Source organism: Paracoccus sp. L-17 (assembly GCF_056857655.1).
In genome coordinates this window covers 1-57671 of the sequence record NZ_JBSXNM010000033.1, presented here as the reverse complement: position 1 = coordinate 57671, position 57671 = coordinate 1, and the positions used below count along the sequence as shown (strand labels likewise).

Genomic DNA, 57671 nt, shown 5'->3' with positions numbered 1-57671 from the left:
CGCCATCGTCGTCAAGGTTCTGACGGCGACGGGTGCCGGGGTCAAAGTCTCGAACCTGTTGTTCTCCGTGTCCGGGCAGGGGCTGATCGTGGCCCTTTTGCTGGCGGCGGTGCTGGCGATCTTGCTGGGCATGGACGTGCCGACGACGGCCTCCTATGTCCTGGCTGCGGCGATCGCCGCGCCGAGCCTCGTGCGGCTTGGCCTGCCCGAACTGACGGCTCATCTTTTCATCTTCTACTATGCGATCCTGTCGGCCATCACGCCACCGGTCTGTGCGAGTGTCTATGCCGCCGCCGCGCTGGCAGGGGCCAATTTCTGGCGGGTGGCTGGTCGCGCGCTGATGCTGGCCTGCGCGATCTATGTGGTGCCGTTTCTCTTTGTGTTCCGGCCGGGCATACTGGCCCAGGGCGGCACTGTGCAAATCCTACTGGATATGGGCGTGGCCTGCGCCGCGGTTTTCGCCGTCAGCGTTGGCACGAGCGGCTGGTTTCGTGGAAAGGTGCCGGTCATCGGCCGGTTTCTGTTCCTGTCGGCTGCCGCCTTGCTGTTTTACGCCGCGCCGGTGGCTGACATTCTTGGGGTGCTGGCGCTGTCAGGGCTTCTGACGTGGCGGTTTATGCAAAAAGCGTCGCCACCCGGCGGCGCCGAATGACGCCGCGCAACGCTGTCCTTCTTTCGTTCGGCCTGAACAACCCGCATGATATTGGTGGCGCTGGGAAAATTGGTGATTTTCCTCGCGGCCAACCGCAGGGTTTCGTAGACTGGCATTCGAAACCCTGTAGTTCGGGATCCAGCCATGAAGCATCGAGATCGCGCACCGGAACAGGATGACCTGCTGAGGCCGCGCCTGGTTGACATGATCGACATGCGGCACGAGCTGGTGAAACTCGCGGGCCTCATCGATTGGGAGTGGTTCGAGTGGGAATGGGCCGGGTTCTTTCCCTCCGCGTCAGGTCGACCGGCAACGCATCCCCGCCTTGTGGCCGGCCTCATGTATCTGCAGCATACCCATGGTCTCTCGGACGAGGCCGTTGTCGCACGGTGGGTCGAAAACCCGTACTTCCAGCATTTCACCGGTGAGACGTTCTTCCAGCACCATCCGCCGATCCACCCGTCCTCGCTCACCCGGTGGCGGGATCGTATCGGCGAAGAGGGGGCTGAGTGGTTGCTGACCAAGACGATCGAGGCCGGGCGGGCGGGCGGGGTGGTCGATGACGACCGCCTGTCGCGGGTGTCCGTCGATACCACGGTGATGGAAAAGGCCATCGCGCACCCCACGGATGCCCGCCTCTATGAGAAGGCAAGGATCAAGCTGGTGGCGCTGGCGAAACTCCATGGCATCGACCTGCGCCAGACCTATGCGCGCAAGGCTCCACGGCTGGCGCAGCAGATCGGGCGCTACGCCCATGCGCGGCAATTCAAACGGATGCGCAAGGCCCTGCGCACGTTGCGCGGGTACACAGGCCGGGTCATGCGCGACATCCGCCGACGCCTCGATGCCATTCCAGAAGGGGCAACACGCCACGGGGTGGCCGAAATGCTGGCGCGGGTGTCGAAGCTGCTGCACCAGGCCCCGAAGGCCAAGGGCAAGATCTACGCCTTGCACGAGCCTGAGGTCGACTGCATCTCGAAAGGGAAAGCACGCGTCCGCTACGAATTCGGCTGCAAGGTCAGCGTCGCCACGACCATCGATGGCGGGTTCGTGGTGGGCATGCGCGCCATGCCGGGCAACCCCTATGACGGCCACACGCTGGCCGAGGCGCTGGAACAGGTCGAGACGCTCACCGACATGCGCCCCGCTCTCGTCGTCGTGGACCGCGGCTATCGCGGACACGATGTCCGTGGTCCCCGCGTGCTGATCTCGGGCATGCGCCGGGGGCTGACGAAGGGGCTGAAGGCGCACTTGCGGCGGCGAAGCGCGATCGAGCCGGAAATTGGCCACATGAAAACCGACGGCCGCCTCGCTCGATGCCCGCTGAAGGGCACAAGGGGCGACGCGATCTTCGCCGTGCTCTGCGGCTGCGGGCACAACATCCGAAAGATCCTGGCCCAGCTCCGGGCCCTTTTGGCCTTGTTGGTGGCATGGATCGCCGACGCCGTGAGGCTGTCAACCGCGGCCGATGGCGGGTGGCGCCACCCGGAAATGGCCGCATAGGCATTGTTCAGACCCGACTCTTTCATGGGCGCGAACCTTGCGATGAATATCCCCAGAAAAGCGTCGGGCCGCCGCAGATAGTCTGCGACGGCCCGACGGCATTCGACCCCCAAAGGGGCGATGCCTCGGCTCTCAGGTCATTGTGAAATATGGAAAGGTAACCTCGTCGGATGCCTTGACGAAAGTCACTTCCACCTTGGCCCCGATATGAACCTTCTCGGGATCGCCGGTCTGGATCCGGCTCATCATCCGGGGGCCTTCCTCCAGCTCGATCAATGCCACGACATATGGCACGTCATCCGCGAAAGCCGGCCCCGCCGGACGGCGCGCGATGGTGAAGGTATGCACCTTGCCGCGTCCGCTCACGGTGTTGAAGCGCAGATTGCCGGAATGGCAATACGGGCAAATAGAGCGGGGATAGAAGTGATGTTTGCCGCAATCGCCGCAAAGCGGGATGTCGAGGCGGCCCTCGCGCGCGGCCTCCCAATAGGGGGCGCTGTCATGGTCGATCACCGGAAGCGGTTTTTCAATGCTCATCGTCTTAGCCCTTCTGCAAAATCACGGTCGCACCAGAGGACAGCGTGCCCCCGGTGCCATGCACCAGCGCGGTCTCGGCGCCCTTGACCTGGCGCTCGCCGCCCTCGCCGCGAAGCTGCCGGACCGCCTCGATCAGCAGGAACATTCCGAACATGCCCGGATGCAGCGCCGAGAGGCCGCCGCCACTGGTGTTCATTGGGAACGCCCCGCCCGGTGCCGTGCGCTGGCCCGACACGAAATCGCCGCCTTCGCCGATCTTGCAGAAACCCAGAGCCTCAAGCGAGAGCAGCACGGTGATGGTAAAGCTGTCATAGATCTCGACCACGTCGATATCCGAATGGCTCACCCCGGCCATTTTCATTGCGCGTTCCCCGGCCTTTTGCGCGGGAAGCAGGCGGGCGAGGTCCGGCATTTCGCCGATGGCCCAGTGGGTATGCGCCTCGCCATAGCCCTTGACCGCGACGGGCCGGGTGTTGAGGTCCTTGGCCCGCTCGGCGGTGGTCATGACGATGGCACCGGCCCCGTCGGTGACGAGACAGCAATCGAGCAGATGCAGCGGCTCCGAGATCATCGTGCTGGACAGCACGTCGTCGATGGACAGCGGATCGCGACGCGTCGCCTCGGGGTTCAACTGTGCCCATTTCCGCGTCGCGACGGCGATTTCGGCCAGATTCTCGGACGTGGTGCCAAATTCATGCATATGGCGCTGTGCGGCCATCGCATAGCCGCCCACAGGCGTGGGCATCCCGTAAGGCGTTTCATGCTGCATGGACAGGACCGAAGGCCGGCCCCCCAGGTTGCGGCTGCGCAGGGATTTCTGGTCCGAGCTGTAGACGATCAGCGCAACCTCGCAATAGCCTTCGCGAAGAGCCATGGCGGCATGTGCGACATGGGCCTCGAATGCCGAACCGCCAATATTCGTGCCATCGACGAATGTCGGCATGATGCCCAGATATTCGCCCAGCGTCACCGTGGCCAGTTGGCCGGGGCCGGGGACCCCCCACATGCCGGCGGTCAGAAGGCCGTCGACATCGCTCAGTTTCAGTCCGGCTTCTTCGACTGCGGCTTTTGCCACCAACGCGGCATGACCAAGGACCGAAGCCTTGGTGATGAACTTGCCGTCCTTCAGCGGCGCGTCGGCAATGCCGACGACCACCGGTTCTCGTCCGTTCTTCATATGCTCTTTCTCCTTCTTGCCGGGCTGTCCCGGTGTGCCCCGAACCGTCAGCCCGGCCGCATGGTCTTTGCGATGAGCGTGCGCTGAATCTGAGAGGTTCCGCCGCCGATGGTGCTTTGCATCCCTTCGCGGAAATACCGCTCCATATCTGCTTCGGGCAGCATCGAGTGGCCGCCCAGGATCTGCATTCCGTTGCGCGTCACCGTCTGCAGCGTCTCGGAGGCATAGAGCTTTGCCATCGAGACCTCTCGCGTGCAGGGCGCCTTTGCTGCGGCCAGGCTGGCGGCGCGATAAACCAACAGCCGGGCGGCATCGACCTGGGTCTGCATGTCGGCCAGCATGTGGCGGATCACCTGAAAGTCGAAGATCGGCTTGTCGAACTGAATCCGTTCGTGGGCGTAGCGCAGAGCATCGTCTACCGCTGTCTGGGCATTGCCCACATAGGCGGCGGCCACGGCCACGCGTTCCAGTTCCAGATGGTCGGTGATGATCTTCCAGCCATCGTTTTCCGTGCCCAGCAGCGCATCGGCCGGCAGTTTCACGTCGTCCACGAAAATCTCGGTGGTGCCGGTTGCGCGGCGCGCCATGGTCGGCAGCTTGCGGATGTCCAGGCCTTCGGTGTCATTGGGGATCAGGAAAACCGACAGCCCCTTGTGTTTGGGCGCGTTGGGGTCGGTCCGGGTCAGCATTGCAAGGATTGCGTTATCGGCCGCAGCGCCCGAGCACCACAGTTTCTGCCCGTTGACGACCCAGCCGTTGCCGTCGCGCCGCGCGCGGGTCTTTGTCGATGCCGCATCCGACCCCGCGCCCGGTTCGGAAATCGAGATCGAAAAGCGGATGTCGCCATCGAGGAAGGGCTGGATGTACCGCTCTTTTTGCTCGGGTGTGCCGAATTTCTCGACATTCATCGCGGTGAACGTCGCCACCATCAACCCGGTCGAGAAGTCAAAGCCGTATTTGGCCAACCCTTCGCACATCAGGGCATAATCCATGATGTCACCGCCAAGACCGCCGCTCTCTTCTGAAAACAGGATGCCGAGCCAGCCCTGCTTGGCCACTTTTTCATAGGCTTCGTAGGGGTATTTGCGCTCGCGGTCGCAATTTCGGATATAATCGCGGCCGATCTCTTCGTCGACGAAACGCTCGACGGTGGCGCGCCACATCTCTTGCTCGGGTGTCAGAAAGTTCATGCGCTCTCTCCTTGTGTCTTGTCGTGCGCCGCACGGATTTTGGCCGGCTCTCCGGGGCGATCCAGACGCGACTTGCGGATCAGCAGGCTGAACTCGCAGCGCAGGACCGTTTCGTCCCGCTGGTTGATGCCTTCCAGTTTGCTGGTCACGACGCCGTGCCTTTCGTCATGGTCCTTCAGGTCGATGATTTCGGCGCGGGCCCAAAGGGTGTCGTTGATAAAAGTGGGCCGCAAAAAGCGCAGCTTATCACAGCCATAGAAAGCGGCCAGCACGGAACTGTCGAAGGGGATCATCGCATTGACGATCGAGAACACGAGGCTGCCCTGCACGAGGCGCTGGCCATACAGAGACGATTTGGCGTGCTCGACGTTGGAGTGAAGTTCCAGCCAGTTCCCGGTCAACATGCAGAAATTGACGACATCGGTTTCGGTCATCGTCCGACCGCTCGAAATGCCGGTCTGGCCAAGTGACAACTCTCCAAAAGGGTGACGTATCACGTTGATTTCTCCTGTCCGTCCGCCTTTGATGACAAAACGATTAAGGCATCGGCGGCGACCAATCCCTTCCCGTCGGCCCGAACCATCACAGGGTTGATTTCAATTTCCGAGATCAGATCGGCGTTCTCGGCAAAGAAAACAGATATGCGTGAAATCAGGTCTGCCAGGGCACCTTTGTCGGCCGGTTCTGCGCCGCGTAGTCCAGTCAGCAACCGCGCCCCCGGTCCCGATCGCAGCATGGCCGCGGCAGTTTGCGGGGTGGCGGGCGCAAGCCTGATTTCGGCGGCATCAATCAGTTCCACAAGGATGCCGCCAGGACCGGCCAGAACGATCGGACCAAAGGTGTCGTCGCGTTTGCAGCCGATGATCCATTCGGCCACGGACCCTTCTTCCATTTCCTCGATCAGCGCCGTGCCGCCCGCAAACCGTTCCGCCATTTCGGCAGCGGCCTGTTTCGCCTCGTCGGGGGAAAGACCCAAACGGACGAGCCCGTGATCGGACTTATGCGGATAGTCATCGTGACACAGCTTGGCGACACAGCGCCCGTGGTCGGGGTCACGTCGGGGCACCGGGATTCCGATCCGTTGCAGCAGATCCTTCGCATCGGCCTCGTGGATCACCGTGCGTCCGGCACGCTGCCAGTTTTCCAGTGTTTCTCTGTGAGTCATGCCACTTCTCCTGCCGCGACCGCGAGTGCGGCGAGGCCCGATGCCGCCCGAGCGGGCGAATCATAGACAGGAACGGCGCGTTCGCGCAGAGCTTCGCCCGAGGCATTGCTGCGTGCCGAACCGGTCCAGACGATCAGGATCGGCTTGCCTGTGCTGTCGAACGCCTCGGCCAAGGCCTCGATGAACTGCTGATCTGGCACAAATGTGATAATTGCGATGGCAATATCCACGCCCGGATCGGCGGCAACGGCCTCCAGACAGCGTCCGACATATGTGGGATTCGCCAAAACCACACCGGTCAGATCGACCGGGTTTGTCACCGACCCATAAAAGGGCACATAGCGCGACAGCGCCGTCTGCGTCGTTTCATCCAGCACCGGAACCTCGAAGCCCGCGCTTTCGGCCAGGTCGGTCATTTCGACGCCGAGCCCGCCGGTGACAGAAATGATCCCGACCCTGTTTCCGGCAGGTCTCCGACCCGCGGCGAGCGCCGTCACGGCATCGACGGCGGCGACGGATTCACGGGCGCGGATGACACCGGTTTCGCGAAAGACCGCGCTGATCACCCGGTCGTCCCCGGCCATGGCGCCGGTATGCGACTGGACCGCGCGTGACCCGGCGCGGCTGCGCCCACCCTTGACCGCGACAACATGCTTCCCCGCCTGTGTCAGCCGCTGGGCCGCTTCGGCAAAACGGCGTCCGTCGCGCAGTTCCTCGACGTAGCAAAGAACCACCCGCGTCTGGGGGGCGTTGCCCAGATAGTCCAGCAGGTCCGCTGCGGTCAGGTCGGTTTCGTTGCCGCTGGAAACGATGGCGTTGATGCCCACGCCGCGTTCGCCCAGACGCAACGCCATAAGGCCCGCAAGCGCGCCGGACTGGGAAATCATGGCCACGGGACCAGGCCGAAGATCGTTGAACATCGGGCTGAAGGTCAGTTGCAGGTCCGCTGCGGGGCGCACCACGCCTTCGCAGTTCGGCCCGACCAGTCTGAAGGGCGCGTCTTGCATGATCCGGCGCAAGCGCTCTTCGTTCTCATGCCCATCTTCCCCGGCTTCGGAAAAGCCCGAGGTGACCCCGACCACGACCTTTACATCGAGCCTGGTGCAGGTCTCCAGAGCGTCCAGCGCGACCTCGACCGGCGTTGCCAGCACAACCACGTCGATCGGGCTGTTAATCTCGTCCAGACTGCGCACAGCCGGAAGGCCTTCGATCTCGCCGCCCGAAGGGTTCACGGGGATAATCGTGCCGCTGTAACCGTTGCTCTTCAGCAGGGCCATGACGGCCTGCCCCAACTTACCCTTGGTGCGGGACGCGCCGACCACCGCGATGGTGCGAGGGTCGAACAACCTGTCCAGTGCGTCGGCTACCGTGGGCCGGCATGCCGTCATTCGATTCGTGTTTGGCTCTGCCATACTTTCCTCCGTCAAGTGAAAAAACATCGGCTCGTTTCGGCGATCTAACGGTCGTTCGATTGTTCTCGCAATGGATTCTGGTTCCGAGCAGACTGAGGCTTTCAGAGCCGCAAACTAGGGCTTGACGTCGGGAAATTCGCAAAACGAGGCAGACGCGTGAAAATGGAGAATGGACCACTGAGCGATGTCAGGGTGATTGAACTGGGGCATGTGATCGCGGCACCGATGTGCGGCGCATTGCTGTCCGATTTTGGCGCCGACGTGGTCAAGATCGAGCGTCCGGGGCAGGGTGACATGCTGCGGGTGCTGAGCGCGCGGGCCAGCGATGGCGTTGGCGCCTGGTGGAAGACCCTGGCACGAAACAAGCGTCTGATGGCGCTGGACTGGAAGAGTGAAGACGGCCGCGCCATTCTGCGCCGGCTGGTCGAAAACGCCCATGTGCTTATCGAGAATTTTCGACCCGGTGTTCTGGAACGGGCAGGGTTGGCCCCAGGGGTCCTGCATGAGTGGAACCCCGATCTGGTGATCGTGCGGATCTCGGGCTATGGCCAGACGGGGCCGCGTGCCTCGTGGCCCGGTTTCGGCCGCGCGGGTGAAGCCATGAGCGGGCTGGCCCACATAACAGGCTTTGCCGACAATGCACCGATGCATCCCGGGTTCCCCGCAGCGGATTCGACCACAGGCCTCATGGCGGCCTACGGCACGATGATGGCGCTGCATGCGGTGCGAAACGGCAGCGCCAGGGGACAAGTGGTGGACCTGGCTATTTTCGAGCCGCTCTTGCGCTTGATCGACTACCATGTGCCCACGCGCACCGGCGCGGGGCTTTCCGTTGACCGCAATGGGCTCCAGGCGCCCAATTCATACGCCCCGGCGGGGGTGTTCCGCGCGCGGGACGGGAAATGGATCACCGTCAGCGCGGGCAGTGCGGCAACCGGGCGGCGCCTGCTGGAGGCGGCAGGTGGCAAGACATGGGCGGAGCAGCCGCAGTTCCAGAGCCTCGACGGTTTTGCGGCGCATATGGACGAAATCGTCGACCGGCTCGGGGCATTCGTTGCGCAGCATGACGCGCAGGAGGCGATCGATATTTTTGGCGCCCACGATGCCGTGGCTGCGATGGTCTATGACGTCGATGACATCCTGGCCGATCCTCAGATCGCCGCGCGCGGGGACATTGTCGGGGTGGAGGGCGACGACACCAAGGTCGTCGGGCCGGTACCAAAGCTGGACAAGACGCCGGGGCGGCTGCGCTGGCTTGGGCGCAGCGAACTGGGTGCTGACACCCGGGCGATTTTACAAGAGCTCGCGTACGACACCGGGCAAATCGACACCCTAATCGAACAAGGCACTGTGGCCGAACCGGGCCGCTGAGCCGGGTCTGCAAGACGTGAGGAGAAAATCATGACCTATCAGATGACATCCGAACAGCAGGGAATCCGCGATGCGATCCTGCGGATCTGCGAAGAATTCGACGACGAATTCTGGCTGACACGCGATCGCGTAGGCGGTTTTCCGCGAGAGCTGCATCAAAAGCTGGCCCGCGATGGCTGGCTGGGGATTGCAATCCCCGAAGAGTACGGAGGTGCCGGTCTTGGCATCGTCGATGCCGCGATCATGATGCAGGCCATTGCGGAATCCGGCGGCGGCAACAGCGCCGCCTCGGCGATTCACATGAATATCTTCGGTCTGAACCCGGTCGTGAAATTCGGCACCCATGACCAGAAAAAGAAATACCTTCCGCCTTTGGTGGCAGGCGATGAACGTGCGTGTTTCGGGGTGACCGAGCCGACAACCGGTCTGGACACCACCAAGCTGAAAACACGCGCCGTGCGCCAGGGGGACCGATATGTGGTGCACGGCCAGAAGGTCTGGATTTCAACCGCCCAGGAGGCCGACAAGATCCTGTTGCTGGCACGCACGACCCCGCTTGAGGACGTCAAGAAACCGACAGAAGGATTAAGCCTATTTTACACCGATCTGGACCGATCTTTCGTCACCGTGCGCGAGATCGAAAAGATGGGCCGCAAATGTGTCGACTCGAACGAACTGTTCATCGACGGGCTTCCGATCCCTGCCGGGGATCTGATCGGCGAAGAAGGCCAGGGCTTTCGTCAGATCCTGCACGGGCTGAACCCCGAACGGGTTCTGATTGCCGCTGAAGCAGTCGGAATCGGGCGGAATGCGCTTCGGCGCGCCGCGGATTACGCCAATGAGCGCGTCGTTTTTGGCAGACCAATCGGTCAGAATCAGGGTGTACAGCACCCCCTGGCCGCCAGCTGGGCGGAACTGGAGGCGGCCAACCTGATGGCGATGCACGCCGGCGCGCTCTACGACGCCGGCAAGCCCTGCGGCAATGAAGCCAACGCAGGAAAATATCTGGCCGCCGAAGCGGCGGTGAAGGCGACACAGACCGCGCAGCTGACCTTCGGCGGGTTCGGATACGCCAAGGAATACCATGTCGAGCGTCTTGTTCGCGAGGCCATCCTGTTTCGCATCGCGCCGGTCACCCCGCAACTGGTGCTTTCGTTTATCGCGGAACATGCCCTCGGCCTGCCAAAATCCTACTAGTTACGAACATCAAAGGAAGTGCCATGCGAATTCATGGAATGGATGCCATTTTCAACCCTCGCTCGGTAGCGGTGATTGGCGCCTCAAGCGATCCCAAGCGCATCGGCGGAAGGCCGGTGGATTTTCTCAAGCGGCACGGTTTCGACGGCCCGATCCTGCCTATCAACCCGAAATCGCCCGAGGTGCAGGGCCTGACGGCGTATCCGTCGATCTCGGAGGCACCCACGACACCGGACCTGGCCGTGATCGCGCTGCCCGCGCCGCTGGCCGTTCAGGCGGTCGAACAGTGCGCGGCCCAAGGTGTGCGGGGGGCGGTGATCTTCAGCTCGGGGTTCTCGGAGGTCGATGCCGACGGGGCCGCCCTTCAGGCGCGCATGGTCGACATCGCGCGCGAGGGCGGCATGCGGCTTGTGGGGCCGAACTGCCTTGGGATCGCGAATGTGCGCCACAACCTCTATGCGACATTCACGCCCGGGGTCGAAAAACACCTGCCAAAACCCGGCGGCGTGTCGATCGTCAGTCAAAGCGGCGCGTTCGGCTCGTATTGCATGACGCTCGTTCGAATGCGCGGACTTGGGGTCAATATCTGGGCGACGACGGGCAATTCCTGCGATGTCGATTTTGCCGATGCCGTGGCCTATTGCGCGCAGGATGACGATACCCGCGTCATCATGGGATATCTCGAAGGGGCAACCGATCGCGACAGGCTGGTCGAGGCACTTGAGCTGGCACGGGCCCGGGGAAAGCCGGTGGTCATGATGAAGGTCGGGCGCAGCGCGGTCGGAGCAGAGGCCGCGCAGTCGCATACCGCCTCATTGGCTGGGGCAGACGCGGTCTATGACGCGGCGTTCCGGCAGTACGGCGTTTACCGGGCGCAATCGGTCGATGAAATGTTCGATGTGACTTATGCCTGTGCCGAATCCGCGTCGATGATGCAGGGCGACCGGCTGGGCCTTGTGACAGTCTCGGGCGGGGTCGGGGTGCTGATGGCCGACGAAGCCGAAAAGCTGAAACTGGACGTGCCTGCGCTTCCCGATCATGCACAGAAAAAGCTGAAAGAGGTGCTGCCATTTGCCGGTGTCCGAAACCCGGTCGATGTGACGGCGCAGCTGGTCAACCAGATCGATCTTCTGGAAACCAACATGGATGTGTTGTTTGGTGACGGCGAGATCGATGGGGCCATCATCTTCATGTCGACGGTCGGACTTGTCGCCGACCTGAACGAAGCCATTCGGCGCGGACTGGAGCGCATTCGCGAGAAATATCCCGGTCGGCCAATGCTGTTCTGTTCGCTGACAGAGCCAGAGGGGCGCGCCGCGTACGAAAAGTCGGGGTTCATCGTGTTCGAGGAACCGACCCGTGCGGTCCGAGCGATGGCCGCGTTGCGCTATTTTGCCCGTTCCTTCGCGCGGGCAGGCGAAAAGGACCCGATCCCCGAACTCTCCAACCTGTCGCCGTTGCCGGACGGAATTGTGAACGAGATCGAGGCCAAGGCCCTGCTTGCAGAGGCCGGAATCGGGATCGTGCGCGAAACCCTGGCCACCACCCCCGAAGCGGCAGCCCAGGCAGCGCAAGAAATGGGATTCCCGGTCGTGCTGAAGATTGCCTCGCCCGACATCTTGCATAAATCCGACATCGGGGGCGTCGCGCTTGATCTGCGTTCGGCTGAAGATGTCCGCTCTGCCGGGGCACGAATCCTGGAATTGGCGTCCGAGAAGATGCCCGGTGCGCGGATCGACGGGCTGGTCGTGGCGGAACAGGCAGCACCTGGACTGGAGGCTATACTCGGCGTGACCCAGGACCCGGCTTTCGGCCCGGTGGTCATGTTCGGTCTGGGCGGGGTGTTTGTCGAGGCCCTCGAAGACGTGTCTTTCCGCGTCGCACCATTCGGACCTGCCGAAGCGCGCCGTATGATTGACGAAATCCGCAGCCGCAAACTGCTGGACGCATTCCGGGGCGCGCCCGAACGCGACATCGACGCCCTCGCCGACGCCCTTGCCCGACTGTCTGCTTTTGCCGCCCATCACGGGGCCGCGCTAGAGACCATTGATGTCAATCCATTGATCGTCGCGGCAAGCGGGCAGGGCGCCGTGGCCGCTGACTGTGTGATCATACCCGCCAGGCGAGGAGGTCACTGACAGCCGAACCCGAAATCTTTCCTGATCCCCAAGTCGCTTGCGGCGGCCCCCGGCAGTTTTCTAACAGTTGACAGAATTCACAAGCGCGGCCATCCTTCCATATGGAACGCTGTGCATATAACTGCACACGGAGGGAGGAGATAATGGAAACCGCGCATCAGACTTCAGCAAGAACAGGCGGCGATCACATTGTGAAATCGGTGGCGCGCACCTGTCAGACCTTGGTGTATTTCGATGAAGTTCGGCGACCGCTTTCGGTCGTGGAAGTGTCCAAGGAACTGGGGTACCCGCAGTCAAGTACCTCGGCGCTGCTCAAAAGCCTGGTGAAGCTTGGATTTCTGACCCACGATGCCCGAAAGAAGAGTTATTTTCCCACCGAGCGCGTTCCGCTTTTAGGGTCGTGGATGAATCCAGATCTGTTCGGCGAAGGCGCGATCCACCGGCTGCTCAGGACAATTTCGGAACGCACACGGCATGTGGTGGTTCTGGCAACCAAGAACGGGGACGAAGCCGAGTATGTGCAAGTTATCCGTCCGAAAGATTCGCCGATCCACCACATATCGCTCGGGACACGTCGTCCGCTGGGTAACTCGGGTGTCGGGCGCGTTCTGATGAGTCGTATCAGTGACGACGAAGTGCGCAGTCTGTTCCGCAAGATCAACGCCTATCGCGCGCCCGACAAACCGGCAGTGGACGTGAAAGCTTTCGTGGCCTCGTTGGCAGAAACCCGTGCCAAGGGCTATTACCTCTCAACCGATCAGGTGGTTCAAGGGAGCGGCTTGATTTCCATGCCGTTTCCTAACCACCTGAGTTCGCGGCTTTTCGCTGTCGGGGTTGGCGCTCCAACTGATGTTATCTTGCGATCCGAAAAAGAGATCGTGAGGATCATGCGCGAAGAAATCGTTCGAAATCTGAAGAAGATGGGCCAACAGTCCCTGACCGCCTGACCGCCTGACCGCCTGGATCAGCCAGCGCCGTAAAAAATGGCCCGGCTTGACGAAGACGGGACTTGGGGGGCGCGGACGAAACGCGCCACTTGCCAATGTCAGGGTCCGTTTTCAGGCGGCCGAAATAGCCTCTTCGCGTCAGGCTCAAGGTTGAGCCTGACCGGCGGGGCGTCGTTAGCACCGGCATCCCCGAAGGCCGGGCGGTGTAGGATGCGCTGCCCAGAGCAGTGCGACCACGGTTTCGGCCCGCCCCAAGAATACCGGCTTGAAGAGAGGCGCCGCGAAAGAGGCCGACCATCATCGTGTTGATGGTCGGCCACGGAATCCTTTCTTTCGGCCGTGAAAGCGTTGGAGATTCCCACCCACGATTGGCGTTCGATCTTCTCTGTTGCGTCGCCGCGGGTTCAGTTCGCGTATTCGCATATATGTGTGATCTCGCGACAGTTACGCCCCCGGCCACCCATAAACATTGACCGGTTCACCGCACCATGGTGCGCTGATCGACAAGGCCACAGGGAGGAAGACTGCCATGACAAGAAACACAAAACTCGATCGGTTTGCCGCAGGGGCGGCGCTGGTGATCGCGGTCGGAACGATGCCGCAAATTGCGGCGGCCGAAGTGACGCTCAAGGTTGCGGATACCTTTCCGCCCGGCCACTACATTGTCGAGACCGGCACCACCTACTGGATGGACCGCGTAACCGAGCTGACCGATGGCGAGGTCAAGTTTCAGTATTTCGGTGCCGGTCAGTTGGGTTCGCTGCGCGATATGTTCTCGATGGTGCAGACAGGCGTGGTGGACATCGGCTATGTTCCGCCGGCCTATAACGGGGGCACGATGCCGCTGGCGGGCGTGCACACGCTTCCTGGCCTTTTCTCGCAGAGCGTTGTCGGGACGCCCGCTTTTTTTGAAACGGTGACGTCGGATCCGATCCTGGAAAACGACTTCCTGGCCAATGGGATGCGCCCGCTCTGGGGCGTAATGACCTCGACCTACAACCTGTTCACCCGCGGCAAAGATGTGGACGGCATAGAAGACATCAAAGGGCTGAAACTGAAAACCATTGCCGGGAACATGGCGGAATCGGTCAAGGCCCTGGGGGGCGCGCCGGTTGATATTCCCAGCCCGGAAACCTATCAGGCCATCCGCACCGGCACCGTCGACGGCACGATCTTTCCCACCACCAGCATCTATTCCTACAAGCTGGACGAGATAATCGATACCGCCGTTCTGGGTTTGGATGTCTTTGTGTATTGGGCACCCTACGTGATCCGCGAGGAGGTCTGGCAAGAGTTGTCGCCAGAGCATCAACAGGCCATTCAACAGGCCTCGCAGGAGGCGATGCAGCGCGTTGCCGAAGAAACCGACCGATCGGCCGCCGAGCTTGAGGACAAGATGCGGGACAGCGGTATCGAGGTTATCGTTCTGGACGAGGCACAGCGCGAAAAGGTCAAATCGGCCACAGCGCCTGTTTTCGATGCCTGGGTCTCTGGTCTGCAAGAGCGCGGACTGCCTGCGGGCGAAGTGCTGGAGATGTTTCGCGCGAACATCGAAAAGCACCAGACGCAGTAAGGCGTGTAACCGTGTCCCGTCACGATCTTGATCCCCAAGACGACGCCGTGCTGTCGCCGAGAGTTGGATTGCACGGTCCTCTGGGCCGAGCGATGGACCGGGTGGATACCGGGATGAACTGGCTGTCGCGCGCGGCTATGATGGTCATGCTGGTGCTGATCCTCATACAGGTCTTTACGCGCTATATCCTGAATGACCCGATCGAAGGGGTCATTGGCGCTACAGAGCTATATCTGATGCCCATCATCGTGTTCGGAAGCCTGAGCTATCTGGAAATGTATGATGGCCATGTGCGAGTGGGGATAGTGTTTGATGCTCTGCCCGAAGGGCTGCGGGCCGGTTTCAATGTCGTCTTGCGATTGGCAGCGGCCGCGTTTTTCGCGCTGATCTGTTACGGTGCCTCGCGCGAGGCGCTTAAGGCGTGGGACTTCGGATATCGCACATCCGGCGACATCGACGCGCCTCTCGTCACCACGCTTGTGATTGCGCCGATTGGCTGCGTGCTGATCGTTCTGCGCCTTCTCGTGAATGCGGCGGGTGACGTTCAGCACCTTCGCGGCGCTTCGGATCGGATTGGCTGAGCATGGAATTTCTCGCACCTGTGTCGCTATTGCTGGCGGGGCTTCTCGTCGTCGGGATGCCGATAGGCTTTGCGATGGGCATCGCGGGCACCGTGGGTCTTTATCTGATGGGCGGGCTCAACCTAGCGCTTGGTATCCTGTCGGTCGCCCCGTATCGCAACACTGCCTCCTGGCTGCTGACCGCGATTCCCTTGTTCATCCTGATGGCTGAGATACTGTCGGCCAGCAGGATATCTTCGGACATGTTCCGCGCCGCCAACAAATGGGTGGGCCATCTGCCCGGAGGTCTCGCGGTCGCCGCAGTATTCACCAGCGCAGGTTTCGGGGCGGTTTCGGGCTCGTCCACCGCGGCGACGGCAACGATGGCGCGCACTGTCGCGCCTGAAGCCGAAAGATACGGATACGACCGTGGCATGATCGTGGGCACCGTGGCGGCGGCCGGAACGTTGTCGATCATGATCCCCCCCTCGGTTGTGCTGATGGTTTACGGCATCATCACCGAAACCTCGATCGGCGGGCTGTTCATCGCCGGAATTCTGCCGGGTCTTATTACCGCGCTCAGCTTTGCCGGAATCACGATGGTTTGGGCGACGCTGAACCGCGATCTGGCGCCACCAGTGCAAAGCCATGGGTGGCGCGAGCGGTTTGCGTCGCTGCGCGACATCTGGCCAGTGGTTCTGCTGTTCGTCTTTGTCGTGGCCGGGATCTATTCTGGCGCGGTCACCGTGACCGAAGCTGCCGCGGTTGGCTGCTTCGGCGCGATCACGATTGCCGCCGTGATGCTAAGACGCATGAGCTGGCGCGAATTCATGGGGGCGCTAGAACGCACGACGCGCCCGACTGCAATGATCTTCACCATTATCATCGGGGCGCACATTTTCGGCTATTTTGTCACCCTGACCATGGCACCGCAGGCGCTGGTCTCGTATGTGCAAGGGCTTGAGATCGGGCCGGGTGTGGTGATCCTGATCCTGATCCTGATCTACATCCTGCTGGGCTGTGTGATGGATCAGCTGGCGATCCTGATCCTGACCATGCCGATCGTCTTTCCAATGGTCATGGAGCTTGGCTATTCGCCGATCTGGTTCGGCATCCTGGTCACGAAAACGGTCGAGATCGGGCTGATCACGCCCCCCATCGGAATGAACGTCTTCGTCGCAAGCTCTATCACCGGCGTCCCGCTCAAGCGGGTCTTCGCCGGGGTCCTGCCATTCGTTCTGGCCGAGTTCGCGGTATTGGCCCTGATCGCATTCTTTCCCGAGTTCGTGACCGTGTTTTCGGGCGAATACTGACAACCTGAAGGAGCGTAACTTGGAACTAGGACTGAAGGACAAGGTGGCCATCGTGACCGGCTCGGGGCGTGGGATCGGCGCGGTGACCGCGCGTGCGCTGGCCGAAGAGGGGGCCAAGGTAGTGATCACCGATATCGACCCACAAACCACAAAGGCCACCTGCGCCGCACTGGTGGCGGACGGATACAACGCAATCGGCGTGGCCTGCGATGTCACGCAAGAAACGCAGGTTGAAACCCTTGTTTTGCGCACGGTCGAGGCATTCGGCGCTGTCCACATTCTGGTAAACAACGCCGGCTTTCCGCGTGACAACTACATCACCAAGATGCCCGAACAGGACTGGGACGCTGTTGTGGGCGTGATCCTGAAGGGTGCCTATACCTGCTCGCGCGCCGTGGTGCCGTACTTCATGGAACAGAAGTGGGGCCGGGTGATCAACATCTCCTCGCGCGCCTATCTCGGCAATCCGGGGCAGACCAACTATGCCGCCGCCAAGGCCGGCATCATCGGCTTCACCCGGGCGCTGGGGATGGAACAGGGTCGCTTCAATGTCACCGTAAATGCTATCGCGCCGGGGTTCATCGCCACCGAGATGATCGAGTCGCTTCCAAACTACGACCGGATAAAGTCGCGCGCTCTGGCAATGAATACCGTGCAGCGCCTTGGCAACGAACGCGACATCGCCAACGGCGTGGTGTTCCTCGCTTCGGATGCGGCGGAATACATCTCGGGCGAGACGCTTCACATCACCGGGGGGCGATATGGCTGAACATGTCCCGGCCTTCGCCTGTGTCGAGGATCAAGAGACGCGGATGCTGCGAGACAGCATCCGGGGCTTCATGGCGCGCGAGCTGACCGAAGCGCGCATCTCGCAATGCGAGGCGGCGGGCGATCTGCCCTGGGCGATAATGGGCGAGCTACGCCAGTTCGGCTATCTTGGCGGGCTTCTGCCGGAAGAGGCCGACGGCTATGGCCTCAGCTATCGCACCTGGGCGATGATGATGGAGGAAGCAGGATACCGCTGGCTTTCACTCCGGGTGCTGCTCAACACCGTGAACATCGTGATCGCATTGTTCCACCACCTCGGCGATGCGCTCCAGAAGGAAAAGTGGCTGAAACCCGTCATGGCTGGCCAGATGCCGGTCTGGGTGGGGATCACCGAACCCGACCACGGCTCTGATGTTGCCTCGGTGCAGACCCGGGCCGAGGACAAGGGCGACCACTGGCTGATCAATGGCGGCAAGCTGTGGACGACGAACGGCGTCAACGGCCGGGTCGGGATCCTCGTGGCGCGGACCTTCACCAAGGGATGCGAGGGCGATCTGAGTCTGTTCATCGTCGATCCCACCGAAACCCGGTTCGAGGCCGCGCGCGTCGGCACGATGTTCATCAAGGCCACCGCAACCTCGCAGCTTGCGTTCAGCGATGCGAGGGTGCCCAAGGAGAATTTGCTTGGCCCCGTCGGCAAGGGGCTGAAGGCGATCTTGACGGGGCTCAATTATGGGCGACTCAACGTAGCGGCGGGCGCGACGGGCGCGGCGCAGCGGGCGCTGGATCTGTCCACCGACTACGTCAAGACGCGCCGACAATTCGGCAACGTGATCGGAAGCTATCAGTTGGTACAGAAACTGATCGTGGACATGACAGTGCGCACCGAGGCGGCCCGCGCGCTGACGGAGCGGGCCGCGCAGGCGCTGGACGCGGGACTACCAGGGCGCAAGGAATGCTCGATTGCCAAGCTCTATGCCAGCGAGGCGGCACATGAGGTCGCATCGATGGCGCTGCAGGCGCACGGCGGGTTGGGCTATTCGACTGATTACCCAGTCGAGCGGTTGTTTCGCGATACGCGCGGCGGGCTGATCCCCGAGGGCACGTCGGAAATCCAGACATTGATCATCGGGCGCGAGATTCTCGGAATCTCGGCCTTTACCTGAGCAAGGAGGGGCCGATGCCGATGACCTTTCTCCATGCCCTGAAGCTGAACGCACGGCGGTTCCCTATGAAACCCGCGGTGGTGTTCGAAGGCCGCAGGCAAAGCTATGCCGAGCTTCTTGACCGGGTTGAGCGCATGATGACGCTGCTGACGCGGCGCGGCATCGGTCCGGGCGACAAGGTGGCGGTGATTTCGGAAAACCATCCCGATTTCCTTGCTGCCTATGTGGCGGTCACGGGGCTAGGCGCGATCCCTGCGCCGATCAATTATCGTATCGCGCCCGACGTCATGGCCGATGTGGTCGCGCGTTCGGACAGCAGGACCCTGTTGCTGGGCGATATCGCGCTGGATCATGCCGGCCTGTTCGGCACAGTGGTGAGCGACATCATCGCCCTGGGTGATGTTGCGGATGGCGTGCAGGGTGTGCCGCGCTTGTCGGACTTGCTGGCCGAAACCCCGCCCGATCCGCCGCAAGGGCGGGACGGCACGACGATTATGTTGCACACCTCGGGGACCACCGGACAACCCAAGGGCGCGCTGCGCAGCCTCTTCGGCATGGAAGAACGTGCCATCGAGCAGCGGTTCCGGCCCGACGACCGCGCGCTTTCCGCGTTGCCGATCTGCCTGTCGGCGGGATGCACCTACACGCTGCTGCCGCTTTATCTGGGGGCAAGCGTTTATCTGATGCGCCGTTTTGACGGGGCCGAGGCGTTGCGGCTGATCGAAAAGGAGCGACTGACCGCCACGATGCTGCTCCCAGCCATGCTGCAGCGGATGGTCGAGGCCAAGGGTTTCGCCAGCGCCGACCTGTCGGCGCTGCGCACGCTGCAATCAGGCGGCGGCGAGATGTACCCCGACCTCAAACGTGCCGCGCTGGAAAAGTTCGGCGATGCGCTGATGATCTATGCCGCCTCCAGCGAGGCGGGTCCCTACGCCAACCTCGCCGCCGAGGATCTGCGCCGCAACATGTCGGGCAACTGCGTCGGCCGGCCCTTCTTCGGGGTCGATCTGAAGATTCTGGACGATGATGGAAACGAGGTGCCGCAGGGCGAGGTGGGCGAGATCTGCACCCGTAGCAATAGCCGTTATGACTGCTATTACAAGGACGAGGCGCTGACCGCCGAGACCCGGCGCGGCGACTATCTGACCGTGGGCGATCTGGGCCGGATCGACGCCGAGGGTCTTCTGTGGTTCACCGGCCGCAAACGCGACATCATCAAAAGCGGTGGCATCAATATATATGCCCCCGAGATCGAGGAAGCCCTGGCCAGCCACCCCGAGATAGCCGAGGCGCATTGTGTGGGCCTGCCCGATCCGCGCTGGACCGAGGCGATCTGCGCGGTAATCGTCCCCGCACCCGGCGCCCGGCTGACCCAAGCCGATGTGGTTGCCTACGCTGATACCCGGCTTGACCGATACAAGCGTCCCCGGCGCGTGGTGTTCATGGCCACGGTGCCGCGAAACCTGACCGGCCGCGTGCTCAAAGCCGAACTCAAAGAGGCATTGCTGGCGTTGCCACAGGAGGAAGTCCAATGACCGGCCCCGATCTTTCGGCTCTGAAGGGCCAGCAGCTTTATTGGGAAGACCTGAAACAAGGCGACCAGTTCGACAGCCCCACACGCACCATAACCGAGGCGGACGTGGCGAATTTCGCCTGTATGTCCGGCGATTTCAACCGGCTGCATGTCGATGCCGAATATGCCGCTATGTCGGCCTACGGGCAACGCATCGCGCACGGGCTGCTGGTGGTGTCGGTGATGTCGGGTTTGACGACGCGGATGCTGATGAACACGTTCCTTGAACCCTCGCTTCTGGGTTTGCTCGACATGCAATGCCGCTTTCCCAAACCCACCTTCATCGGCGACACGATCGGGGTACGCGTCACCGTGGCCGAGAAGCGTGAAACCTCGAAACCCGAACGCGGCATCTTGTCGTTCCGGCGCGAGGTCATCAACCAGCGCGGCGAGACGGTGGTGGAAGGGGTCTGGAAACTGCTCGTCCGGCGCGCGCCGAAAAGTGCCTGAGCCGATGGGTGAGGGCGATTTTCCCAATCTTTCGCGGCTCTTGTCGCCACGCAGCGTGGCAATCCTGGGGGCCAGTGAACGGCCGCGAAGCGTGGGGTGTGACACGCTGCGCAACCTTGCCGAACATTCCGATTTCGAGGGCGATATTTTTCCCGTCAATCCCGGCCGGGACAAGGTTCTGGGCTTGCGCGCCTATCCGAACATGTCAGCCTTGCCCGGTCCTGTTGATGTGGCGGTGCTGTGCGTTCCGGCCGACGCGGTGATCCCGGCCCTGCGCGAGTGTGCGGCAGCGGGAACGGGATTTGCGGTGGTCTTCACCTCGGGCTTCGGCGAGACCGGGGCCAAGGGTCGCGCCATCGAGGCCGAAATGGCCACCATCGCGTGGGAAAGCGAGATGCGTATCTATGGTCCGAACTCGCCAGGGTTTAGTAACATCAACCGCCGCCTTGGCTTGACCTTCTCTCCGGTGTTCAAGGACGACCGGCTAGGCGGGGGCATCGGGCTTGTCACACAGGGCGGCGGGCTGGGTCGCGCCTTCATACAGGCCAGCGAGCGCGGCATCGGCACCGGCCTGTGGTGTTCCACCGGCAACGAAGCAGATCTGACCATGGCCGATTTCGTGCACCACATGGTGGGCGATCCTGATATCCGGGTTGTCGCGCTTCTGGCCGAGGGGGTCCGCGACGGGCCACGTTTCCTGCGCGCTGCCCGCGCCGCAGCCCGCGCGGGAAAGCCCATGGTCGCGATGAAAGTTGGCAAATCCGACTACGGCGTGGCCGCTACCCGTTCGCATACCGCCGCGCTGGCAGGGTCGGCGGCGGTTACCTCGGCACTGTTCCGCCAGCACGGCATCGTCGAGGTGGACGATCTGGACGAGCTGATCGACACCGCAGCGCTGTTCGAACGGGCGGGCATCGCGCGACGCAAAGGAATCTGCGTATATTCCTTTTCGGGTGGCACTGCGGCGCTGGCCGCCGACATGGTGGGCAGCGCAGGGCTGACCCTATCCGAACTGGCCCCCGATACCCGCGCCGGTCTGCGCGCAGTGGCTCCGTCTTACGCAGCGCTAGAAAACCCGGTGGACCTGACCACCCAGGTCTTTACCCAAGACACGCTCAATCGCGACTGCCTGTCGTTCGTGGCGCGAGATCCGGCCACCGATGTGGTGCTCTTGCCGATCCCGGCCGATTACGGTTCGATCACCGACCGATCCGCCGACGATATGGTTGCGCTGGCGTCGGACGGCGGGGCACTTCTCGTGCCGGTCTGGATGAGCGGGCATCGTGCCGCTGGTTATGCCGCGCTGAATACGGCGGGGCTGGCGCCCTTTCGCAGTCTTGGTAAGGCGGTGACCGCGCTGAAGCGACTGATCTGGCGCGGCGACTGGAGCCTTTCAGCCGCGCAACCCCCGTCCCTGCCCGAGCTTCCTTCCGGCGAACTGGACGAGGCGTCGGCCAAGGCGGCGCTGGCCAGCCTTGGCCTGACAGTGCCTGAAGGCCGCGTTGTCACCACTGCCCGAAAGGCTGAGGAAGCGGCGCACGAGATCGGATTTCCGGTCGTGCTCAAGGCGCTTGTGCCAGGTCTTCTACACAAAACGGAAGCCGGGGCCGTGGCCGTCGGGCTGACGGATGCTGACGCGCTCGCCGTGGCCTGGGACAAAATGGCCGCGTCGCTTGCCGCGCGGGGCCACCAGTTGGACCGCGCCCTGGTCGAGCGGATGGAACAGGGGCAGGGGATCGAAGTGATGATCGGACTTCACCGCGATCCTGTATTTGGCCCGGTGGTGAGCTTCGGCCTGGGCGGCGTGATGGTCGAGGCGCTTGCCGACGTGACGCACCGCGCGGCGCCCTTCGGACGCTCCGAAGCAATGGCGATGATTGACGAGATCCGTGGCCGCGCCTTGCTGGACCCCTTGCGGGGGCGCCCCGGTGCCGATCTGGGCGCGCTGGCCGATCTTCTTGTGACCATTTCCACCTTGGGGTCGCACAGTGACATTGAGGAAGTCGATCTCAACCCGGTACACGCCGGCTCCGAGGGCGCCACCGTGCTCGACGCAGTGATCCTGCGCGCACGAAGCTACATACAAGGAAAGGCACATCAATGACGGTAAAGACGGATATCGGCTTCACCACCCGCGACCGTATCTATGTGCGCGGACGCGATCTTGCCGATGACATCCTCGGAAAGATGGATTTCATCGACATGATCTATTTCACCGCCACCGGAAAGGAGCCCGATGCAAGCACCCGTGCGATGACCAACGCGATCATCGTGACGGCCACCGATCACGGCCTTACCCCAAGTGCCATTGCCGCGCGAATGACCATCCTCGGCGCGCCCGAGTCGCTGCAGGGCGCGGTGGCCGCGGGTCTTCTGGGGGCAGGGAATCACTTCCTTGGCACAATGCAGAATGCCGCCGCCTTCACCCGCGAAGAAATTGGCGGCCTGACTGACGACGATGACGACACGGCCTATGACGCCCGCGCCCGCGAGGTGGTGCGCGCGTTTCGCGCCGCGCGCCGCATCGTCCCGGGCCTTGGCCATCCGATCCATGTTCAAGGCGATCCACGCACCCCTGTGCTGCGCCGCATCGCCAGCGAGAACGGGTTCGATGGGCGGCACTGGCGCTTCATGACGGCTGTCGAGACCGCCGCGCGTGAGGAATATGGCCGCCTCCTGCCGATCAACGCGGCCGGCGCGGTCGGGGCCACCGTGACTGACATGGGACTGGCCCCGATCTGGGCCAGGGCATTCGCGCTGATCGGCCGATCCGCCGGGCTTTTGGCGCATCTGATGGAGGAGCGCGAGAACCCGCAAGGACAGAAGATCTGGGATATGATTCTGGAACAGGACGACTCTGCCGAGCTCGCCGGGATCGCCGACCCGGCCCGCGCGGAGAAGCGGGGAAAGCAACAATGAAAGCGATCACACCGCTGGCAGGGCTGCGGATTCTCGATTTGACCGAGCTGTTGCCCGGCCCTTACGCCACCCAGCAACTGGCCGAGATGGGGGCCGAGGTCATCAAGGTAGAACGCCCTGAGGGCGATGCCGCGCGGGTTATGTTTCCCGGCCTCTTTGCGGCGGTGAACCGCGGCAAGAAGAGCATTTCGCTGAACCTCAAGGATGACACCGACTGCGCTGCTTTCCTGCGTCTGGCAGAACGGGCCGACGTGGTAATCGAGGGCTACCGACCCGGGGTCACTACGCGACTAGGTATTAACTATGAGACGCTTTCGGCGCTTAATCCCGGCCTCGTTTATTGTTCGGTCAGTGGCTATGGCCAAACCGGCCCGGCGCGGAACTGGCCGGGCCATGATCTGAACTACGCGGCGATGGCAGGCGCGGTGGCCATTTCGGGTGCGCCTGACGGGCCGCCCGAATACACGACGGGCGTGCCGATCGGGGATCTGTCGGCGGCCATGTATGCGATAATCACCATCCTGGCCGCATTGCGCGCACGCGATGCCACGGGCCATGGACAATATCTGGATGTGTCGATCACCGATGCGCTGGCCAGCTGGGTCGCGCCCCGCTACGGAGTGTGGGACGCGGCCCGCCGCGCCGGGCGTGAAGTCATAAAGGCCGACATATTGCGCCGGGCTGCCTATGGCATCTTCCAGACATCAGACGGTAAGTTCATCACCATAGGGGCGATTGAAACTCATTTCTTCCGCCGGCTGATCCGGGCCACGGGCCTGACCGGTTTCGATGATCCCGAACTTGACGATTACGCGGCGCGAACGGCCCGCACCGATGACATCCAGGCTGCGCTTGCGCCGCTGATCGGGACGAAGCCTTACGGCCATTGGGCAACGGTATTCGAAGCCGAGGACGTCCCCTTTGCCCCGGTCAACACCTTGAAGGATCTGGCGAGCGATCCGCATCTGAAGGCGCGCGGTATGGTGTGCGCGGCGGGCGAGGCAAAGGTATTGGCTTTCCCGGTGCGGATGGAGGGAATCGGCGCGCCGGCAGGGCAGGTCCCGGAGGTGGGCGAGCATCAGGCCGAAATACTGGCGCAAATCGCAGCCCTGGAGTGAGGACCGATGCAGTTCGAGTTGGACGACTGGCAGGAAACTGCCCGGCGCAGTTTCCGCAAGTACCTCGACGCCAAGGTGGCGCCGCTGGTCGAAGACCATGAGGACGCCCACAAAATGCCGCCCGCCGAGGTCTTGCAGAAGATGGGCGAGTTCGGCCTGCTGGGCGGTCTTTTGCCAGAGGCGCAAGGCGGCACGGGTCTTGATTATCTGACGTATTGCACGCTGCTGTGCGAGCTGTCTCAGGTATGGCCGTCGCTGCGCAGCATTGTCAGCACGTCGAACCTTGTCCTGATGATCGTCGCGCAGCATGGCACGCCGGAGCAACAGGCAAGGTGGCTGAGCGACCTGGTTTCGGGTCGCAAGACAGCCTTTTTTGCGTTGACCGAGCCGAACGTCGGTTCGGACGCCAGCAACGTGGAAACGCGTGCCCGGCGCGACGGTGATGGTTGGCGGCTGAACGGACGCAAACTGTATATTTCCAACGGGACCGGGGCCGATCTGGGGGTGGTTTTCGCGCGGTCGGGCGACGGCGAACGCGCGGGGGTATCGGCCTTCGTGGTCGAGGCGGGAACAGCAGGGTTTTCAACCCGAGAGGTCCGCAGCATGGGCATGAATTCATGCCCGCTAGGCGAGCTGCTGTTTGAGGACGTGTTGCTGCCCGCAGACCACCTGATCGGCGCCGAGGGCGAGGCGTTCGCCATCGCCAAGCATTATCTGAACGTGGGGCGCTGTTTCGTTTCTTTCACCTGCCTGGGCCTGTCAATTGCCGCCTATGAGGCGGCGCTGCGTTATGCGGGCGCGCGAGAACAGTTCGGACGCAAGATCGGCGGGTTTCAACTGGTCCAGCAGATGATCGCAGATATGATGACTGGCGTGGAAACCTCGCGGTTGCTGGCGTGCCGGGCCGCTGACGCGCTGGATCGCGGGGCACCGGATCGCGGCCGGGCCTGTTCCATGGCCAAGCGTCACAACTCCGATACGGCTCTGCGGGTTTGCGAGACTGCCCTGCAAGTGCACGGCGGGGCCGGATACACCCGTGATTTCCCCGTCGAGCGCTATTATCGCGATGTGCGACATCTCACGATCGCTGAAGGCACCAACCAGCTTCAGGCGCTGCTTCTGGCACAGGGGGCTTTAGGCATCTCAGCCCTGCGGGGCTGACTGCCTAAAGCCCGGCCCGAGGCAACGCTTGCATCGGACTGCGTTGCGCCGTTGGGTGGGAACGCTCATGCAATGGCTGCACCGTCTGTGCCGTTCCGGCCCGCGCGCGTTTCAGAACGCATTCAGGCCCGTCAGGTTGCGTCCAATCACCAGTTTCTGGATCTCGGTCGTTCCGTCCGGGATTGGCATCACCTTGGCATTGCGGAAGTGCCGTTCAACGGGGAACTCCTTGGTGATGCCGTTGCCGCCGTGGATCTGCACGGCCTTGCCGGCGATTTCGACAGCCATTTCCGTCGCATACCATTTCGCCATCGAGGTCTGGGTGTCACAGCGCACGCCCAGGTCCAGAAGTTGCAGCCCGCGCTGGCACAACAGGCGCGCGGCATCCAGGTGCGTGGCCATGTCGGCCAGGTAGCCTTGAATCAACTGGTGCCCGCCGATCGGCTTACCATGTTGTTGGCGATCCTGCGCATATTTGACGGCACATTCCAACGCCGCCTGCGCAATGCCAATGCTCGTCAGGCCGACAAACACGCGAGCGCTCTCAAACAGTTTCAACGTCTGGAACAGGCCGCCGCCTGCATTACCCAGAACATGCTCGGCGGTGGTTTCCGCCCGGTCGAAAAACAATTCGCAGGTCGATGCGCCAACAAGTCCCATCTTGCGCAATTCGCGGCTCTCGTATTTGCCGGTGTCGCGGTCGACGATGACCATGGAAATACCGTCGTCCAGATTGCAGACAACGATGGCGAAATCCGACTGGGCCCCATTGGAAATCCAGAGCTTCTGGCCAGTGACGAAAATCCTGTCGCCCTCGCGGTCCGCGCGTGTCTTGACCTCGCGCACGTTCGAACCGACCTCTGGTTCGGAAATACAGGTGGCACAGATCCGTTCGCTGCGCAGGAGCGGCTTCAGATAGGCCTCTTTCTGCGCCGCATTTCCTAGGAGGTTGATCGCGAACACGGCATGACCCTGGATCAGGACCGCAATTGCCAGATCGGCCCATATCCGGGCCAATTCCTCGTAAAGGATGCCATAGGTCATCCGGTCGATTCCGGCTCCGCCGTCTTCCTCGGGGATCAGGCCGCTGATCAGCCCGAATTCCTCGACCTTGGCGAACAGGGACTTCAGGGTTTTCGCATCGGGCGGGTGGCCGAGGTTCTCGTATTTCTCGGCCAGCGGCGCGAACTCTGCCTCGGCCATCTTGCGGAAGTTTTCCAGCAACATGCGTTGCTCATCTGTATAGATTGCCTGAGCGGCGGCGATCACGTTTTCCATGGTTCTTCTCCTTGTTTCAGCGGCCCAGAATGGTGACGCAGGCGGCCGCTTCTTCTACTCCGTGCAACCCCCCGCCGTTTTCGGCGATGGCGTTCTTTGCCCCTTCGACCTGACGCGCGCCAGCTTCGCCGCGCAGTTGCGTGACCAGTTCGAAAACCTGCCCTATCCCTGTGGCCCCGACCGGGTGGCCCTTGGATTCCAATCCGCCCGAAGGGTTCACCGGAATGCGTCCGCCGATCTTTGTCTCGCCGCGCAGACTGGCGGGACCGCCCTCGCCGAATTCGACAAACCCGAGGTTCTCGATCTGGATCACTTCGCCCACGGCCGTGGCGTCATGCACTTCGGCCACCGATATATCCTCGGGGCCGATCCCGGCCTGTTCATAGGCCTCAAGCGCCGCAAGCCGGGTCAGGTGGTTCTTGTAATCTTCCGGCGGACGGTCGGTGCCCGAGCGCAGGATCGCGGCCTTGACTTTGATGGCGCGGGCGGGATCGAGGCCCAGACGTTTTATCCCCTCGCCGGTGCATAAAACGGCCGCAGCGGCCCCGTCCGAGATCGGGGCGCACATCGGCAGGGTCAGCGGATAGGTGATCGGCGGCGCGGCCAATACCTGATCGACGCTCATGGCTTCTCGGTATTGCGCCAGTGGATTATGCACGGAATGCGCATGGTTCTTGGCGGCGACGGCGGCGAACTGTTCCTGAGTTGTGCCAAAGGTCTTCATGTGCAGCCGGGCGAAGCCTGCGTAGACATCCATGAACACGCTGTAGGGCTTGGGCGATTTCGATCCTTCGGGTTCCTCGACCCCTGCACCCAGATCGGCCAGCCGTTGCGCGACCTCTTCGCTGTTGCTGACGTCCCAGCCGCTGTCGAAGGCCGAAAACATCAACGCACGGTCGTCAGAATACATCTTTTCGGCGCCCACGGCGAGACAGCAGTCGCCATTGCCGGCCTTGAGGAAATCGACTGCCAGTTTGAACCCGGTCGAGGCGCTGGCGCAGGCGTTTTCGACATTCACCACCGGAATGCCCTGAATGCCCATTTCACGCAGCGCGATTTCGCCGCGGATCATGTGCTGGCCCTCCATGTGGCCCTGCACCGCGTTCGAGAAGAATGCGCCGTCGATACGATCTGCCGTCACTCGGGCATCGGAAAGCGCGGCGGCGACGGCCTCGCCGGTCATGCCCTTCACGGTTTTGTCCCGGAACTTTCCGAACGGCGTCATCCCGACGCCAACGACGTAAATGTCCTGCATCGTTTGTCCTCCTGACCTAGTACCCGCGAAACTGCGGTTTTCGTTTTTCATTGAACGCCGACAGACCCTCGTGCATGTCCCAGGACCGCATGTGCGCGCGCAGGTTCAGCATCTCTTCGGAGAGCGCGGCGGTTTCGTCCACGTCCAGCGACCGATTGGCGACCGTCTTCATGCGGCGCAAGACTGCCGGGCTTTTGTCTGCCAACCTGTCGGCAAAGGCCTGCACCGCGTGGCGCAGGTCTTCGTCCGCGACGACATTGTTGACCAGCCCCCAGTCCATCATTTCCCGTGCCGAAACGTTCTCGCCCGAGAACAGCAGGTATTTTGCGCGGTTCAGGCCAATCCTGCGCGGCAGGATTGCCGCGCCGCCTGCTCCGGGAAAGACCCCGAAATTGGAATGTGCATCGCCGAGCTGGGCGCTTTCGGCGGCAAAGACCAGATCGCAGGCCATCACCATTTCCAGACCGCCCGCCATGGCCAGCCCGTTCACGGCGGCGATTACCGGTTTCGGGCCATGTCGCATCAGACCAAACGTGTGATCGACAAGATCCAGCAGATCCGGCTCGCCCGGCGCATGTTTGGCGCCCGCAACTTCTTTCAGATCGGCACCGGCGCAGAACGCCCGGCCAGAGCCGGTCAGGACAATTGTACGCACCCCATCGTCGGCCAGCGCCGATTCCAGTGCTGCCGCCATCTCGCGCAGCATCTGCGTTGACATTGCGTTGAGCTGTTCGGTGCGCTGGAAGGTAATCCATTCAGTTTTTGCGACCCGCTCAACGAATAGCGTCTGCTTTGCTTCACTCATGCTAAGCTCCTGATAATTATACATATTATTGGTTTTTCGCCTTGTCTTTTGCGGCGATTTGCGCTGCACTCGGGCGGACCCGCACGTGGAAAACAAAAGAGCTGGAGATTGATATGAGCACTGCACCCCTGGCCGGCCTGAAAATTCTCAGCCTTGCCGAACAGTTTCCCGGTCCCTATGCCACAATGCTGTTGTCCGACATGGGAGCCGAGGTGATCATGATCGAACGACCGGGTGTCGGCGATCCGGCCCGGCAATTTCCGCCCTTGTTCCGGGCACTGAACCGAGGCAAGCGCAGCGTTGCGTTGGATCTGAAATCGGCCGAGGGGCTGGCACGGTTTCGCGAACTGGCCAAGGAATCGGATGTCATCGTCGAAGGGTTCCGCCCTGGCAAGCTTGCGGCCTTGGGTGCCGGTTTCGAGGACATGCGCAGTGTCAACTCGCGGCTGGTTTATGTATCGATTTCGGGTTACGGGCAGGACGGCCCCTATCGTGACAGGGCTGGCCATGACCTGAGCTATGAAGGGGTTGGCGGTTTGCTGGCCGATCAGGCCGATGCAAAGCAGCCCGGCCCTGTGCCGGCGATCCCCCTTGCGGATGTTGGCGCGGCGTTGTTCGCGGCGATCGCAATCCTGTCGGCGGTGGTGTCGAACCAGCGCACAGGGCAGGGGCGTTACGTGGACGTCGCCATGTCGGATGCGGTGGTTTCGATGTTGACCGCATTCCTCGTTCCAGCCGCCAATGGCACACCGCTGGGCGAATTTATCGCCGAACCGGGCTATGGCGTATTCACCTGCAGAGACGGCAAGCTCTTGACCTTGTCCATCGCGCATGAGGACTGGTTCTGGAAACCGTTCTGCGATGTGATCGGCAGGGCGGATCTTGCGCCGTTGACAGGCCGCGACCGTGTCGCCCGCAAGGCCGCGCTGCGCGAAGAAATCGCGGCGGTTCTGGTCGGCAAGACGCGCGCCGAATGGGGCGATCTTCTGGACAAGGCGGGGGTGCCATGGGGGCCGGTCAATTCCCTGGTCGAAACGCTGGACGACCCTCATGTGCGTGCGCGCCATCTGCTGCGCACGATCACGCATGAGGGCGGCAAGGCCGAGACGTTCATTGTCCAGCCGTTGAAATTTGATGGCTTCGAAACCGCGACACCGGATCTGCCCCCTGAGCTTGGGGCAGATAATGACAGCGTTTTTTCGGACGACGCCACCTGGAGGCGGTAGCCGTCCGAATTCGGCTCTAGCAGGCAAACGAATACCCGCCATTCACCGGATAGGTCTGTCCGGTGATCCAGCTGGCGGCATCCGAGCAGAGGAACAGGATCATTCCGGCGGGGTCCTCCGGCTCGCCCAGGCGGCGGATCACATATTGCGACAATGCCCGCTTCTCGGTCTCTGCATCCGGGATCAGGTCGGCAACAGCGGGGGTTCTCGTGCCCCCCAGGGCGACGCAATTCGCGGTGATGCCGAACCGGCCACCGGCCTTGGCGATGGCCCGCATGAAGCCTGCCGCGCCGGCCTTGGCCCCGGAATAAACCGCCAGATGTGGTTCACCGACACGGCCGGCGTCGGAAATGACGGTCACAATACGCCCATAGCCACCCTTGACCATCAAGGGCATGGCGTGACGGGTGCAGTTCAGGACCCCATCGAAATTGGTGGCCATCCAGCGGCGCCATTCGGCCGGATCGGATTCCCAAAACGGGACCAGATCGTCGAGCCGCGATGTCGGCCCGGCGTTGCCCGCATTGTTGACCAGAATATCCACGCCGCCGAAGGCGTTCTGAGCTTCGGCAAACGCCGCGCCAACCGCGTCGAAATCCGAGACGTCGAACGCGAGCGGGAGAGCTTTTGCACCCGCTGCCTCCACTTCCGCGGCAACGCTTTCGGCCCGTTCGGCGTGAAAATCGTTGACAACGATGGCACCGGCTCCGTGTTCCGCCAGATAAAGCGCGGCTTGCCGACCAACGCCTTGCCCCGCTCCGGTTACAAATGCGGTACGACCTTTGATGGAAAGCAGGTTACTCATCTTCGTTCCTTTCTATCCCAGCCATCTCTTCCGGCGGCGATAGTGTTTGATATCTCGATAGCTTTTGCGCTCGCCCGATGCGGTGACGCCGAGATAGAATTCCTTGATGTCCTCGTTGTCAGCGAGCTTGTCGGCAGGGCCGTCCATCACGATCCGGCCGTTCTCCATCACATAGGCATAGTCGGCGATCGATAGCGCCGCGGCGCTGTTTTGTTCGACCAGGAAGAAGGTCGTGCCTTCTGACTTGAGCTGCTTGAGCACTTCATAAACATCCCGGATCATCATCGGGGCCAATCCCAACGACGGTTCGTCGATCGCGATGATCTTGGGGCTGGCCATCATGGCCCGGCCGATCAGCAGCAGTTGTTGTTCGCCACCAGACATGAAGCCAGAGGTGCGGTTGCGCAGGTCCGCAAGCCGGGGCATCAAGGTGTAAACATGGTCCAGGCGCTTTTTCAGCTCGGCGGAGTTGGGCACCATGTGCCCGCCGACGATCAGGTTTTGCTCTGACGTCAGATGCCGCAAAACGCGCCGCCCTTCCATCACATGGATGAGACCGTTCTTCACGACTTCCGAGGCTTCCATGTTCTGAATGGGAGTTCCGTCCAGAACGATGGACCCCGCCGAAACGGTTCCATCCTCGGATTTGAGCGTTCCCGAGATGGCTTTAAGCGTCGTGCTTTTTCCTGCGCCATTGCCACCGAGCAGAGCAACACATTGTCCCGCACGGACTGTCATGGACACGCCTTTGAGCGCCAGGATGACGTCGGAATATGTCACCTCTACGTTGTTGAGTTCCAGCATGGTCATATTGCCCGGGGCTAAGGATCAGAACGGGCGCCGCGACTGCGGCGCCCGGATTAATTCACCATTTCTCAACTTGCGGAACGTCGACACCCGTTGCCGCGATGGTGATTTTCCCATCTTTGACGGTGCCCACATTCACTTTGAGGCCTTCCAATGGGAACGGTGCTTCTGGCGTAAAGGACAAGGTCGGCAGGAACCCATGGGTTTCTTCGGTGGTGATCGGTTTGGCAAAAAGCGCCTCACGTACCATCTCTCCGGTCAGGCCCTCGGCGCCGTTCGCCTCGATCGCGTGATCGATCACGGTCACGGTATAGAGACCCTGAGATACGCCCATTGCAGTCACGACGTTCCAAGGTGCTTCGAGTCCGTAATCGGCTACCAATGTCTCGTAGAATTGTCGCGCGGGAGTGTCCTCATCGGCCGCAATCGCCATGCCGTAGGCTTCAAAGTCCCCCTCCATTTGCTCAAGCCCGCCAAGCGCGCCACCCGAGGCTGGAAGCCCGTTATGCGAACTCATCATGATCGGGATGTTCGCCCCGTTGGCCTGCAGCCCACGTTTCGCGGCAACCACGATAGAGGTGTTCGTTTGGATTACCAGCGCCTCGGCCCCGGCTCGTACAACGCGGCGCATTTGCCCCGTCAGATCGGTGGGTTGAACTTCGGTATAGATGACCTCGACGAGGTCGATCTCCTCGGGGTGCTCTTCGGCATAGAGTTCAAGGCCCTTTGCCATGTCGACATAGGCAGGCGATGCTTCGGAGGCGAGGATCGCAACCTTGAGCGGTTCGTCTCCTCCGCGCTGTTCACGCATCCAGTTCAGAAAGCCGACACTTTCGTGCGAATAGGTCGGGCGTGGGTTGAAAATCCAGGCATCCGGTTGCCAGGCAAAACCGTAGGCCGCTGTGGCCATGAACATCGGGATTTTGTCTTCCGGCAGGCGTTCGGAAAGGGCCGCGACGTCAGGCCCGCCGAGGCCGACAACCGCAATCGGGTCCAGTTCCGATTTGATCCCGGGCCAGAGACTTGCCACCTGTGCCGCGTCATAGCGGGTTTCGTAGTTTTTGTAGTTCAGCGTGACGCCAAGTTCCTTGCCGCGGGTTTCATTCCACCAGGTGAACACAGCTTCGCGTCCGCCTGCCAGGATGGGCATGATGTCAGCATAAGGGCCGGAAAAGTCCGACAGCAGGGCCAGATTATAGGTCTCTTCGGCCTGCGCCTTCAAAGGCATGGTCGCCGCGGCCGCCAAGGCAGCCGCTGCCAGTAAGCCGCGAAGACCTCGATTCGATTGGTAAGTCATATTCTTCCTCCCAGGTTTAGAGCCGCTCTATTTCTCAGTAAGGAAACGGCCAAATACGGTATGACGACTTCAGGATGTTCCAGCGGTGCATCAGCCCCTTGGGTTCGAGGATCATAAACAATGCGATCACGCCGCCAAGAACGACATTCATGCCAGCGAACACGATGTCACCGCCAAGGAATGATACCGAGTCGGCGATATTGGGGCCGACCGTCGCGATAATTTCCTGGATGATGCGGATAATGAAGACGCCGATCAGGGCCCCCACGATTGAACCCATCCCGCCGACGATGATCATCGCGACGAAGAAGATCGAGTGAAACAGGGTGAACTGGTCTACCCCCACGAAGCGGATCAGATAGGCCCAAAGCGCCCCGCCGACGCCCGCATAGAAAGCGCCGATCAGGAAGGCATTTGCCTTTGTGGCCGCGACATTGATCCCCATTATACCCGCGGCCACGTCATCATCCCTGACCGCCACGAAGGCACGGCCGAAGCGTGACCGAACGATCCCGAACGCGCCCGCCACCATGATCGCGGTCACGGCGAAATTCAGATAGAACTGCGAAGATTCGCTGACAAATCGCTGCCCGAAAAGCTCGGCCGGGGGCACGGTGATACCGTTCGATCCACCCAGCCAGGTTGACGGCAGGTTCAATACGGCAAAGTGGAACAGGAACTGAGCTGCAATCGTGGTCAGTGCCAGATAGAACCCCTTGATCCGCGCCGCGGTCAAGCCAAAGAGAAAGCCGAACAGCGCAGCCGAGAGCCCGGCCAGAGGAATGGTCAGCAGAAACGTAAGGCCGGTCTTCGAGGCCAGTATCGAGGCCGTATAGGCGCCGACCCCCATGAACGCCGCCTGACCCAGGTTGATCTGGCCCGCATAGCCGGTGCAGATCTGAAGCCCGACGGCGATGACGGCGCTGATCATCATCATATTCAGGATAGCGATGATACGGCTGCTCACCAGGTAAGGCGCCAACAGCAGTAGAGCCATGAATACGACGAGGGCCAGAAACTGCCAGCGCGTTCGGATCAAACGTCTGTCACTGCGATAGCTTGTCGGGAATACGCCAGAAGGATCCATGGATTACACCCGTTCGATTGTGCGCCAGCCGAACAGGCCGGTCGGCCGGATCAGCAGAATGGCAAGCATTATGATGTATGGAACGACACTGCCGAGCGAGCCACCGATCAACGGATCAAGGTAGTTGGTGGTCAAGCTCTGCACGATGCCGATGATTATTCCTGCCAGAATAAGCCCGCCGATGGACTCAAGCCCGGCAAAGAGCGCCACCGGCAGGGCCGCGAACCCGATATCCGAGGCCAGGAAGGTCAGCGATTTGCCGCTGAGAAAGATCATCGCACCAATTGTGGACAGGATTGCCCCGAGAACCCAGGCAACGGCAATCGAGCCTTTCACCGAAATGCCCATCGAGGAAGCTACGACGTGGTCCTCCGCCACAGCGGTCATACGGAGGCCGGACCGGGTCCGGTTGAAGAACCACGACAGGCCGACGGCCGCGACAATGGTGATGATCCCACCTATCAGGAGGTTCATCGGGATCAACATATCGCCGAGGAACAAGGGTTTCAGCGGAAAAATGATCGGGAAGGGTCTTACCGCGGGACCGAACACAAGCAGCACCAAACCGCGCAGCAGGATCAAAAGGCCGACGGTGACCATGACCATCGAGAAAACCGATTCACCGATCAGCTTTGTCAGGAAAATCCGTTCGATTGCGTACCCGACCAGCCCGGCCAGAACCAGCGAAAGGGGTATCGACAACCAAAGGCTAAGCCCCGCTTGCATCGTTGTGAACCAGACGATGAACCCGCCGATGATCACAAGCTCGCCCTGCGCGAAGTTGAACACCTTGCTGGCGCGGTAAATCACAACAAAGCCCATGGCCACCAGCGAATACAGAATGCCGATCAAAGCCCCGGTAATGATGTCATTGATGAAATAGACCATTGTCGCCGACCTCCTTTAAGATTTGGACTGCCGCTTGGCAGCCTTCGATGCGTTTTCAACATCCGACACGCGAACCGTGGTCTTGAGAACGCCTTGACGGCCGTCCTGATAGGTCACAGCGATTTCGAGATCTGTCTCGTCATCGCCAGCATAGATCGCCTCGACGAGCTTGGCATACCGTTCCTCCAGAAAGGCCCGGCGAAGCTTTCGGCTGCGGGTCAACTCGCCTTCATCCGGGTCGAGTTCCTTGGGAAAATTCGCAAAACGTGCCACGCGCGAGCCTTCGGGCAGGAGCGCATTGATGCGCGCCACTTCGCCTTTGATAAGGTCCAGAACTTCGGGTTTCTGCGAGAGATCGGTGTAGGTCGAAAAGCTGATCTTGTTCTCTTCCGCCCAACGCCCGAGAACTTCCATATCGATATTGATAAGCGCGCTGACGAAGCTCCGGGTTTCGTCGCCCAAGGTCATGAGATCCTTGATGAAGGGGCTATACCGCAACCGCGTTTCGATGAATTGCGGCGGATAGCTGTGCCCATTTGCCAGGCGGCGCATATCCTTGACACGGTCAAAGAACAAAAGCTCGCCGTCGTCGGTCATCGACACCGCGTCACCGGTCTTGTACCAACCGTCTTCGGTCAATTCCTCTGCGGTCTTTTCGGGCTTGCCGTGATAGCCACCGAAGCCCGATCCGCCACGCACCTGAAGCTCACCTTCGTCCGAGACCCTGTATTCCAGAGGTTCGCCGTAGTTCGTGTTGCTTTGCATCCAACTGCCGCTGGTTTCCAGCTGATAGCTTTCGCCGACATGCGCGGTCAGAAGGCCGATTTCGGTCGCGCCATACACGTTGCGCAGTTTGACGCCCATAGCGTGGAACATACGAAAGACGTCAGGCGCCATCAGGGCGCCGCCGCTCATGGCGTTTTTGGCCTTGCCAAGGCCAAGATTGTCGCGAAGGTGATGCAGCACCAGCGCTTCGGCAAAAGGAAGTTGCAGGCGCGCGGCAAGGCTGGGGTTGCGTCCTTCAAGCCGTTCCACATAAACGTCGTGGCCGACCTTCATGCCCCAGTTGTACATCGCATTGCGGATTTTGCCCGCCCCCAGCATCCGGGCCTGAACGATAGAGGCCAGGTTTTCCCACTGGCGCGGGCTGAACACCAGTGCGTCAACCGCCAATTCTCGAATATTGGTCAGCACATCTTCGGGACCTTCGGGGAAATTGACGACCATGGGCGCGATCAGCCCGATTGACAGGCCGAAGATCTGTTCGGTCACCCAGGCGGGGGAAATGTAGGTCAGGTATTCGGTGCCTGGCGCGATTTCGATTGCCCCCATCACCCGCGAGCAGTTGTCGAACAGGTAGCGATGGCTGATGACAACGCCCTTGGGTTTTCCCGTGGTCCCCGAGGTATAGGACAGCAAGGCGGTATCGTTCGCCCGTCCGCGTTTTACATGTTCTTCAAATCTGGCAGGTTCCTTGGCGTGGATCTGACGTCCTGCCGCGCTCACATTTTCGAACGAATGCAACAGGGGATGATCGTAGCCCCATAGACCGGAGTCATCCCAGTAAACTATCGCCAGCGCACCCGAATACTTGGCCGCGATCTTGATGCATTTGTCGACCTGCTCCTGATCCTGCGCCAGAAAAATCCGCGTTTGCGAATCTTCGGCCAGATACCGGATCTCTTCGGCGTTCTGATCCGGATAGACGGACAGGACTTTGCCGCCCAGTGATTGGACGGCGTATTCAGCCCAGAAATGTTCGGGTTCGTTTTCGCCGATCATCATAACGGATTCGCCAGCCGACAAGCCAAGGTTCTCCAACCCGAGAGCCAGGGCACGAACCCTGTCAAGCACATCGGCCCAGGTGAATTCACGCCAGATGCCCAGGCGCTTGTGCCGTTCGGCGAGGTTGTTCGGTGTAAACGTCGCACGCGCGAGCAAAACCTGCGGCAGGGTTTCGCTATGTGTCACTGCCGGGTCCGAAAAGACCATTGCCGTTCTTTGTTTAACCATCCCGCTACCCCAGATATGCCTTGATCACAGCCGGGTCCTTCTGGATTTCTTCCGGGGTGCCTTCAGCGATGACCCGCCCGAAGTCCAGCACCACAATCCGGTCGGCAAGATCCATGACGACGCCCATGTCGTGCTCGACCAGAACCACCGGAATCTTGCGCGCCTCGCGCACATCGAGAATGAAGCGAGCCAGGTCTTCCTTTTCTTCCGAGTTCATGCCGGCCATCGGTTCATCCATCAGAAGGATCGACGGTTCCTGCGCCAATGCACGGCCCAGATCGACACGCTTGCGCAGCCCATACCCCAACGTGCCCACGGGCCGGTTGCGGATTGCCTCGATCTCGAGAAAATCGATAATCTCTTCGGCGGCCTCGCGGTGTTCCGATTCCTCGCGCATCACGGGACCGAACTGGAAAAAGGCCTGGATCACATTCGATTTCATCAGCATGTGACGGCCGATCATGATGTTTTCCACCACGGTCTGCCCGGCAAAAAGATGGGTGCCCTGAAACGTCCGCGCCAGACCGCGCCGGGCGATCTGATCAACACGCAGGCCGGTCACGTCCTGCCCGGACAATTCGACACGGCCCTTCTGAGGACGATAAAAGCCCGCGGTAACGTTCAGAAGTGATGTTTTCCCGGCACCATTCGGGCCGATGATCGCAAGCAATTCATCGTCGGCCACGGAGATGCTCACATCGTCGAGCGCCGTCACACCGCCAAATTTCAAAGTTGCACCACGCACCGCAAGCGGTGACGATACGAGCCTGTCATTCGTGGTCATGTTGCAGCCCGCGCCTCTTCCCGACACATTATGGAGTCGTGCATAGCCTGACCGCACGGTTGTCCGTTGGTTACGAGTTTTCCTCGCATCGTTCCTCCTCCCACCTCTTCATTCAGAGGTTTGCCTGGTCTAATTGCCAAGCCTCTCTGCGCAGCCTATCGGGTGTTAGAAAATTTGGTCAACAACTGAATCCGCTACGGCGGAAAACTGATCAGACAGCCGCGTACTCAGCGGAAAAGCTTCGAAGACCGTTTTGATCCTGACACCAGACTGTCCCGGAAGCGCCGGTCCCTTCATTGTGCAGTTGCAATTCGCAGGGCAGGGTGAGTGGCGCGAGTCCGCGAAAAGAAAACCGGTGGGGCGATGTTTTCAACGCATCCGCCGCCAGATTCAGAAGTAGCGTGGCTTGCAAGGGGCCATGCACAACAAGCCCGGAATAGGCTTCGGTTTCGGTGGCGTAGATGTGGTCATAGTGAATGCGATGGGCATTGAACGTCAGCGCCGAATAGCGAAACAGCAGAACAGGATCCGGGGTCAGGGTCGATCTGAGCGTGGTGGAATCGCCCGCGTCAGGTGCGCTCTCGACCATGCGGGGGGAGGAAATCTCACGATAAACGATCGTTTGCTGCTCCCGGACACAAAGCCGGTTGCCACTCAGATACTCATGTTCAACGATCACAAAGACCAATGGTCCACTGCGGCCCTGCTTGGCCGTTATGTCCCCGATCACCGAGCGGCGGGTGATGGTTTCGCCGGTCTTCAGCGGCGCGATATGTGTAACATCGCCGCCGGCCCACATCCGGGCGGGCAGCGGAACAGGGGGCAGAAATCCACCCCTCGCGGCATGGCCATCTTCGGACAGGGCGGTCGCTGGCACGGTATCAAGGGCAATACACCAGTGAATTCCCAGCGGGACATCGCCCGCTCCGTCCCAAAGATGCGGACCGAGCGTGGCGCGGAATTTGTCGATCAGCCCCTCCGTCAGAACATCTTCCTTGGTCTCGGTGCGTCCCAGCCAGGGCGCCAGCGCGTCAAGGTCGATCTCACCCATAACCCTGGCCTTCAGAACGATCTTGGCATGCCGAGGATATGTTCTCCGACATATGACAGGATCAGGTTGGTCGAGATCGGGGCGACCTGATAGAGGCGCGCCTCGCGGAACTTGCGCTCGACATCGTATTCCCGTGCGAAACCGAAGCCGCCATGGGTCTGGATGCAGGCATTGGCCGCTTCCCAGCTGGCCTCCGAGGCCAGCAGCTTGGCCATATTCGCCTGCGCTCCGCAATCCAGCCCGGCATCAAACCGCCTGCAGGCTTCAAAGCGCATCAGATTGGCGGCCTCAATGTTCACATAGGACCTCGCGATAGGGAATTGCACGCCCTGATTCTGGCCGATAGGACGGTCAAAGACCACGCGGTCACCGGCATAGGCGCGGGCCTTGTCAACGAACCAGTATCCATCACCGATACATTCCGCTGCAATCAGGGTCCGTTCGGCATTCAGCCCGTCAAGAATATGGTAAAACCCGCGCCCCTCGGTGCCGATCAGGTTCTCGGCGGGGATTTCCAGGTTGTCGAAAAACACTTCATTGGTTTCGTGGCCGGGCATGTTGGCGATGGGGCGGACCTCCATCCCGTTGCCGATGGCCTCTTTCAGATCGACCATGAAGATCGACAGGCCCTGCGACTTTTTCTTGACCTCGCTCAGCGGCGTGGTGCGTGCCAGCAGGATCATCAGGTCAGAATGCTGGATGCGGCTGATCCAGACCTTCTGGCCGTTGATCACATAGCGGTCGCCCTTTTTCACCGCCGTGGTCTTGAGTTTGGTGGTGTCGGTCCCGGTTGTCGGTTCGGTCACGGCCATGGATTGCAGGCGCAACTCGCCGCTGGCAATACCGGGCAGGTATGTCTGCTTTTGCTCATCCGAACCATGTCGCAGAAGCGTGCCCATGTTATACATCTGCCCGTGGCAATGGCCCGCGTTTCCGCCGCAGCGGTTCACCTCCTCCATGATGATCGAGGCCTCGGTCAGGCCCAGGCCTGAGCCGCCGTATTCCTCGGGGATCATTGCGGCAAGCCAACCCTCGCGGGTCAGCGCATCCACGAACTCCTCAGGATAGGTTTCGCGGCGATGATATTCGGGCGGAAACTGTGCGCAGAGCGCGCGCATGGCGTCGCGCAGGTCGTTATGAGTGTCTGGGGCTGACGTCTGCATCGGTTACTTCGCTCCCGGACCCGACGTTTCAAGAATTTCCTGCTCGGCACGCTGCCAAAGCTCATAGGAAATCGGGTTTTCGCTCTCTTCGAGGATATGACCGACCAGACCGATGGCGCGTGCCATGACGCCAAAGCCCCGCACGATCTTCCAGGGGAAGCCAAATTCACAGCAGATTGCTCCGATCGCCCCCGTGGCGTTGATCGGCAGCATCTTGCCGGATTTTTCTTCGGCCACGGCCTGAATTTTCTGGATCAACTCGATGTATTCGCCGGACTTTCCGTTTTCCGCCGCGATTTCGAACAGGCGCGGGGCGCGCGGATCGACCGGTTTGTGCACCGGATGTCCGAGCCCCGGCACGATCATCTTGCGGGCGCGGAATTTTTCTACCGTCTCGACGGCCAGCGCATCCAGATCGACACCGGTGCCCAACTTGTCCTGTGGCAGTGCCTCGTAAAGCATCTTCGAGGCACCCTCCATCGAGCCGACAAAGACGGTGCCCAGCCCGCACAAGCCAGCCGCCACAGCCGCCTGAAGCGATTCCGGCGCCCCCATATAGGTCATCCGCGCCGCCAGGGCCGAGGGCGTGATACCATGTTCGACCAAGGTAATGACGATGGCGTTAAAGACGCGGCTTTCCTCGGGCGTGGCCTTGCGACCCGTCAACTGCAGAAACGCCAGATCGCCGAGGTTCATGTGGCCCAGGATCTCGTTGGGCAGATCGAGCCCACGCACGCTGATCTTGTCAGGGGTGCTCCAGGCAATGCTGGAGCTGATTTTTTCTTTGCGTTTTCCCATTAGACCGGATCCCATGAAAAGACATCCGCCGAAACTTCGAGCGGCGTGAACTGCGATTTGAGCGCGGGAATGGCGCGCTCGGCGATTTCATCGGCGGTCCAGCCATCACCGGAATGAACCGACCGCACCGGGCGGGGCTGGTTGAACAGGAAGATCTCGTTCTTGCGAACCGCAAAGATTTGTCCGGACACGTCGGCTGCGCGGTCGCTCATCAGGAAACAGGCCATCGGTGCAACCTTGGCCGGTGTCATCTCCTTGATCTTTTCGACCCGTGCCACCTGTTCCGGGGTGTCTGTCTTGATCGACGAGATCATCCGGCTCCAGGCGAAGGGCGCGATGCAGTTTGACCGCACGTTCCAGCGTTTCAGGTCGAGCGCGACCGATTTGGAGAAGGCCGCGATGCCCAGTTTTGCCGCCGAATAATTCGCCTGCGCCAGATTGCCGATCAGCCCCGAGGTCGAGGTCATGTGCACCAGAGCACCGCCCTCTTGCTCGCGGAAAAAATCGGCCGCCGCGCGGCTGGTGTTGAAGGCGCCGTAGAGATGGACCTTCACCACCGCGTCGAAATCCTCGTAGGTCATCTTGTGGAAGAACCCGTCGCGCAGGATGCCGGCGTTGTTCACCACCGCGTCGATGCGGCCGAATTCCCTGACACCTGCCTCGATCATCGCGCGCGCGGCGTCCGGATCGGTGACGTTGCCGCCATCGGCGATCGCATCGCCGCCCGCCGCCTTGATCTCTTCGACGACTTTCTGCGCCGCGGTTTCTGTCTGACCGGTGCCTTTCAGGGACGCGCCCAGATCGTTGACCACGACGGCGGCGCCTTCTGCGGCTGCCATCAAGGCGATGTCGCGCCCGATCCCACCGCCGGCCCCGGTGACCAGAACGACCTTGCCGTCAAGTGCTTTTGTCATCCTCTTTCTCCCTCAGCGTGACTTGCGGTATTTGTCCAGGCCGCCGGTATGCATGACCCGGCCCATGAGCGGCACGCCGATGATCTCTTCCGCTTTGACCGCCGCTGCGATCAGCTTTTCCAGATCAATGCCGGTTTCGATGCCGAGTTCGTGACACAGGAACACTGCATCCTCGGTGCAGACATTTCCTGCGGCCCGCGCGTGGCCGTGGCCCGCGAAAGGACAGCCGCCAAGACCGGCGACCGAGCTTTCGAACATGTCCACGCCCATCGACAGGGCGGCATAAACGTTGGCGATCCCCAGCCCACGTGTGTCATGGATGTGCATACCGATGCGCGCCTCGGGCGCCAATTCGCGCAGGGCGCCGATCATGCGTTTGACCGCCTCGGGGTTTCCCCAGCCCATTGTGTCGGCGATCACAAGGATCGGCACGGGGATGTCCTCTTCCTCGCACAACTGAAGAATGAAGCGGAAATCGTCCAGAATGCGTTCTTGGGGGATGGGGCCCTCGAGGTTGCAGCCGAAGGCGGTCATCACATAGGCCGCGTCGACCGTATATCCTTCTTCCTTGTAAAGACGGACCCAGTCACGTTGTTTTTCCCGCATCTCCGCCGAGGAACAATTGTTGTTCGATTGGGCGAATGCCTCGGAGGGATAGAACAGCAGACGCGGGTCGATATCGACCTCATGCGCGGTCAGGGCCTTGCGAAACCCTTTGTCGTTCAGCCACAGCGATGTGTAATTCACGCCCGGTTCGCGCTTGATACGCTGGAACAACTCGCCGGTGTCGGCCATTTGCGGCACGTATTTCGGGCTGACGAAACTGCCAACCTGAATGCGCTTCAGACCGGTTTCGCTGAGCATGTCGATCAGTTCGATCCGCTCTTCGATCGGATAAATCTTCTTCTCGATCTGAAAACCCTCACGCGGGCCTTCTTCGCGAAACTCGACGAATTTGGGAAAGTCGCTCATTTCATCGCTCCTCGGATGGCAGAATCTCGGCGATGACTTGGCCACGATCGACCATGTCTCCATTCGAGACGGATATATTGCTGGCGATCCCGGCCGCGGCCGCCCGGATCGAGATTTCGAGTTTCATGGATTCCATGACCGCGACCACTTCGCCTTCGGCCACGCTCTGACCATCGGAGACCTTGATTTCGACAATCATTCCGGTCAGCGGAGAGGTCACGGCGCGATCCGCCGCGGCATCGCCGCCGGCAAAAGCAAGGGGCGCGGCGGGGCGGAAGACCAGGCGACCTTCGGGCGTGTCCAGTTCGATCACGCCCGCGTGCAGGCGCGCGTCGATCAGATGGACGGTGTCGCCTTCGCCGACACGCCAACGGCCCGGGGTCAGTTCACATGCCGACAGTGTCAGCGCCTCGCCGTTTTCCGAATGGACGGTGTACTTGGCGCCCGGTTTGACAGGGCCGATGCGCAGTTCTTCGGATACCTCGTCAGAATCGGTAAGCGTCACGCGCTGCCCCGCTTCAATCGCATCACCGCCCAGGCCAAGCCGCCAGCCGGTAAAGGCATCACGGTTGGTCCAGGGATTGGCGTTTGTGTCGCTGCGCGACTGGGTCACGAAGAGAATGGCAGCGGTCGCTTTCCACAGATCGGGGCGGGTCAGTCCGGGTGCTTGTGTCAACTCATCCAGCCTGCCGTCGATCCAGCGGGTATGCACCTGCATCCGTTCGAATTCATGGTTTCGCGCCAGCGCCGTTAGAAAGGCGCGATTGGTCTCGACACCTTCGACCGCGACATGATCAAGCGCCGTGGCCAGACGTGCCAATGCGGTTTCCCGGTCGGGCGCGTGCACGATCAGCTTGGCGATCATCGGGTCGTAATAAGGCGTGACCGCATCGCCTTCCTCGACGCCGCTGTCGATACGCAGGCCCGACGGCAGGCTGAGCGTGGTCAAGGTGCCGGTCGAGGGGGCGAATTGCATCGCCGGATCTTCGGCATAGAGCCGCGCTTCGACCGCGTGGCCGTTGATCTTGAGGTCATCCTGCACCAGCCCAAGGCCCGCGCCTTCGGCAATGCGCAGGTGAAGCGCGACAAGGTCCAGTCCGGTGATCGCTTCGGTGACGGGATGTTCCACCTGAATGCGCGGGTTTACCTCAAGGAAGAAATACTCGTCTCCCGCGACCAGAAACTCGACCGTGCCCAGCCCGCGATAGTCCAGCGTTTCACCAAGGCGCACCGCGTCGCGCGCGATGTCTTCCAGAAGCGTCCGGGGCAGACCCCAGGCCGGGGCTTCCTCGATGACCTTCTGGTGACGGCGCTGAAGCGTGCAATCGCGTTCGAACAGGTGCACCACATGACCCTTGCCGTCACCTGCGATCTGCACTTCGACATGGCGCGCATCGGGCAGGAAGCGTTCCAGCAGCAGCCCTTCGGAACCAAAGGTGGATTTCGCCTCGCGCAGCGCGCCTTCGATGTCCTCGACCAGTGTGGTTTCGTCGGTGACGAGCCGTTGTCCGCGCCCACCACCGCCGCCGACAGCCTTGAGCAGGACCGGCAGGCCCATTTGGCGCACCTCGTCGGCGATTTGCCGGGGATCCGACCGCGCGCCTTCCGCGCCCGAAATCACCGGGACGCTGGCCGCCACGGCGGCTTCCTTGGCGCTGGCCTTGTCCCCGAAACGTTCAAGCGTCGCCGGCGTCGGCCCCATGAAGATCATGCCGGCGGCTTCGACCGCGCGGGCAAAATCGGGGTTTTCGGCCAGAAAGCCGTAACCGGGATGGATCGCATCCGCGCCCACCGATTGCGCAGCGGCAATCACCGCGTCGATTTTCAGATAGCTCTCGGATGCAGGCCCGGCACCGATACAGACAGATTTGCCGATCTCGCGGACATGCAGGGCATTGGCGTCGGCCTGCGAATGTATGCCGACAGGTGTGATACCCTTGGCCCGCGCAGTGCGCGCGATCCGGCAGGCAATTTCGCCGCGGTTGGCGATCAGAAGCGTCTTGATTTTCACGGTTCGCTCCTCACATCCTGAACACGCCGAAGTTGGTATCGACCTTGGGTCTGCGCGATGTCACATCCAGCATCAGCGCCATGACGTGGCGGGTCTCGCAGGGCTCGATCACGCTGTCGATCCAGAGGTTGGAGGCAAAATTATAGGCCCCCTGGAAATCCTCGTATTCCTTGCGGATCGGTGCCTTGAAGGCTTCCTCCTCCTCTGGGGTCCAGCTTTTGCCTTCGCGTTCGTTGATCTGCGCGCGGACCTGAGCCAGCACGCTGGCGGCCTGTTCCGGCCCCATGATTGCCGACCGTCCCGTCGGCCAGGCGAACATTGCGTCCGGCTGGAACGGGCGGCCCAGCATCGCCAGGTATCCGGCCCCGTAAGAGCCACCGGTGATGATTGTGAATTTCGGCACCCGGGCCGAAGACATGGCCGTGATCATCTTGGCGCCAGCCTTGGCAATGCCCATCTGCTCGACCTCGCGGCCCACCATGAAGCCGTTCACATCGGCCAGGAACAGCAGCGGAATATCACGCTGGACGCAGAGATTGATGAAATGCGTCGCCTTCAGCGCGGCTTCGACGAAAAGCACGCCTGTATTGGCGATGATCCCGACCTCGTGGCCGTGGATGCGCCCCCAGCCGGTCATGATCGTGTCGCCATAAAGCGGCTTGAATTCGTGAAAATCGCTGTCATCCACCAGCCGGGCGACGATCTCGCGGTTGTCGGTCGGCACCTTGGGGTCGCGGCTGACGAGACCATATATTTCCTCGACCGGATAGGCAGGTTCACGCGGCGTTTCCGGCGTCTTGCGGGGCAGGGGCTTTTCGCCCAGGTGTCGGACGATATCGCGGGTGATGGCCAGAGCGTGGGCGTCGTCCTCGGCCAGATGGTCGGTCACGCCGGAGACAGAACAATGCATCTTGCCGCCGCCCAATGTCTCGGCATCCACTTTTTCGCCGGTCGCGGCAAAGGTCAGCTCTGGTCCGCCCAGGTACATGAAGCCCTGGCCGCGCACGATGACCACCTCGTCGCAGAGCGCGGGGATATAGGCACCACCTGCGGTGCAGGGCCCCATGACCACGGCGATTTGCGGCACACCGTCACCCGACATGCCGATCTGTTGGTGAAAGATGGACCCGAACTGGCCTTCGTCGGGGAAAAGGTTGGCTTGGTCGGGCAGGAAGGCCCCGCCGGAATCCACGAGCGTGATAACAGGCAGGCGGTTTTTCCAGGCGATCTTTTGTGCCCGGACATGTTTGCGGCAGGTGATCCCGAAATAGGTGCCGCCTTTCACTGTAGCATCGTTGGCGATGATCATGCACTGGCGGCCTTCGATCACTCCGATACCGGTGATGATGCCGGCGCCGGGCGGAACACCCTTGTGCATGTTCAGTCCGGCCAGCTCGCCGAGTTCCAGAAAGGGTGTGCCCGGATCGATCAGACGCTCAATCCGTTCGCGGGGCAGGATCTTGCCTTTTTCCACATGACGTTCGCGCGCCATTTCGGGGCCGCCGACGCGCTGTGTGAGCCGGAGGGCATGCAGTTCATCGACCTTTTCGCGGTAAGACGCGTCGTTGGCGCGGAAGTCGTCCGACGCAGTGTCGAGAAGGGATTTCATTCTAGTCATGGCAGGTCTGGATATTTCCTGAGAACGAAGGCGACCTTCGCGGCGCCGGGTTTTTCAAAAGTGTCGGCCGCAACCAGGTGAACGTCGGCCTTGAAGACCAAGGAGTCGCGCAGCCGCTGCTCGATTTTCTTTTTGAGGGTGACGTCATCGGCCGGATCGCGATCGGGGCCGCGTTCGACAATCACCGTCAGCGCGCCCTGCGTGGTGTGGCCCTCGAAATCGGCCACGATTCGCATGACGCCGTTGGTGTCCGGCACCATTTCGGTAATGATGCTGTTGATCGCCGACGGGAAGACATTGGCCCCGCGCACGATCAGCATGTCGTCGGTGCGGCCGGTGCAGCGGATCTTCGGTCCGGTGCGGCCGCAGGAGCATTCGGTATCGATCACTTCGATATAATCGCCTGACCGGAACCGCACGAGCGGGCTCGCCTGGCGGCCGAGCGCGGTATAGACCATCTCGCCTTCTGCGCCTTTTTTCCAGGGAATGATCCTGCCGCTCTCCGGGTCGAGCAGCTCGGTCAGGACATAATCCATGTTGACCATGTGCATACCCGACTGGGCGTCGCACTCGGCCCAGTATGTCACGCCCAGATCGGTGCCGCCCAGCATCTCGGTGCATTTCGCACCCCAGGCCTTTTCGATCTTTGCCCGAATTGCGGGAATGCCGCCGCCGGGTTCGCCGCCGACGATCACGCGCTCGACACCCAGTTCGCTGGCCTTGCAGCCAAGCACCTCGGGAGCCTTTTCGGCCAGGTGCAGCACAAAGTTCGGGGCGCCGACCACGCAACGCGGGCGGGTGTCGGCGCAGGCGCGCAGCAGCCGTTCCGCACCGCCATCGGCGCCCACCGGCACATCGATCGTGCCCATGTACTGCAATCCCTGCATCACGGGGATGCCGCCGACAAAGCCCTTGGCGAGCGAAAATGCGTGCAGCACCATATCGCCGGGACGCACGCCATTGGCAAAGAAACAGCGCGCTGTCATCTCGTGCCACATCTCGGCGTCGGATTCTGTCAGGGCCACATATGATGGGCTGCCGGTCGTGCCCGACGAGGCCTGCATCTGGATGATTTCCGACATCGGCGCGGCACGGTGCTTGCCAAAGGGCGGCTCGGCGGCCAGGCTTTCGCGGATCTCGGTCTTGTAGGTATAGGGCAGTTTTTGCAGGTCTTCGATGGTGCGGATATCGTCGAAGTCCACACCGGCCTCGGCGAACTTTTCCTGATAGAAGGTCGAGTTCGCCTTGAGATACGCCATCTGATCGCGCAGCCGCTCTTCCTGAATACGGCGCACCTCGTCGAGCGGTGTGCCCTCGATCGCGTGCCAGAAGCGATCATTTGCCTTGTCGGCGGCATCCTCCCGCCGGAAGCGCATTCCAAATTGCATGTCGTTCTCCATGTCGGGCAGAGCGATCAATAAGACCGCGGCAGACCCATGACCTTTTCGCCGATGAAGCTGAGGCACAGCTCGCGGTTCACGGGCGCCGTGCGCAACAAGCGCACCAGCGGGTACATCTCGTAAAGCCCCGTATCCTCGGTGAAGCCCGATCCGCCATGCGCCTGCAGCGCGGCGTCCACCGCTTCGATCCCGGCTTCGGCGGCGGCGTATTTTGCCATGTTTGACGACGCCCCTGCCGGCAGTTTGTTGTCAAACTCCCATGCCGCGCGACGGGTCATCAGGCTGGCCATCTCGACCGCTGTGTGCGCCTTGGCCATCGGGTGCTGCACGCCCTGGTGCGCACCGATGGGTTGGCCGAACACATTGCGCTCGGAGGCATAGGCCACGCCCTTGTTCAGGGCGAACCGGCCGATGCCGCAGCACAGGGCGGCCAGGATGATACGCTCGGGGTTGAGGCTGTCGAACAGGATCGAGAACCCTTCGTCCACCTCGCCGACCACATCCTCGGGGCCGAGATCCACCTCGTCGAAGAACAGGGTCCACTGTTCCTCGGGCAGGGGGATCGAGATCTTCACCCGCTGCTTGTCGACGCCTTTTTTCTTCAGATCCACGGCGAACAGGGTAAAGCCGTCGGTCTTGCGGCTGACCTCGGTATGCGGCCTGGTCCGCGCCACCACGAGGCAGTAGTCGGCCACTTCGGCCCCGGTGATGAAGGTCTTTTCGCCCGACAGGCTGAACCGGTTGCCTCGACGCTTGGCCAGCGTAGTGGCCTTCATCGTGTTCGACCCGGCCCCCGGTTCGGTGATCGCGAAACAGAACTGGATATCACCGCGGCAGGCGGCCGGCAGCAGCTCTTTCTTGTGGAATTCGCTCCCGTGGCTGGCGATATGGGCCAGCGACATGGTCGGCCCGACCACCATCATCAAAAGCGGAATGCCGTGATTGGCGGTGCCTTCCATGAACAGGGCCATTTCGGTCATGCCAAGGCCCGCGCCGCCATATTCCTCGGGCACCATGATGCCGAGGAAGCCGTCATCGGCGATCTGGCGGAACATTTCGTGCGGAAACTCGTGCTTGCGCGCGTGTCTCAGCCAGTAATCGTTGTCGAACTTCTGCGCCAGTTGGCCGCCATACTCGTAAATCTGGCGTTGTTCGTCGTTCAAAGTGAAATCCATGTTCTGTCCTCAGGCCTTGAATCTGGGGGCGCGCCGGTTCTCGAATGCGTCGAGGCCCTCGGCCACATCATCGCTGGGCAGTGCACGCACCGCGGCATCGCGCTCAAGCCGCATCTGCTGGTCGATACCAAGGTCCGCGCCTTCGCGCGCCAACCGCTTCATCTCGGCGATGCCGGGACGTGAACGGGTGGCGATTTTCTCGCAGTATTCCAGCGCGGACTTGTGCAGGTCCGCATCCGGCACGATGTAGTTGACCAATCCGGCCTCTTTGGCCTCGTCCGACTTGAGCCAGCGGGCCGAGAACATCAGGTCGAGCGCCCTGCGCTGCCCCATCAGCCGTGTCAGCCGCTGCGAGCCACCCCAACCGGGAATCAGCCCGAATTGCGCATGCTGATCGCCAAACTGGGCGCTTTCGGCCGCGAAACATACATCGCATGCCAGCATCAGTTCGATCCCGCCGGCCAGACACAACCCCTGCACTGCCACCACGACAGGGAGGGAGGAGGTTTCGAGCGCACGCAGGTTGCTCATGCCAAAGGCGATGAAATGGTCCAGCGCGGCGGGATCGTTCAATTTACCCTTCACTTCCCCCAGATCGGCGCCGGTGCAAAAGTGCTTGCCCTGCGCCCGGATGAGGATCGCCCGGATATCCGGGTTCGCCTCGAATTCCGACCGCGCCGCAGAAATGCGCTCATGCACGCCAAGTGAAAGGCAATTGAATTTCTCGGGGCGGGCCAGTTCGATGATACCGGTTTTGCCCTCGGAAGTGACGACGATGGGGTCGCTCATTTCACGGCTCCCTTCGCCTTCTTGTCATACTGCAGCGCCATCCGTCCGACCTTCTCGCGGGCAATCACAAGCTTCTGGATCTGCGCGGTGCCGTCACCGATCTGCAGGCCGAGCACATCGTTGTAGCGCTGGTGGTGGGGCAGGTCGGTTGTGTAGCCGTAATGTCCGTGCAGGATCAGGCACTGGTGCAGGATCTCGCAGGCGGTTTTGGGCAGGTACCATTTGCACATGGCGGCCTGAGAGGTGTGGGGCAGGCCACGGTCGCGCAGGTCCAGCGTGTAATAGCAAAGCTGGCGCATCATGGTCAGTTGTGTCTCGGCCTCGGCTAAGGGAAAGCTGACACCCTGATACTGCACGATCGGGGCTCCGAATGCCTCGCGCTCCTGAACGTAGGCCCAGGTTTCATCCACCGACGCTTGCGCGGCCCCCAGGCACTCCAGCCCGATCAGTGCGCGGGAATAGTCGAAGCCCGCCATGATCGTGCCAAAGGCACGGTCCTGTTCCGCCATCATATTTTCGGCCGGCACGAAAACATCGTCAAAGAACACCGACCCGCGCCCGACAGGCTTGGTGCCGATGTCGTCAAAATGGGTGCGCTTGATGCCTTCCTGGTTCAGATCGACGAAAAAGGCGCTGACCCCGCGTGAGCCGCCGTCAGGATCGCCGGTACGGGCAAAGACGACCGCCGCATCCGCCTGACTGGCAAAACTCATGGATGTCTTTTCACCGTTCAGCCGCCAGCCGTTGCCGGATTTCTCGGCCCTCAGAATCAGGTTCGCCGCATCCGAACCGCCGCGCGGCTCTGTCAGGCCCAGGCCAATGACAGCATCACCCGAAACAACCTTGGGCACCCATTCCGACGCGATGTCCTTGGAGGCATGTTTGGCAACCATTCCGCCCATGAGAGAGCCCAGAAGCTGCACATAACTTGCGTTGAAATCGGCATAGGCGATCTCTTCGACGATCAGCCCTGACGTGACAGAGCTTTCGCCGAGTCCCCCGAATTCCTCGGGCAGATCGGCCCCGATCAGCCCCAGTGCGCCCATCTCCTTGATCAGCGCACGGTCGAATGTATGGCCGCTGGCGCGTTCTTGATATGTGGGCGCTAGCTTTTCAGTTGCGAAGCGCTTTGCGGTCTCGCGAAACGCCTTCTGATCGTCTGTAGGCTGGAATTGCATCGGTGCTCCTCCCCATGAGCGAAAATCTTCTTTCCAAAAAAATCTAACAAATGTTAGAATGCAGATCAAGCGTAGTTTTGAGGAGGATGCCCACAGTGGAAAATAAGCCAACGGAGAGCTTTGGGACCATGCTCTCGCCCATCCGCGCAGGCCGGCATACATTGCGAAATCGTGTCATCATGGGGTCGATGCACACGCGGTTGGAAACCGAGCCTGACGGCATAGCCAAACAGATCGCGTTTTACGCCGAGCGTGCGCGGGGGGAGGCGGCGATTCTGGTCACCGGCGGGTTTTCGCCCAATGCCGAGGGCATATTCGATCCAGAAGGTCCGCGAATCGATGATCCGGAAGAAGCGCTTGACCTGCGCCCGATCTGCGAGGCGGTGCAGGCCGAAGGCAGCCTGATCTGCGCGCAACTCCTCCACGCCGGGCGCTATGCCAAGATCGAAGGCTGTGTGGCCCCGTCGCCGATCCGCGCCCCGATCAACCGTTTCATCCCGCGTGAAATGACCGAAGCCGACATTCTCCGTACCATCGAGGATTTTGCCGTGGCGGCCGCCAATGCGCAGGCCGCAGGCTTTGATGGCGTCGAGATCATGGGGTCCGAGGGATACCTGATCAACGAATTCACCGTCACCCATACCAACAAGCGCCAAGACGACTGGGGCGGCAGCGCCGCGAACCGCCACCGATTCCCGGTCGAGATCGTGCGCGCGGTGCGCGAACGTTGCGGCCCCGACTTTCTGGTCATCTACCGGATTTCGGCGGCCGATCTGATCGAGGGCGGCGCGCCCGCCGATGAAATTGCCGCACTGGCCCGCAAGATCGAGGCCGCAGGTGCGGATATTCTGAACACCGGCATCGGCTGGCACGAGGCCCGCGTGCCGACGATCGCCTATCCGGTGCCGCGCGGTGCCTGGCGCAAGGCGGCAGCCAACGTGAAAGCGGCCGTGTCGATCCCGGTGGTCGCCTCGAACCGGATCAACACACCCCAGCTTGCCGAAGACATACTTGCCTCTGGCGATGCGGACATGATCTCGATGGCGCGCCCGTTTCTGGCCGATCCGCATTTCGTGAAAAAGGCGCGAGAGGGCCGCGCGGACGAGATCAACACCTGCATCGCCTGCAACCAGGCCTGTCTGGATTTCATCTTTTCTGACCGGCCGGTCGGATGTCTGGTCAATCCAAGGGCCGGGCGTGAAACGGAATTCCGGGATACGCCAGCCGACACGCCAAAGAAAGTGGCCGTCGTTGGCGGTGGTGCCGCGGGCATGGCCACAGCCGTCGAGGCGGCGCGGCTGGGCCATGCTGCCACGCTGTTCGAGGCGCAGGACAAGCTGGGCGGTCAGCTGAATCTGGCCCGCGCCGCACCCGGCAAGGACGAGTTCGACGAAACCCTTCGGTATTATGCCGGTCAGATGCAGAAACACGGGGTCACGCAGCGTCTGGGGCAGCGTGCTGACGTGAGCGATCTTGAAGGCTTCGACCATGTGGTCATCGCCACCGGGGTCACGCCGCGGATTCCCGACCTGCCGGGTATCGACCATCCCAGCGTCGCGACCTATGCCGAAATTCTGTCCGGCGACCGTGTGGCGGGCGACCGTGTCGTCGTGATGGGGGCAGGGGGCATCGGTCATGATGTGGCCGAGTTCCTGGTGACCGAACCCGCCGAGACCGCCAACTCCGACGTCTTTTGCGAAACCTGGGCTGTGGACCCCGAATTTGTCTCCTCGGGTGCCCTGAGTGGCGACCCTCTGGCCCCGAAACCATCGCGCCGCAAAGTCGTCATGCTTCAGCGCAAGACATCGAAACCCGGTGCAGGTCTGGGCGTCTCGACAGGGTGGATTCTGCGGAATGCGCTGCGCAAACACGGGGTCGAGGCCATGGGCGGAGTGACCTATGAACGCATTGACGACGCCGGGTTGCATATCGTCGCGGACGGAAAGCCAAAGGTCATCGCGGCCGATACAATCGTGTTGTGCACCGGTCAGGAGCCGGAACGGGCCCTGGCAGAAGAGCTTGCCGCGCGCGGCGTCACGGTTACGATGATCGGCGGCGCAAAGGAGGCCGCCGAACTTGATGCGCTGCGCGCCATTGATGAAGGAGTACGTCTGGCGCAAAGGCTTTGAGCCGAACCATAGCAATAAAGGATACCATGCTGACCGAAGTCTCGCGTGCAGGGCGCGCCGACTTGTATTCGATCTTTCGAACCCGCGCACAGGATTGCGCGGGGGATCTGGCCATTGAGGACGGCAGCAAGAGACTGACCTATGCCGAATTGCTGGGGCGGATCGATCGTCTGGCGGCTGTCTTTCTGGCACGAGGCGTGGCGCCCGGCGACAGGATCGCGATCCTGTCGCATAACCGCTCAGAATACCTGGAGGTCGAACTTGCAGCGGCGGGAATAGGGCGCGATTGTCGCTTGCCTGAACTGGCGGCTTGCCCCCGATGAACTGTGGCACTGCATCGATCTGGTCGAGCCGGTGCTCGCGGTTGTCGAACCGGAACTTTCAGAAGCGTATCGCGCCGTCGCGTCGACCCCCTGTCTGACCGTCGGGCCAGACCTGGAAACGGCCATTGCCGGGGCCGGGCCGGACCCGCGCACCGGAACCATGGTCGACGACCCCGAGGCCGGTCTGACGATCCTCTATACCTCGGGGACTACGGGCCTGCCCAAGGGGGCGCTTATCAGCCACCGCGCGCATATCGCCCGATCCATGGCTTTTGCGGCGCAGCTGGCGCTGGATCCCGGCGACGGGTTCATCGCCTGGGCACCTATGTTCCACATGGCGTCCACCGATCATGCGCTGGCGACGGTCCTGCGGGGCGGAACCGTGGTGATGGTGGACGGTTTGCAGCCTGCGGTCATCAACGAGGCGTTGTCGCGCCACCGGATCGGCTGGTTCGTGATGATGCCCGGTGCGCTGGACGCCTTTATCGCAGAACGACGCGCCAACCCTTTGCCGCTGAAGGGGATCAAGGTTTGCGGCGCAATGGCCGATCTGGTGCCGCCGCATCAGATCGCGGAACTGACGGCCCTTCTGGACACGCCCTATCTGAATTCCTTCGGCGCAACTGAAACCGGCCTGCCGCCGGGGACCGCCGATCTGATTGCGCCGGGTGTGACCCCGGACCGGCTGTCCAAGCGCATAAGCGCATTTTGCGAGGTTCGGCTGGTCGATCCCGACGACCGCGAAGTGCCGGATGGAACGCCGGGCGAAATGGCGCTTCGGGGCCCGACATTGTTTTCAGGATACTGGAACGCCGACGACGCCAACGCCCGCGACTTTCGCAACGGCTTTTTCCACATGGGCGACTTGTTCCGGCGCAATGCGGACGGAAGCCTCGACTTTGTGGATCGGACGAAATACCTGATCAAGACCGGAGGTGAAAACGTCTATCCTGCGGAAATCGAGCGTGTGCTTCTATCTCATCCCGGTGTGGTCGATGCCGCGGTAGTGCGGGCATTCGACGTGAAATGGGGCGAAAGTCCGGTGGCCTTTGTCGCCTGCAGCAAGGACGGGCCGGATGCCGAGGCGCTGATGAATTTGTGCCGCGAAAACCTCGCTGGCTACAAACGGCCGCGCGAGTTTCTTTTCATCGCGTTCGAGGATTTTCCCAGATCGACCAGCGGAAAGGTCCAGCGGCATATCCTCGAAGCCCGGCTCTCGGATTAATTTGCGCCCCGGCCCGATCGTTACCCCGCCACGCCCGTTCGCCCCACTAGCGATATAAGCGTTCCTTTCATCGTTGCGATGTAAGCGCTTTGCTGTGGCCCTACGCGGCCAGGCTTGACGCGGGCGCGAAGTTCCAGGGTATGAGTTCGTCGATGCGGCTCTTTGGGTGCCCGTCGAGCAAGGCGCGCAGGGTCTCTGCGAGGTAGCGGACCGGATCGACGTCGCTCATCTTGCAGTTGGCGATGAGGCTGGCGAGCATGGCCCAGTTTTCCGCCCCGACCTCGTGCCCGGCAAAGAGAGCGTTCTTCCGCGTCAGCGCGATCTTCCTGATCTGGTTTTCGACAGGATTGGTGTCCAGCTCGAGGCGTCCATCCTCGAGGAACCGGGTGAGGCCCGGCCATCGCGCGAGGGTATAGCGGATGTCTTCGGCGAGCTTCGAAGATTTGGGGATGCGAGAGAGCTGCGCCTCGAGCCAGGGCCGGAAGGCGGCCACGATGGGCGCCGAGAGCTGGCGCCTGATCGCGAGACGGACGTCGGGAGCCGCGCCGCGCACTGTCTTTTCTATGGCATAGAGTTCGGCGATCTGGCGCAGGGCTTCTTCGGCGATCGGCGAGCCGTCCTTTTCGAGCCGCTTCACGAACCGCCGGCGCGCATGGGTCCAGCAATGGACAAGTGTCCACGGCCCTTCGGTCCGGTCGACCTTGGTCAACTTGTCATAGGCCTCGTAGCCATCGCATTGGACGAACTGGCCCCGATAGCCGTCAAGGAAGCGGAGCGCATGCACGGCACCTCGCCCCGGTGCGTAGTGGAACATCACGACGGGCGGGCTGGTGCCCCCATGCCCACGGTCGTCGGAGACGATTGCCCAGAAGTAACCGGTCTTCGTCTTCCGTCGCCCGGGATCGAGAACCGGGGCCCTCGTCTCGTCCATGAAGACCCGATCCGCGCCCTTCAGGCTTTCCCGCAGGTGATCGACGATGGGGCGCAGGTGGAAGCAGGCGCGGCCGACCCAGTTTCCCAAGGTGGCGCGGTCGAGCGTGATCCCCTGTCGGGTGTAGATCTCGGCCTGCCGGTAAAACGGCAGATGGTCGCCGAACTTCGCCACCATGACCTAGGCGATCAGTGCCTCGGTGGGCAGTCCACCGGGAACGACGTGCTCCGGCGCATGGGCCTGAGCTACCGCGGCGGAGCAGCGTCGGCAAGCATATTTGGGGCGCCGCGTGACCAGCACGCGCAGTTGTGCGGGCACGGCATCGAGGCGCTCTGAGACGTCTTCGCCGATCCGGGCCATCACGCCGCAACCACAGGGACACAGCGTGCTTTCGGGCTCGATGACCCGCTCGATCCGGGGCAGATGCTTCGGAAGATGGCCACGGTTACGATTTCTCGGGCTGCGTTCGGCAGGGCTGTTGCCCTTCAGCGCGCGCCGTGCCCTCTCCTGAGCCGCCTCGAGGATGCCCTGCGCAACCTCGACATCTTCGAGCGGCAGGTTGAACTGCTCGGGGTCGAGCTTTTCCGACCGGGGGCCGAACTTCTCGCGACGCAATTCGCCGACAATACTTTCCAACCGCCGCTGCGCCTCGACCGCATCTTCCAGCGCAGCCTCGGTTTCCGCGAGGCGCGCCTTCAGGCGGGCGTTTTCTTCGGCCAAGGCGATGTCGGTCATGGCCAAGATCATGCACATGGCCTCCGGTGGCACCATCGCCAAAGCGTCGCCGAGTCATTCTGCCGCAGCTTATCCCGCCAGCTGCGGTCGCCGAACGCGCTCGGGGCGGACCAGGCGCCAGTCGAGCCCTTCGAACAGGGCGGCAAACTGGGCAGGCGACATCTTCATCACGCCGTCCTGCACCCGGGGCCAGACGAACTTTGCCGCCTCGAGACGCTTGTGAACCAGGACGATGCCGGTCTGATCCCAGATCAGCACCTTGATCCGGTCCGCGCGTTTGGATCGGAACACGAAGGCCGCGCCACTGAACGGGTCCAAGCCGAGTGTCTCCTGAACAGCCAGCGCCAGCCCGTCTATGCCCTTGCGGAAGTCGACAGGACGCGTGGCCACATAGACGCGCAGGTCACCGCTCGGCGAGATCATTGCGAGGCCGATCGGATCGCCCGGATCGTACGGGACAGCTGCAGCTCATCAATGTCGGATCGCACCCGCAAGATGACCCCATCCACCTCCAGCTCAATCCGGCAGGGTCTGATCTCGCTTCGCGCCGGACGGCTGCGACGGGGCGGTGCGGGCGGTGCCTCCGGCTCGACCAAAAGCGCCGCGAACATCGGCTCCTCCGCCGTCTCGGCCGCCAGCGCCAGTTGCCCGGCCCGAAGCTTGTTGCGCCAGTCGTAAACCTGCCAACGCGTCACACCATGCCGCCTGGCGATATCCGCAACCTTCGCTCCCGGCACCAGGCTCTCCGCGCCCATCCGTGCCCGTTCCGCCTCGCTCCGAAGCCGGCGGCCGGACCGCCCCTCCAAAACCTCGATGGTACCCGCGTAGCCGTCCGTCGAGCCGTCCAAATAGCCGCCCATTTTGCCGTCCAATCCTGCCTCTTCACAGAAGAAGGACTCTCACAGTCAAACTCAGCATGGCAGGAGGGGAACGGCGTGGCGCTTACGTTGCGATGAGCTTCTCATCCCCGCCCTTTGGAGTAGTGAACCGCTCCGGGTTTGCCGGAGGCTGATTTTGGTTACTTACGCGGCCATGGGTTCAGTTTCCAGAGTTGCGTAGAAGTTGGCCTCGGCTTCTGCGGGCGGGATGTTCCCGATGGGCTCAAGCAGGCGGCGGTTGTTGAA

The 57671-nt window shown here is 61.8% G+C and carries 50 protein-coding genes and 1 pseudogene (1 of these 51 running past the window's edge); 21 read left to right on the top strand and 30 right to left on the bottom strand.

Features of this window, described 5'->3' with window-relative positions; all coding sequences use genetic code 11:
• Positions 1-652, top strand: partial view of a TRAP transporter permease gene (locus AC13CR_RS07215; RefSeq protein WP_482900580.1) — the final stretch only. The gene continues 1460 nt to the left of window position 1, outside the view; only the last 652 of its 2112 coding nucleotides appear in the window; its start codon lies off the left edge, out of view; it ends in the stop codon at positions 650-652.
• Positions 653-796: 144 nt separating this feature from the next.
• The gene (locus tag AC13CR_RS07210; protein ID WP_482900518.1) at positions 797-2155 is read left to right on the top strand and encodes an IS5 family transposase; all 1359 of its coding nucleotides are present in this window, start codon (positions 797-799) and stop codon (positions 2153-2155) included.
• 132 nt (positions 2156-2287) lie between these two features.
• On the opposite strand, the gene AC13CR_RS07205 is transcribed toward AC13CR_RS07210, so the two are convergent.
• Genes AC13CR_RS07205 through AC13CR_RS07180 form a run of 6 tightly spaced genes read right to left on the bottom strand, consistent with a single transcriptional unit; the run spans position 2288 to position 7612 of the window.
• Entirely contained in the window at positions 2288-2692 is a 405-nt protein-coding gene (locus tag AC13CR_RS07205; protein ID WP_482900517.1) for a Zn-ribbon domain-containing OB-fold protein, read from the bottom strand.
• Between the two features lie 4 nt (positions 2693-2696).
• Positions 2697-3869: an acetyl-CoA acetyltransferase gene (locus AC13CR_RS07200; RefSeq protein WP_482900516.1), complete on the bottom strand. Its 1173-nt coding sequence runs from the start codon at positions 3867-3869 to the stop codon at positions 2697-2699.
• A 47-nt stretch (positions 3870-3916) separates the two neighbouring features.
• Entirely contained in the window at positions 3917-5059 is a 1143-nt protein-coding gene (locus tag AC13CR_RS07195; RefSeq protein WP_482900515.1) for an acyl-CoA dehydrogenase family protein, read from the bottom strand.
• A complete protein-coding gene (locus AC13CR_RS07190) occupies positions 5056-5493 on the bottom strand; it encodes a MaoC/PaaZ C-terminal domain-containing protein (RefSeq protein ID WP_482900514.1) in 438 nt (145 codons plus the stop codon). Before AC13CR_RS07190 ends, AC13CR_RS07195 begins: the two co-directional genes overlap by 4 nt.
• A 59-nt stretch (positions 5494-5552) precedes the next feature.
• Complete coding sequence (locus AC13CR_RS07185; protein WP_482900513.1) at positions 5553-6224, bottom strand: acetate--CoA ligase family protein; 672 nt, start codon at positions 6222-6224, stop codon at positions 5553-5555.
• Positions 6221-7612: an acetate--CoA ligase family protein gene (locus AC13CR_RS07180; protein WP_482900512.1), complete on the bottom strand. Its 1392-nt coding sequence runs from the start codon at positions 7610-7612 to the stop codon at positions 6221-6223. Before AC13CR_RS07180 ends, AC13CR_RS07185 begins: the two co-directional genes overlap by 4 nt.
• Positions 7613-7798: 186 nt before the next feature.
• Here AC13CR_RS07180 and AC13CR_RS07175 point away from each other — a divergent pair, with 186 nt between their 5' ends.
• The 15 genes from AC13CR_RS07175 to AC13CR_RS07105 all read left to right on the top strand — a co-directional run bounded on the left by AC13CR_RS07175 (position 7799) and on the right by AC13CR_RS07105 (position 25890).
• The gene (locus tag AC13CR_RS07175; protein ID WP_482900579.1) at positions 7799-9007 is read left to right on the top strand and encodes a CaiB/BaiF CoA transferase family protein; all 1209 of its coding nucleotides are present in this window, start codon (positions 7799-7801) and stop codon (positions 9005-9007) included.
• Positions 9008-9037: 30 nt separating this feature from the next.
• Positions 9038-10204 carry an acyl-CoA dehydrogenase family protein gene (locus AC13CR_RS07170; RefSeq protein WP_482900511.1) on the top strand — a complete coding sequence of 389 codons (1167 nt, stop codon included), beginning with the start codon at positions 9038-9040 and terminating at the stop codon, positions 10202-10204.
• A gap of 23 nt (positions 10205-10227) precedes the next feature.
• Positions 10228-12342 (top strand): acetate--CoA ligase family protein, encoded by a 2115-nt coding sequence (locus tag AC13CR_RS07165; RefSeq protein ID WP_482900510.1) that lies wholly within the window; start codon positions 10228-10230, stop codon positions 12340-12342.
• Positions 12343-12485: 143 nt separating this feature from the next.
• Entirely contained in the window at positions 12486-13289 is an 804-nt protein-coding gene (locus AC13CR_RS07160; protein WP_482900509.1) for an IclR family transcriptional regulator, read from the top strand.
• 529 nt (positions 13290-13818) lie between these two features.
• Positions 13819-14862, top strand: coding sequence for a TRAP transporter substrate-binding protein (locus AC13CR_RS07155; RefSeq protein ID WP_482900508.1), 1044 nt, complete (start codon positions 13819-13821; stop codon positions 14860-14862).
• Between the two features lie 113 nt (positions 14863-14975).
• Complete coding sequence (locus tag AC13CR_RS07150; RefSeq protein WP_157815108.1) at positions 14976-15443, top strand: TRAP transporter small permease; 468 nt, start codon at positions 14976-14978, stop codon at positions 15441-15443.
• A 2-nt stretch (positions 15444-15445) separates the two neighbouring features.
• Positions 15446-16735 (top strand): TRAP transporter large permease, encoded by a 1290-nt coding sequence (locus AC13CR_RS07145; protein ID WP_482900507.1) that lies wholly within the window; start codon positions 15446-15448, stop codon positions 16733-16735.
• Between the two features lie 19 nt (positions 16736-16754).
• The gene (locus tag AC13CR_RS07140; protein ID WP_482900506.1) at positions 16755-17504 is read left to right on the top strand and encodes an SDR family NAD(P)-dependent oxidoreductase; all 750 of its coding nucleotides are present in this window, start codon (positions 16755-16757) and stop codon (positions 17502-17504) included.
• Complete coding sequence (locus AC13CR_RS07135; protein ID WP_482900505.1) at positions 17497-18669, top strand: acyl-CoA dehydrogenase family protein; 1173 nt, start codon at positions 17497-17499, stop codon at positions 18667-18669. The genes AC13CR_RS07140 and AC13CR_RS07135 overlap by 8 nt, the downstream gene beginning before the upstream one ends.
• Positions 18670-18683: 14 nt before the next feature.
• Complete coding sequence (locus AC13CR_RS07130) at positions 18684-20204, top strand: class I adenylate-forming enzyme family protein (RefSeq protein WP_482900504.1); 1521 nt, start codon at positions 18684-18686, stop codon at positions 20202-20204.
• Positions 20201-20692 carry a MaoC family dehydratase gene (locus tag AC13CR_RS07125; RefSeq protein ID WP_482900503.1) on the top strand — a complete coding sequence of 164 codons (492 nt, stop codon included), beginning with the start codon at positions 20201-20203 and terminating at the stop codon, positions 20690-20692. The genes AC13CR_RS07130 and AC13CR_RS07125 overlap by 4 nt, the downstream gene beginning before the upstream one ends.
• Before the next feature lie 4 nt (positions 20693-20696).
• Positions 20697-22796, top strand: coding sequence for an acetate--CoA ligase family protein (locus AC13CR_RS07120; protein WP_482900502.1), 2100 nt, complete (start codon positions 20697-20699; stop codon positions 22794-22796).
• Positions 22793-23611 (top strand): citryl-CoA lyase, encoded by an 819-nt coding sequence (locus AC13CR_RS07115; RefSeq protein ID WP_482900501.1) that lies wholly within the window; start codon positions 22793-22795, stop codon positions 23609-23611. Before AC13CR_RS07120 ends, AC13CR_RS07115 begins: the two co-directional genes overlap by 4 nt.
• Entirely contained in the window at positions 23608-24729 is a 1122-nt protein-coding gene (locus AC13CR_RS07110; RefSeq protein ID WP_482900500.1) for a CaiB/BaiF CoA transferase family protein, read from the top strand. Before AC13CR_RS07115 ends, AC13CR_RS07110 begins: the two co-directional genes overlap by 4 nt.
• A gap of 6 nt (positions 24730-24735) precedes the next feature.
• Positions 24736-25890: an acyl-CoA dehydrogenase family protein gene (locus AC13CR_RS07105; protein WP_482900499.1), complete on the top strand. Its 1155-nt coding sequence runs from the start codon at positions 24736-24738 to the stop codon at positions 25888-25890.
• 111 nt (positions 25891-26001) lie between these two features.
• On the opposite strand, the gene AC13CR_RS07100 is transcribed toward AC13CR_RS07105, so the two are convergent.
• From AC13CR_RS07100 to AC13CR_RS07090, 3 genes are read right to left on the bottom strand one after another with little or no spacing between them, the layout of a single operon-like run.
• A complete protein-coding gene (locus AC13CR_RS07100) occupies positions 26002-27168 on the bottom strand; it encodes an acyl-CoA dehydrogenase family protein (RefSeq protein ID WP_482900498.1) in 1167 nt (388 codons plus the stop codon).
• A gap of 16 nt (positions 27169-27184) precedes the next feature.
• A complete protein-coding gene (locus tag AC13CR_RS07095; protein ID WP_482900497.1) occupies positions 27185-28423 on the bottom strand; it encodes a thiolase family protein in 1239 nt (412 codons plus the stop codon).
• A gap of 16 nt (positions 28424-28439) precedes the next feature.
• On the bottom strand, positions 28440-29297 hold the full coding sequence (locus AC13CR_RS07090) for an enoyl-CoA hydratase/isomerase family protein (RefSeq protein ID WP_482900496.1): 858 nt from the start codon (positions 29295-29297) through the stop codon (positions 28440-28442).
• Positions 29298-29341: 44 nt separating this feature from the next.
• Between AC13CR_RS07090 and AC13CR_RS07085 the strand changes: the two genes are divergently transcribed.
• Positions 29342-30454, top strand: coding sequence for a CaiB/BaiF CoA transferase family protein (locus tag AC13CR_RS07085; RefSeq protein WP_482900495.1), 1113 nt, complete (start codon positions 29342-29344; stop codon positions 30452-30454).
• Positions 30455-30470: 16 nt separating this feature from the next.
• On the opposite strand, the gene AC13CR_RS07080 is transcribed toward AC13CR_RS07085, so the two are convergent.
• From AC13CR_RS07080 to AC13CR_RS06995, 18 genes are all read right to left on the bottom strand, one after another.
• Positions 30471-31259: an SDR family NAD(P)-dependent oxidoreductase gene (locus AC13CR_RS07080; RefSeq protein ID WP_482900494.1), complete on the bottom strand. Its 789-nt coding sequence runs from the start codon at positions 31257-31259 to the stop codon at positions 30471-30473.
• A gap of 12 nt (positions 31260-31271) precedes the next feature.
• Positions 31272-32063, bottom strand: coding sequence for an ABC transporter ATP-binding protein (locus AC13CR_RS07075; protein WP_028288589.1), 792 nt, complete (start codon positions 32061-32063; stop codon positions 31272-31274).
• Positions 32064-32124: 61 nt separating this feature from the next.
• Positions 32125-33363, bottom strand: coding sequence for an ABC transporter substrate-binding protein (locus AC13CR_RS07070; protein WP_051630972.1), 1239 nt, complete (start codon positions 33361-33363; stop codon positions 32125-32127).
• A gap of 34 nt (positions 33364-33397) precedes the next feature.
• On the bottom strand, positions 33398-34450 hold the full coding sequence (locus AC13CR_RS07065) for a branched-chain amino acid ABC transporter permease (protein WP_028288587.1): 1053 nt from the start codon (positions 34448-34450) through the stop codon (positions 33398-33400).
• Positions 34451-34453: 3 nt separating this feature from the next.
• Positions 34454-35338: a branched-chain amino acid ABC transporter permease gene (locus AC13CR_RS07060; RefSeq protein WP_482900493.1), complete on the bottom strand. Its 885-nt coding sequence runs from the start codon at positions 35336-35338 to the stop codon at positions 34454-34456.
• Positions 35339-35353: 15 nt separating this feature from the next.
• Positions 35354-37330 carry an AMP-binding protein gene (locus tag AC13CR_RS07055; RefSeq protein ID WP_482900492.1) on the bottom strand — a complete coding sequence of 659 codons (1977 nt, stop codon included), beginning with the start codon at positions 37328-37330 and terminating at the stop codon, positions 35354-35356.
• A gap of 25 nt (positions 37331-37355) precedes the next feature.
• Positions 37356-38135, bottom strand: coding sequence for an ABC transporter ATP-binding protein (locus tag AC13CR_RS07050; protein ID WP_482900491.1), 780 nt, complete (start codon positions 38133-38135; stop codon positions 37356-37358).
• A 211-nt stretch (positions 38136-38346) separates the two neighbouring features.
• Positions 38347-39186 (bottom strand): HTD2 family dehydratase, encoded by an 840-nt coding sequence (locus tag AC13CR_RS07045; RefSeq protein WP_482900490.1) that lies wholly within the window; start codon positions 39184-39186, stop codon positions 38347-38349.
• Between the two features lie 11 nt (positions 39187-39197).
• Entirely contained in the window at positions 39198-40349 is a 1152-nt protein-coding gene (locus AC13CR_RS07040; RefSeq protein ID WP_482900489.1) for an acyl-CoA dehydrogenase family protein, read from the bottom strand.
• A gap of 3 nt (positions 40350-40352) precedes the next feature.
• Positions 40353-41147 (bottom strand): citryl-CoA lyase, encoded by a 795-nt coding sequence (locus AC13CR_RS07035; protein WP_482900488.1) that lies wholly within the window; start codon positions 41145-41147, stop codon positions 40353-40355.
• Entirely contained in the window at positions 41147-42061 is a 915-nt protein-coding gene (locus AC13CR_RS07030; protein WP_482900487.1) for an SDR family NAD(P)-dependent oxidoreductase, read from the bottom strand. The genes AC13CR_RS07035 and AC13CR_RS07030 overlap by 1 nt, the downstream gene beginning before the upstream one ends.
• A gap of 12 nt (positions 42062-42073) precedes the next feature.
• Positions 42074-43033 (bottom strand): hydroxymethylglutaryl-CoA lyase, encoded by a 960-nt coding sequence (locus AC13CR_RS07025; protein WP_482900486.1) that lies wholly within the window; start codon positions 43031-43033, stop codon positions 42074-42076.
• Position 43034: 1 nt separating this feature from the next.
• Positions 43035-45044 carry an acetyl/propionyl/methylcrotonyl-CoA carboxylase subunit alpha gene (locus AC13CR_RS07020; protein WP_482900485.1) on the bottom strand — a complete coding sequence of 670 codons (2010 nt, stop codon included), beginning with the start codon at positions 45042-45044 and terminating at the stop codon, positions 43035-43037.
• A 10-nt stretch (positions 45045-45054) separates the two neighbouring features.
• On the bottom strand, positions 45055-46662 hold the full coding sequence (locus tag AC13CR_RS07015; protein ID WP_066817114.1) for an acyl-CoA carboxylase subunit beta: 1608 nt from the start codon (positions 46660-46662) through the stop codon (positions 45055-45057).
• A complete protein-coding gene (locus AC13CR_RS07010) occupies positions 46659-48062 on the bottom strand; it encodes a phenylacetate--CoA ligase family protein (protein WP_482900484.1) in 1404 nt (467 codons plus the stop codon). Before AC13CR_RS07010 ends, AC13CR_RS07015 begins: the two co-directional genes overlap by 4 nt.
• A gap of 14 nt (positions 48063-48076) precedes the next feature.
• Positions 48077-49237, bottom strand: coding sequence for an acyl-CoA dehydrogenase family protein (locus tag AC13CR_RS07005; protein WP_066817112.1), 1161 nt, complete (start codon positions 49235-49237; stop codon positions 48077-48079).
• A gap of 9 nt (positions 49238-49246) precedes the next feature.
• On the bottom strand, positions 49247-50026 hold the full coding sequence (locus tag AC13CR_RS07000; RefSeq protein WP_482900483.1) for an enoyl-CoA hydratase/isomerase family protein: 780 nt from the start codon (positions 50024-50026) through the stop codon (positions 49247-49249).
• The gene (locus AC13CR_RS06995; RefSeq protein WP_482900482.1) at positions 50023-51273 is read right to left on the bottom strand and encodes an acyl-CoA dehydrogenase family protein; all 1251 of its coding nucleotides are present in this window, start codon (positions 51271-51273) and stop codon (positions 50023-50025) included. Before AC13CR_RS06995 ends, AC13CR_RS07000 begins: the two co-directional genes overlap by 4 nt.
• 59 nt (positions 51274-51332) lie before the next feature.
• Between AC13CR_RS06995 and AC13CR_RS06990 the strand changes: the two genes are divergently transcribed.
• From AC13CR_RS06990 to AC13CR_RS06980, 3 genes are read left to right on the top strand one after another with little or no spacing between them, the layout of a single operon-like run.
• Positions 51333-53333, top strand: a complete 2001-nt coding sequence (locus AC13CR_RS06990; RefSeq protein WP_482900481.1) for an oxidoreductase — start codon at positions 51333-51335, stop codon at positions 53331-53333.
• Between the two features lie 26 nt (positions 53334-53359).
• Positions 53360-53656, top strand: coding sequence for an AMP-binding protein (locus tag AC13CR_RS06985; protein WP_482900480.1), 297 nt, complete (start codon positions 53360-53362; stop codon positions 53654-53656).
• On the top strand, positions 53619-54881 hold the full coding sequence (locus tag AC13CR_RS06980) for a class I adenylate-forming enzyme family protein (RefSeq protein WP_482900578.1): 1263 nt from the start codon (positions 53619-53621) through the stop codon (positions 54879-54881). The genes AC13CR_RS06985 and AC13CR_RS06980 overlap by 38 nt, the downstream gene beginning before the upstream one ends.
• A 100-nt stretch (positions 54882-54981) precedes the next feature.
• Here the strand turns inward: AC13CR_RS06980 and tnpC are convergent.
• The 3 genes and pseudogenes from tnpC to tnpA all read right to left on the bottom strand — a co-directional run bounded on the left by tnpC (position 54982) and on the right by tnpA (position 57407).
• Positions 54982-56559: pseudogene (gene tnpC / locus AC13CR_RS06975) on the bottom strand (IS66 family transposase).
• Between the two features lie 57 nt (positions 56560-56616).
• Complete coding sequence (tnpB, locus tag AC13CR_RS06970) at positions 56617-56970, bottom strand: IS66 family insertion sequence element accessory protein TnpB (RefSeq protein WP_066817132.1); 354 nt, start codon at positions 56968-56970, stop codon at positions 56617-56619.
• On the bottom strand, positions 56967-57407 hold the full coding sequence (gene tnpA / locus AC13CR_RS06965; protein ID WP_066817130.1) for an IS66-like element accessory protein TnpA: 441 nt from the start codon (positions 57405-57407) through the stop codon (positions 56967-56969). The genes tnpB and tnpA overlap by 4 nt, the downstream gene beginning before the upstream one ends.
• Between the last annotated feature and the right edge of the window lie 264 nt (positions 57408-57671).

Coding starts and splice junctions, on each gene's coding strand:
- AC13CR_RS06985 (WP_482900480.1), top strand. CDS start 53,360: ATGCTGACCGAAGTCTCGCGTGCAGGGCGCGCCGACTTGTATTCGATC.
- AC13CR_RS07205 (WP_482900517.1), bottom strand. CDS start 2,692: ATGAGCATTGAAAAACCGCTTCCGGTGATCGACCATGACAGCGCCCCC.
- AC13CR_RS07085 (WP_482900495.1), top strand. CDS start 29,342: ATGAGCACTGCACCCCTGGCCGGCCTGAAAATTCTCAGCCTTGCCGAA.
- AC13CR_RS07165 (WP_482900510.1), top strand. CDS start 10,228: ATGCGAATTCATGGAATGGATGCCATTTTCAACCCTCGCTCGGTAGCG.
- AC13CR_RS07120 (WP_482900502.1), top strand. CDS start 20,697: ATGGGTGAGGGCGATTTTCCCAATCTTTCGCGGCTCTTGTCGCCACGC.
- AC13CR_RS07055 (WP_482900492.1), bottom strand. CDS start 37,330: ATGGTCTTTTCGGACCCGGCAGTGACACATAGCGAAACCCTGCCGCAG.
- AC13CR_RS07070 (WP_051630972.1), bottom strand. CDS start 33,363: ATGACTTACCAATCGAATCGAGGTCTTCGCGGCTTACTGGCAGCGGCT.
- AC13CR_RS07110 (WP_482900500.1), top strand. CDS start 23,608: ATGAAAGCGATCACACCGCTGGCAGGGCTGCGGATTCTCGATTTGACC.
- AC13CR_RS07075 (WP_028288589.1), bottom strand. CDS start 32,063: ATGCTGGAACTCAACAACGTAGAGGTGACATATTCCGACGTCATCCTG.
- AC13CR_RS07175 (WP_482900579.1), top strand. CDS start 7,799: ATGGAGAATGGACCACTGAGCGATGTCAGGGTGATTGAACTGGGGCAT.
- AC13CR_RS07170 (WP_482900511.1), top strand. CDS start 9,038: ATGACCTATCAGATGACATCCGAACAGCAGGGAATCCGCGATGCGATC.
- AC13CR_RS07145 (WP_482900507.1), top strand. CDS start 15,446: ATGGAATTTCTCGCACCTGTGTCGCTATTGCTGGCGGGGCTTCTCGTC.
- AC13CR_RS07135 (WP_482900505.1), top strand. CDS start 17,497: ATGGCTGAACATGTCCCGGCCTTCGCCTGTGTCGAGGATCAAGAGACG.
- AC13CR_RS07030 (WP_482900487.1), bottom strand. CDS start 42,061: ATGACAAAAGCACTTGACGGCAAGGTCGTTCTGGTCACCGGGGCCGGC.
- AC13CR_RS07130 (WP_482900504.1), top strand. CDS start 18,684: ATGCCGATGACCTTTCTCCATGCCCTGAAGCTGAACGCACGGCGGTTC.
- AC13CR_RS07005 (WP_066817112.1), bottom strand. CDS start 49,237: ATGGATTTCACTTTGAACGACGAACAACGCCAGATTTACGAGTATGGC.
- AC13CR_RS07095 (WP_482900497.1), bottom strand. CDS start 28,423: ATGCAGGACATTTACGTCGTTGGCGTCGGGATGACGCCGTTCGGAAAG.
- AC13CR_RS07015 (WP_066817114.1), bottom strand. CDS start 46,662: ATGACTAGAATGAAATCCCTTCTCGACACTGCGTCGGACGACTTCCGC.
- AC13CR_RS07035 (WP_482900488.1), bottom strand. CDS start 41,147: ATGGGAAAACGCAAAGAAAAAATCAGCTCCAGCATTGCCTGGAGCACC.
- AC13CR_RS07040 (WP_482900489.1), bottom strand. CDS start 40,349: ATGCAGACGTCAGCCCCAGACACTCATAACGACCTGCGCGACGCCATG.
- AC13CR_RS07105 (WP_482900499.1), top strand. CDS start 24,736: ATGCAGTTCGAGTTGGACGACTGGCAGGAAACTGCCCGGCGCAGTTTC.
- AC13CR_RS07185 (WP_482900513.1), bottom strand. CDS start 6,224: ATGACTCACAGAGAAACACTGGAAAACTGGCAGCGTGCCGGACGCACG.
- AC13CR_RS07190 (WP_482900514.1), bottom strand. CDS start 5,493: ATGACCGAAACCGATGTCGTCAATTTCTGCATGTTGACCGGGAACTGG.
- AC13CR_RS07100 (WP_482900498.1), bottom strand. CDS start 27,168: ATGGAAAACGTGATCGCCGCCGCTCAGGCAATCTATACAGATGAGCAA.
- AC13CR_RS07125 (WP_482900503.1), top strand. CDS start 20,201: ATGACCGGCCCCGATCTTTCGGCTCTGAAGGGCCAGCAGCTTTATTGG.
- AC13CR_RS07210 (WP_482900518.1), top strand. CDS start 797: ATGAAGCATCGAGATCGCGCACCGGAACAGGATGACCTGCTGAGGCCG.
- AC13CR_RS07010 (WP_482900484.1), bottom strand. CDS start 48,062: ATGGAGAACGACATGCAATTTGGAATGCGCTTCCGGCGGGAGGATGCC.
- AC13CR_RS07155 (WP_482900508.1), top strand. CDS start 13,819: ATGACAAGAAACACAAAACTCGATCGGTTTGCCGCAGGGGCGGCGCTG.
- AC13CR_RS07195 (WP_482900515.1), bottom strand. CDS start 5,059: ATGAACTTTCTGACACCCGAGCAAGAGATGTGGCGCGCCACCGTCGAG.
- AC13CR_RS07180 (WP_482900512.1), bottom strand. CDS start 7,612: ATGACGGCATGCCGGCCCACGGTAGCCGACGCACTGGACAGGTTGTTC.
- AC13CR_RS07000 (WP_482900483.1), bottom strand. CDS start 50,026: ATGAGCGACCCCATCGTCGTCACTTCCGAGGGCAAAACCGGTATCATC.
- AC13CR_RS07160 (WP_482900509.1), top strand. CDS start 12,486: ATGGAAACCGCGCATCAGACTTCAGCAAGAACAGGCGGCGATCACATT.
- AC13CR_RS07045 (WP_482900490.1), bottom strand. CDS start 39,186: ATGGGTGAGATCGACCTTGACGCGCTGGCGCCCTGGCTGGGACGCACC.
- AC13CR_RS07080 (WP_482900494.1), bottom strand. CDS start 31,259: ATGAGTAACCTGCTTTCCATCAAAGGTCGTACCGCATTTGTAACCGGA.
- AC13CR_RS07025 (WP_482900486.1), bottom strand. CDS start 43,033: ATGAGCGACTTTCCCAAATTCGTCGAGTTTCGCGAAGAAGGCCCGCGT.
- AC13CR_RS07060 (WP_482900493.1), bottom strand. CDS start 35,338: ATGGTCTATTTCATCAATGACATCATTACCGGGGCTTTGATCGGCATT.
- AC13CR_RS07115 (WP_482900501.1), top strand. CDS start 22,793: ATGACGGTAAAGACGGATATCGGCTTCACCACCCGCGACCGTATCTAT.
- AC13CR_RS07065 (WP_028288587.1), bottom strand. CDS start 34,450: ATGGATCCTTCTGGCGTATTCCCGACAAGCTATCGCAGTGACAGACGT.
- tnpA (WP_066817130.1), bottom strand. CDS start 57,407: ATGGGCGGCTATTTGGACGGCTCGACGGACGGCTACGCGGGTACCATC.
- AC13CR_RS06990 (WP_482900481.1), top strand. CDS start 51,333: ATGCTCTCGCCCATCCGCGCAGGCCGGCATACATTGCGAAATCGTGTC.
- tnpB (WP_066817132.1), bottom strand. CDS start 56,970: ATGATCTCGCCGAGCGGTGACCTGCGCGTCTATGTGGCCACGCGTCCT.
- AC13CR_RS07050 (WP_482900491.1), bottom strand. CDS start 38,135: ATGACCACGAATGACAGGCTCGTATCGTCACCGCTTGCGGTGCGTGGT.
- AC13CR_RS07150 (WP_157815108.1), top strand. CDS start 14,976: ATGAACTGGCTGTCGCGCGCGGCTATGATGGTCATGCTGGTGCTGATC.
- AC13CR_RS07200 (WP_482900516.1), bottom strand. CDS start 3,869: ATGAAGAACGGACGAGAACCGGTGGTCGTCGGCATTGCCGACGCGCCG.